At 65.0% G+C, this 57,671-nt stretch carries 51 protein-coding genes and 1 pseudogene (2 of these 52 cut by a window edge); 23 read left to right on the forward strand and 29 right to left on the reverse strand.

What is annotated here, in order from left to right:
• Positions 1–665, reverse strand: partial view of a serine/threonine protein kinase gene (locus IPP90_02545; protein ID MBL0169596.1) — the 5' end (the start) only. 1,459 nt of this gene lie to the left of the window's left edge; the window shows 665 of its 2,124 coding nt (coding positions 1–665); the start codon lies at positions 663–665; the stop codon falls past the left edge of the window.
• A gap of 244 nt (positions 666–909) precedes the next feature.
• On the opposite strand from IPP90_02545, the gene lon reads away from it, so the two are divergent.
• Together lon and IPP90_02555 are read left to right on the forward strand one after the other, a co-directional pair.
• Positions 910–3,468, forward strand: a complete 2,559-nt coding sequence (lon, locus tag IPP90_02550) for an endopeptidase La (protein ID MBL0169597.1) — start codon at positions 910–912, stop codon at positions 3,466–3,468.
• A 114-nt stretch (positions 3,469–3,582) separates the two neighbouring features.
• A complete protein-coding gene (locus IPP90_02555; protein MBL0169598.1) occupies positions 3,583–4,164 on the forward strand; it encodes a Uma2 family endonuclease in 582 nt (193 codons plus the stop codon).
• 60 nt (positions 4,165–4,224) lie between these two features.
• Here IPP90_02555 and IPP90_02560 read toward each other — a convergent pair whose 3' ends face one another.
• Entirely contained in the window at positions 4,225–6,312 is a 2,088-nt protein-coding gene (locus IPP90_02560; protein ID MBL0169599.1) for a PBP1A family penicillin-binding protein, read from the reverse strand.
• 101 nt (positions 6,313–6,413) lie between these two features.
• On the opposite strand from IPP90_02560, the gene IPP90_02565 reads away from it, so the two are divergent.
• Positions 6,414–8,339 carry an NAD+ synthase gene (locus IPP90_02565; protein MBL0169600.1) on the forward strand — a complete coding sequence of 642 codons (1,926 nt, stop codon included), beginning with the start codon at positions 6,414–6,416 and terminating at the stop codon, positions 8,337–8,339.
• Between the two features lie 23 nt (positions 8,340–8,362).
• Positions 8,363–8,950, forward strand: coding sequence for a HupE/UreJ family protein (locus IPP90_02570; GenBank protein MBL0169601.1), 588 nt, complete (start codon positions 8,363–8,365; stop codon positions 8,948–8,950).
• A 26-nt stretch (positions 8,951–8,976) separates the two neighbouring features.
• On the opposite strand, the gene IPP90_02575 is transcribed toward IPP90_02570, so the two are convergent.
• The 5 genes from IPP90_02575 to IPP90_02595 all read right to left on the reverse strand — a co-directional run bounded on the left by IPP90_02575 (position 8,977) and on the right by IPP90_02595 (position 14,102).
• Positions 8,977–9,756, reverse strand: a complete 780-nt coding sequence (locus IPP90_02575; GenBank protein MBL0169602.1) for a creatininase family protein — start codon at positions 9,754–9,756, stop codon at positions 8,977–8,979.
• A 40-nt stretch (positions 9,757–9,796) separates the two neighbouring features.
• Positions 9,797–10,663 (reverse strand): zinc metallopeptidase, encoded by an 867-nt coding sequence (locus IPP90_02580; GenBank protein MBL0169603.1) that lies wholly within the window; start codon positions 10,661–10,663, stop codon positions 9,797–9,799.
• Positions 10,664–12,697, reverse strand: a complete 2,034-nt coding sequence (locus tag IPP90_02585; GenBank protein ID MBL0169604.1) for a DUF3857 domain-containing transglutaminase family protein — start codon at positions 12,695–12,697, stop codon at positions 10,664–10,666.
• Positions 12,698–12,723: 26 nt separating this feature from the next.
• A complete protein-coding gene (locus IPP90_02590) occupies positions 12,724–13,236 on the reverse strand; it encodes an HNH endonuclease (protein MBL0169605.1) in 513 nt (170 codons plus the stop codon).
• Between the two features lie 380 nt (positions 13,237–13,616).
• On the reverse strand, positions 13,617–14,102 hold the full coding sequence (locus IPP90_02595) for an HIT family protein (protein MBL0169606.1): 486 nt from the start codon (positions 14,100–14,102) through the stop codon (positions 13,617–13,619).
• Positions 14,103–14,207: 105 nt separating this feature from the next.
• Here IPP90_02595 and IPP90_02600 point away from each other — a divergent pair, with 105 nt between their 5' ends.
• Complete coding sequence (locus IPP90_02600; GenBank protein ID MBL0169607.1) at positions 14,208–16,346, forward strand: dehydrogenase E1 component subunit alpha/beta; 2,139 nt, start codon at positions 14,208–14,210, stop codon at positions 16,344–16,346.
• Positions 16,347–16,457: 111 nt separating this feature from the next.
• Positions 16,458–18,902 carry a carboxypeptidase regulatory-like domain-containing protein gene (locus IPP90_02605; protein ID MBL0169608.1) on the forward strand — a complete coding sequence of 815 codons (2,445 nt, stop codon included), beginning with the start codon at positions 16,458–16,460 and terminating at the stop codon, positions 18,900–18,902.
• 10 nt (positions 18,903–18,912) lie between these two features.
• Here IPP90_02605 and IPP90_02610 read toward each other — a convergent pair whose 3' ends face one another.
• The 4 genes from IPP90_02610 to IPP90_02625 all read right to left on the reverse strand — a co-directional run bounded on the left by IPP90_02610 (position 18,913) and on the right by IPP90_02625 (position 24,646).
• Entirely contained in the window at positions 18,913–20,835 is a 1,923-nt protein-coding gene (locus IPP90_02610; GenBank protein MBL0169609.1) for a polysaccharide biosynthesis protein, read from the reverse strand.
• 149 nt (positions 20,836–20,984) lie between these two features.
• Complete coding sequence (locus IPP90_02615; GenBank protein MBL0169610.1) at positions 20,985–22,973, reverse strand: SLBB domain-containing protein; 1,989 nt, start codon at positions 22,971–22,973, stop codon at positions 20,985–20,987.
• Between the two features lie 3 nt (positions 22,974–22,976).
• Positions 22,977–23,495: a hypothetical protein gene (locus tag IPP90_02620; protein ID MBL0169611.1), complete on the reverse strand. Its 519-nt coding sequence runs from the start codon at positions 23,493–23,495 to the stop codon at positions 22,977–22,979.
• Between the two features lie 140 nt (positions 23,496–23,635).
• On the reverse strand, positions 23,636–24,646 hold the full coding sequence (locus IPP90_02625; protein ID MBL0169612.1) for a DUF4412 domain-containing protein: 1,011 nt from the start codon (positions 24,644–24,646) through the stop codon (positions 23,636–23,638).
• A gap of 240 nt (positions 24,647–24,886) precedes the next feature.
• Here IPP90_02625 and IPP90_02630 point away from each other — a divergent pair, with 240 nt between their 5' ends.
• On the forward strand, positions 24,887–25,378 hold the full coding sequence (locus IPP90_02630; protein ID MBL0169613.1) for a hypothetical protein: 492 nt from the start codon (positions 24,887–24,889) through the stop codon (positions 25,376–25,378).
• 28 nt (positions 25,379–25,406) lie between these two features.
• Here IPP90_02630 and IPP90_02635 read toward each other — a convergent pair whose 3' ends face one another.
• The 6 genes and pseudogenes from IPP90_02635 to IPP90_02660 all read right to left on the reverse strand — a co-directional run bounded on the left by IPP90_02635 (position 25,407) and on the right by IPP90_02660 (position 36,273).
• The gene (locus tag IPP90_02635; GenBank protein MBL0169614.1) at positions 25,407–27,194 is read right to left on the reverse strand and encodes a Mur ligase; all 1,788 of its coding nucleotides are present in this window, start codon (positions 27,192–27,194) and stop codon (positions 25,407–25,409) included.
• Positions 27,154–30,008 (reverse strand): annotated as a pseudogene (gene cphA / locus IPP90_02640) (cyanophycin synthetase). The gene IPP90_02635 and the pseudogene cphA overlap by 41 nt, the downstream one beginning before the upstream one ends.
• A gap of 6 nt (positions 30,009–30,014) precedes the next feature.
• Positions 30,015–30,833 carry a cyanophycinase gene (locus tag IPP90_02645; GenBank protein ID MBL0169615.1) on the reverse strand — a complete coding sequence of 273 codons (819 nt, stop codon included), beginning with the start codon at positions 30,831–30,833 and terminating at the stop codon, positions 30,015–30,017.
• A gap of 87 nt (positions 30,834–30,920) precedes the next feature.
• Positions 30,921–31,406 (reverse strand): hypothetical protein, encoded by a 486-nt coding sequence (locus IPP90_02650; protein MBL0169616.1) that lies wholly within the window; start codon positions 31,404–31,406, stop codon positions 30,921–30,923.
• Positions 31,407–31,559: 153 nt separating this feature from the next.
• Positions 31,560–34,451, reverse strand: a complete 2,892-nt coding sequence (locus tag IPP90_02655) for a peptidase (GenBank protein MBL0169617.1) — start codon at positions 34,449–34,451, stop codon at positions 31,560–31,562.
• Between the two features lie 157 nt (positions 34,452–34,608).
• Positions 34,609–36,273, reverse strand: coding sequence for an amidohydrolase (locus IPP90_02660; GenBank protein ID MBL0169618.1), 1,665 nt, complete (start codon positions 36,271–36,273; stop codon positions 34,609–34,611).
• Positions 36,274–36,365: 92 nt separating this feature from the next.
• Between IPP90_02660 and IPP90_02665 the strand changes: the two genes are divergently transcribed.
• The 3 genes from IPP90_02665 to IPP90_02675 all read left to right on the forward strand — a co-directional run bounded on the left by IPP90_02665 (position 36,366) and on the right by IPP90_02675 (position 38,761).
• The gene (locus IPP90_02665) at positions 36,366–37,082 is read left to right on the forward strand and encodes a TVP38/TMEM64 family protein (protein MBL0169619.1); all 717 of its coding nucleotides are present in this window, start codon (positions 36,366–36,368) and stop codon (positions 37,080–37,082) included.
• 150 nt (positions 37,083–37,232) lie between these two features.
• Entirely contained in the window at positions 37,233–37,826 is a 594-nt protein-coding gene (locus IPP90_02670; protein MBL0169620.1) for an HNH endonuclease, read from the forward strand.
• 92 nt (positions 37,827–37,918) lie between these two features.
• Positions 37,919–38,761: a zinc metalloprotease HtpX gene (locus tag IPP90_02675; protein MBL0169621.1), complete on the forward strand. Its 843-nt coding sequence runs from the start codon at positions 37,919–37,921 to the stop codon at positions 38,759–38,761.
• Here the strand turns inward: IPP90_02675 and IPP90_02680 are convergent.
• The gene (locus tag IPP90_02680) at positions 38,758–39,084 is read right to left on the reverse strand and encodes a (2Fe-2S) ferredoxin domain-containing protein (GenBank protein MBL0169622.1); all 327 of its coding nucleotides are present in this window, start codon (positions 39,082–39,084) and stop codon (positions 38,758–38,760) included. The two genes, IPP90_02675 and IPP90_02680, sit on opposite strands and share 4 nt — an antisense overlap.
• 89 nt (positions 39,085–39,173) lie before the next feature.
• A complete protein-coding gene (locus tag IPP90_02685) occupies positions 39,174–40,319 on the reverse strand; it encodes a hypothetical protein (GenBank protein MBL0169623.1) in 1,146 nt (381 codons plus the stop codon).
• 47 nt (positions 40,320–40,366) lie between these two features.
• Between IPP90_02685 and IPP90_02690 the strand changes: the two genes are divergently transcribed.
• Entirely contained in the window at positions 40,367–41,269 is a 903-nt protein-coding gene (locus IPP90_02690) for a sulfurtransferase (protein MBL0169624.1), read from the forward strand.
• Positions 41,266–41,745 carry an OsmC family protein gene (locus tag IPP90_02695; protein ID MBL0169625.1) on the forward strand — a complete coding sequence of 160 codons (480 nt, stop codon included), beginning with the start codon at positions 41,266–41,268 and terminating at the stop codon, positions 41,743–41,745. Before IPP90_02690 ends, IPP90_02695 begins: the two co-directional genes overlap by 4 nt.
• 42 nt (positions 41,746–41,787) lie before the next feature.
• Here IPP90_02695 and IPP90_02700 read toward each other — a convergent pair whose 3' ends face one another.
• From IPP90_02700 to IPP90_02720, 5 genes are all read right to left on the reverse strand, one after another.
• Complete coding sequence (locus IPP90_02700; GenBank protein MBL0169626.1) at positions 41,788–42,573, reverse strand: HEAT repeat domain-containing protein; 786 nt, start codon at positions 42,571–42,573, stop codon at positions 41,788–41,790.
• Positions 42,570–44,273, reverse strand: coding sequence for a HEAT repeat domain-containing protein (locus IPP90_02705; protein MBL0169627.1), 1,704 nt, complete (start codon positions 44,271–44,273; stop codon positions 42,570–42,572). The genes IPP90_02700 and IPP90_02705 overlap by 4 nt, the downstream gene beginning before the upstream one ends.
• Before the next feature lie 45 nt (positions 44,274–44,318).
• Positions 44,319–45,104 (reverse strand): hypothetical protein, encoded by a 786-nt coding sequence (locus IPP90_02710; protein MBL0169628.1) that lies wholly within the window; start codon positions 45,102–45,104, stop codon positions 44,319–44,321.
• On the reverse strand, positions 45,101–45,700 hold the full coding sequence (locus IPP90_02715; protein MBL0169629.1) for a sigma-70 family RNA polymerase sigma factor: 600 nt from the start codon (positions 45,698–45,700) through the stop codon (positions 45,101–45,103). The genes IPP90_02710 and IPP90_02715 overlap by 4 nt, the downstream gene beginning before the upstream one ends.
• A 72-nt stretch (positions 45,701–45,772) precedes the next feature.
• On the reverse strand, positions 45,773–46,354 hold the full coding sequence (locus tag IPP90_02720; protein ID MBL0169630.1) for a hypothetical protein: 582 nt from the start codon (positions 46,352–46,354) through the stop codon (positions 45,773–45,775).
• Between the two features lie 369 nt (positions 46,355–46,723).
• On the opposite strand from IPP90_02720, the gene IPP90_02725 reads away from it, so the two are divergent.
• The 4 genes from IPP90_02725 (at position 46,724) to IPP90_02740 (ending at position 49,181) form a co-directional block, all read left to right on the forward strand.
• Positions 46,724–47,176: a hypothetical protein gene (locus IPP90_02725; protein ID MBL0169631.1), complete on the forward strand. Its 453-nt coding sequence runs from the start codon at positions 46,724–46,726 to the stop codon at positions 47,174–47,176.
• On the forward strand, positions 47,137–47,865 hold the full coding sequence (locus IPP90_02730) for a hypothetical protein (protein ID MBL0169632.1): 729 nt from the start codon (positions 47,137–47,139) through the stop codon (positions 47,863–47,865). The genes IPP90_02725 and IPP90_02730 overlap by 40 nt, the downstream gene beginning before the upstream one ends.
• A gap of 47 nt (positions 47,866–47,912) precedes the next feature.
• Complete coding sequence (locus tag IPP90_02735) at positions 47,913–48,773, forward strand: ZIP family metal transporter (protein ID MBL0169633.1); 861 nt, start codon at positions 47,913–47,915, stop codon at positions 48,771–48,773.
• 162 nt (positions 48,774–48,935) lie between these two features.
• A complete protein-coding gene (locus IPP90_02740; GenBank protein ID MBL0169634.1) occupies positions 48,936–49,181 on the forward strand; it encodes a type B 50S ribosomal protein L31 in 246 nt (81 codons plus the stop codon).
• Positions 49,182–49,248: 67 nt separating this feature from the next.
• On the opposite strand, the gene IPP90_02745 is transcribed toward IPP90_02740, so the two are convergent.
• The 4 genes from IPP90_02745 to IPP90_02760 form a co-directional block, all read right to left on the reverse strand.
• Positions 49,249–50,049 (reverse strand): CopD family protein, encoded by an 801-nt coding sequence (locus tag IPP90_02745; protein MBL0169635.1) that lies wholly within the window; start codon positions 50,047–50,049, stop codon positions 49,249–49,251.
• Positions 50,050–50,064: 15 nt separating this feature from the next.
• Positions 50,065–50,451 (reverse strand): copper resistance protein CopC, encoded by a 387-nt coding sequence (locus IPP90_02750; protein MBL0169636.1) that lies wholly within the window; start codon positions 50,449–50,451, stop codon positions 50,065–50,067.
• A gap of 130 nt (positions 50,452–50,581) precedes the next feature.
• The gene (locus IPP90_02755) at positions 50,582–50,800 is read right to left on the reverse strand and encodes a DUF1289 domain-containing protein (protein MBL0169637.1); all 219 of its coding nucleotides are present in this window, start codon (positions 50,798–50,800) and stop codon (positions 50,582–50,584) included.
• Positions 50,800–51,483 carry a phosphatase PAP2 family protein gene (locus IPP90_02760; protein ID MBL0169638.1) on the reverse strand — a complete coding sequence of 228 codons (684 nt, stop codon included), beginning with the start codon at positions 51,481–51,483 and terminating at the stop codon, positions 50,800–50,802. Before IPP90_02760 ends, IPP90_02755 begins: the two co-directional genes overlap by 1 nt.
• Before the next feature lie 175 nt (positions 51,484–51,658).
• On the opposite strand from IPP90_02760, the gene IPP90_02765 reads away from it, so the two are divergent.
• The 7 genes from IPP90_02765 (at position 51,659) to IPP90_02795 (ending at position 57,258) form a co-directional block, all read left to right on the forward strand.
• Positions 51,659–52,225, forward strand: coding sequence for an SCO family protein (locus tag IPP90_02765; GenBank protein ID MBL0169639.1), 567 nt, complete (start codon positions 51,659–51,661; stop codon positions 52,223–52,225).
• A gap of 14 nt (positions 52,226–52,239) precedes the next feature.
• On the forward strand, positions 52,240–53,454 hold the full coding sequence (gene bioF / locus IPP90_02770; GenBank protein MBL0169640.1) for an 8-amino-7-oxononanoate synthase: 1,215 nt from the start codon (positions 52,240–52,242) through the stop codon (positions 53,452–53,454).
• A gap of 97 nt (positions 53,455–53,551) precedes the next feature.
• Entirely contained in the window at positions 53,552–54,844 is a 1,293-nt protein-coding gene (locus IPP90_02775; GenBank protein ID MBL0169641.1) for an adenosylmethionine--8-amino-7-oxononanoate transaminase, read from the forward strand.
• A 4-nt stretch (positions 54,845–54,848) separates the two neighbouring features.
• Entirely contained in the window at positions 54,849–55,484 is a 636-nt protein-coding gene (gene pdxH / locus IPP90_02780; protein MBL0169642.1) for a pyridoxamine 5'-phosphate oxidase, read from the forward strand.
• A gap of 49 nt (positions 55,485–55,533) precedes the next feature.
• The gene (locus IPP90_02785) at positions 55,534–56,391 is read left to right on the forward strand and encodes a hypothetical protein (GenBank protein MBL0169643.1); all 858 of its coding nucleotides are present in this window, start codon (positions 55,534–55,536) and stop codon (positions 56,389–56,391) included.
• Between the two features lies 1 nt (position 56,392).
• Complete coding sequence (locus IPP90_02790; GenBank protein ID MBL0169644.1) at positions 56,393–57,145, forward strand: phosphodiester glycosidase family protein; 753 nt, start codon at positions 56,393–56,395, stop codon at positions 57,143–57,145.
• A complete protein-coding gene (locus tag IPP90_02795) occupies positions 57,103–57,258 on the forward strand; it encodes a phosphodiester glycosidase family protein (protein MBL0169645.1) in 156 nt (51 codons plus the stop codon). Before IPP90_02790 ends, IPP90_02795 begins: the two co-directional genes overlap by 43 nt.
• A gap of 69 nt (positions 57,259–57,327) precedes the next feature.
• Here the strand turns inward: IPP90_02795 and rsgA are convergent, their stop codons facing one another.
• Positions 57,328–57,671: the end of a ribosome small subunit-dependent GTPase A gene (gene rsgA, locus IPP90_02800; GenBank protein ID MBL0169646.1), read on the reverse strand. Its footprint extends 670 nt past the window's final position; 344 of the gene's 1,014 nt are visible here — the last part of the coding sequence; its start codon lies off the right edge, out of view; it ends in the stop codon at positions 57,328–57,330.

Genomic DNA, 57,671 nt, shown 5'->3' on the forward strand with positions numbered 1-57,671 from the left:
TACGCGACAATGCCCAGCGAATACAGATCACTGCGGGCATCCAGATCGCGGTCGCCAGACGCCTGCTCGGGAGACATGTAGGCGGGCGTGCCGATGGCCATCCCGGTCGCGGTCAGTCGCGGCGTATCTCCACTGTCCGTGCCGGCGCGTGCGATGCCGAAATCGGTGACCAGCGCCCGACCGTCAATCGCGTCGACGAGGATATTGTCGGGCTTGATATCGCGATGGATGACCCCCCGCGAATGCGCATACGCGAGCGCTTCACCGACTTCGGTCAACCAGCGACGGACGTCCTCAATGGGCAACGGGCCACGCTTCTGCAGCTGCTTGGCCAGATTGTCGCCATCGATGAGCGCCATCACAAAGAACACCAGATTCCCCACCTCGTCGACCGAGTAGATGGGGACGATGTTGGGATGGCTCAGCTGTGCCGCGGTTTCGGCTTCGCGCAGAAAGCGCGTGCGCACATCACGACGAAACGACAGCTCCGGTGGCAGGAGCTTGATCGCAACGTGACGCTTCAGGCGCTTGTCGCGCGCCCGGTAGACGATACCCATGCCGCCACGCCCAATCTCCTGATCCACCTCATAGGTGGCGCAGAGCGCATTCTCGACATGCGCACGGAGTTCGAGGTCCTCGGCGGACTGGGCTGCAGAATCGGGCACTCGTTGGGGATCGAAGGGGGCCACTTCTGATCCCGTAGTGTAGCACAGGGGTAGAAGCGGCGACAGCATTCCCTACCGGGGTGGTGACGACCGCGTGGAAACCGGCCGTCCCGGCATAGGACTGACGGTCCTTACGTCAGACGGTCAGGGAAAAGTTGCAAACCCTGCCGCGATGGCGTAAACCAAACGGTGCGGAACGTGCCATTTCATAGGCGCCAATCCTCCTTCGACAGGAACGTACGATATGGGCCAGCGCCAAACTCTCCCTGTTCTGCCTCTCCGTGGAACGGTCATGTTCCCCGGCATTACCGCGCCAATTTCCGCGGGCCGACCCGGCACCCTTCGCGCCATTGAAAACGCCGTGAAGGGCGATCGGCTGGTATTTGCCGTCGCCCAGCGCGACAACACCGAAGAACCCACCGCCGACATCCTGTTCACGACCGGTGTGATTGCCCGGATCGGACAGATCCAGCGCGGGCTTGGCGGGGTGCAGCTACTGCTGCAGGGCGAGCAGCGCGCCACGGCCCTCCAGTATCAGGAGCAGGACGGGCATCTGGTGGCGGTCATTGTCCCGGCCGAAGAAATGATGCCGTTGGACCCCAAGGACCCGGCCTTCGAGGCGCTCCACAAGGAGGCGCGGGAACGCGCCGCCGAGTTGGGCGAGAAGCGGGGCCTCCCGGAAGAGGTGGTCCACCAGGTGCTCGACTCCGTGGACGACGCCGGGAAATTCTCGGACCTCGTAGCCGGGTACATCGAACTTACCGTCCCGGAAAAGCAGGGTCTGCTGGAAACGCTGTCGGTGGAAGAGCGACTCCGCCGGGTGCTGGTGCATGTCCAGCGTCAGATCGGCCTGCTGGAAGCCCAGGAGGATATCAAGTCGCAGGTGCAGGAGGAGCTCGGTGAGCGCCAGCGCGAGATGTTCCTGCGCGAACAGCTCAAGGCCATCCAGAAGGAACTGGGTGACGACGACCAGTCCAAGGAAATCTCCGAGCTACGCGAAAAACTCACGAAGCTCGACCTGCCGAAGCAGGCTCGCGCCGAAGTCGAGCGCGAGATCGGACGCCTCGAACGGGCCGGCCGTGAGTCCATGGAAGCGCAGGTCATCCGCACCTATCTGGAGTGGATTGCCGAATTGCCATGGAGCAAACGCTCAGACGATTATCTCGAACTCGCCCGGGCGGGTGAGATCCTCGAGGAGGATCACTATGGCCTGAAGGACGTGAAGGATCGCGTGCTCGAGTTCCTTGCGGTACGTCAGCTGCGTGCACAACAGGTTGCCGAGCAGGTGGCGACCACTGGAGAGTTCTCCGTGTCGAAGCTGGCCAGCGACGATCCCGACTTGGCGGGTTCGGTCAAGGATGGCGGTGCCGATCGCACGATCACCGACGCCAAGGAAGCGAAAGCGCGTGTGATGGCGCGCGGACCGATCTTGTTGTTCAATGGACCGCCGGGTGTCGGCAAGACGTCCATCGCCAAGTCAATTGCCCGCGCGCTCGGACGCGAGTACGTGCGCGTGGCCCTCGGCGGCGCGCGCGACGAAGCCGACATTCGCGGTCACCGGCGCACCTACGTGGGCGCGATGCCTGGCCGCATTATTCAGGGCATGAAGCAGGCCGGCACCAAGAACCCGGTGTTCCTGCTGGATGAAGTCGACAAGCTGGGAACGTCGTATCAAGGCGATCCGTCCAGCGCCCTCCTGGAGGTACTCGACCCGGCCCAGAATGACTCATTCACCGATCACTATCTCGGCGTGCCCTTCGACTTGAGCGAAGTGCTGTTCGTCGCCACGTCCAATTTCATCCAGAACATCCCGGGTCCGCTGCTGGACCGGATGGAAGTCGTTGACTTCAGCGGGTACACCGAACGCGAGAAGGCGGCCATCGCCAAGACGTACCTCATTCCGCGACAGCTGGAGGAATCGGGGTTGGCCGGTCGTGAGCTGTCGTTTACCGATGACGCCGTGATGAAGGTGATCAGCGAGTACACGCGCGAGAGCGGCGTGCGTCAGCTGGAACGCCAACTGGGAGCGGTCGCGCGCAAGGTGGCCCGACGGGTCGCCATGGGTGACACGGCCGCCATCGACGACAAAGTGATCAGTGCGGAGGAAGTGCGCGAATTGCTGGGCCGTCCCCGCGTGCATCCGGAGCGTGCCGCCGAGCATGACGAGGTGGGCATTTCCACGGGCATGTACTACACGCCGATGGGCGGTGACATCATGTTTGTGGAAGCCAGTATTCGGCGCGCGTCATCGCGCATCAAGACCGACGATGAGGCGGACGCCGGTCGCGTCGGACCGATCTCCCTCATTCTCACGGGCCAACTCGGCGACGTGATGAAGGAAAGCGCGCGCGCCGCACTCACGTACGCCACCAACAACGCGGACACGTTGGGCATTCCGGCGAATCGAGTGGCCACTGCCAGCGAAGCTCACATTCACGTGCCGGCCGGCGCGATTCCGAAGGACGGACCCAGTGCCGGCATCGCGATCGCCTTGGCCCTGGTCAGTGAACTGTCCAACCGCAAAGTCCGTCGCGATGTGTCCATGACCGGCGAGATCACGCTGCGCGGGCGGGTGTTGCCAATTGGCGGCCTCAAGGAGAAAGTGCTCGGCGCCCATCGGGCTGGCATCAAGGAAGTCATCATTCCGAAGGCCAATGAGGCGGATCTCGAAGACGTGCCGGACGAAGTGCGGCAACAACTCACGTTTCACCCCGTGGAGACCTTGCGTGAAGTGCTGGACATCGCGCTGGTCGATCATGGCCGACACAGCGATGCCGCGATCGAGGAGTTGATCGGCGTGTAGTTGGTCGCGTCGAGACGATCCGTCTCGATGAAACGGTGATGGAAGGGGCGAACCTGCGTGCTATCCTCGGCGCATGTTCGCCCCTTGCGCATCCCCCCTCGCCGAGCTGACACTATGGCTATGCCCGCACTCGAATCGCGCACGTGGACCGTCGAGGAGGTTCAGGCCCTCCCGGACGACGGGAATCGGTACGAGTGTATCGATGGGGCGTTGTTTGTGAGTCCCGCGCCGGCGCCCCGGCATCAACAGGCGCTGTTGGAGCTCGCGGTGATGCTCAAACAATACGCAGAACGCGAGCAGCACGTCGGCTGGGTGTGGATCGCGCCACACGATCTTGTGCTCGGGCCGCGCACCGTGGTCCAGCCGGATCTGCAAGTACACTCGGCGGGACCTACTGCCACCCGCAAGCAACGCGCGGCGCGCGCGCTGTTGATTGTTGAGGTGCTTTCCCCATCCACCGCGCGACTCGATCGTCAGGACAAGCGCAAGTTGTATTTGCGTGACGCGACGGCGAGCTACTGGATTGTGGACTTGGCGGCTGAGCTGGTTGAGGTGTGGACCCCGCAAGATGATCGGCCGCACGTAGTGTCAGACACGTTGACCTGGAACCCGGAAGGCGCGACTGCAGCATTCACGCTGGCGCTTCCCGCGTTCTTCACCGTTGCCAACGCGTGGGAGCACTATCCCCGAACGTAGACGTTCGGGATTGAGGCCGATTGACGCCCACCGGCACGAATGACAGATGGGTCGCGTGTCTCAGTGCCCGATGGGGCCGAAGCGAAACAGACTCCACGGCCAGGCGGCGGCGCCCGGTTCGGTGCCTTCGAGATACCACTCCGTGTAACGGCGATCGGGTGGCGTCGATGCGTCTGCCGGCTTGCCGTTCTTGCGATCGACCTCGACGCCCAGCACACCGGGCGGCGGGGTCCATGTGCCACTGCTGCGCGAACCATAGATACTGGCAATGATGTCACCGGCAATTGGCGCCGCCAGCGTGCCGCCCACGGCGCCCGGAGAGATCATGGTGGGTTTGTCGAAGCCGATCCACACGCCCGTGACGAACTCCGGCGTCATCCCGACAAACCACACATCCGTGTTGTCGTTCGTGGTACCGGTCTTGCCCGCCACTGCTATACGTGACGGGACAACCTTTCGCAGTGCCGTGGCCGTGCCGCGCGACACCACATCCTGCATCATGTCGCGCACGATGAACGCAATGCGCGGGTCCATGGCCGGCGCCGACGTCGCCACCGGTGGCGCCAACACCGTGCGCCCGTTGCGATCCTCCACGCGCACGATGAAACGCGGCGTCACCGCGACGCCGCCATTGTCGAAGGACGCGTAGGCGGCCACAAAATCGAGTGGCTGGACCACCGACGCGCCCAACGCACTGGACGGATAGGGGGAAATCGGCGAGCGCAGTCCGGCGCGTCGCGCCAAGGCAATCACCGAGTCCATTCCCACACCAAGGGCCAATTGCACCGCCACCGGATTGCGCGACCGGGTGAGCGCCTCGCGCATGGTGATGGCGCCAAGGAACTCGTTGTCCGCGTTCTCGGGGCTGTAGATCTGGCCGTTCTGCAGTCGGATTCTCAGCGCAGTATCGGCGACCATGCTGCCGGCCGTCATCCCCTCGGCCAGCGCCTGCGCATACACGAAGGCCTTGAACGACGATCCGGGTTGTCGATTACCATCGACGGCGCGGTTGAATGACGATCGCGCGTAGTTGCGACCGCCCACCAGGGCGCGCACATCACCGGATGTCGGATCGAGCACCACGGCCGCCCCTTCCAGACACGCCTGCACCTTGGCACGCGACGCCTTGATGGAATCCGTAACGATTCCGGTGGCACACGGAATTCCGCGGAATCCCGGTCGCGTTTCCACTTCATCCAGACCGACGGACACGGCACGTTGCGTGATTGTCTGGATTGCCGCGTCGATGGTGGTGTGAATGCGATAGCCGCCTTGCCCCACCGGCACACCGGCACGCTCCGCCTGCACACGAACCACATCCACCACCCATGGTGCCGGTGCACTGCCCGCCGTCACCGTCTTGATCGGTTCACGTTGCGCGAGGTCCCGCTGGACGGCCGTGATGTAGCCCTGCCCCGCCATCAGGGCGAGCACAGTATTTCGGCGTTGTTTGTTGCGATCCGGATACCGGGCGGGGTCGTACTGCACCGGGCTTTTCGGCATCGAGGCCAGCGATGCCGCTTCCGCGAGTGTCAGATCGGAGGCCGGCTTCCCGAAGTACTGTCGCGCTGCCATCTCGATGCCGAACGCCCCGTGGCCAAACGAGATCTGATTGAGAAAGGCCTCGAGGATCTGCTCCTTGTTGTAGTGCTTCTCCATTTCACGCGCTGCCTGCTGTTCCCGCAGCTTGCGTCCGGGCGAGACATCGCGTCGATCGATGAGATCGGGGTGCATGTTGCCCACCAGCAGTTGGGTGATCGTGCTGGCGCCACGCAGGTTTCCCGTGGTGACCGCATCCTTGAGGGCGCCGGCGATGCCGACCAGGTCCACGCCATCGTGCTGGTAGAATCGCTTGTCCTCGACCGCGACAAAGGCCTGACCGACGTATTTGGGCAACGTGCGGATAGCGACGGATAGGCGACGTTCCCTGCCGATCACGCCAATGGTCGAACCCTCGCGACCCAGCACCAGGGACGCCTGTGCGGGCGTGATGATCTGCCAGGCTTCACCGGTGGATGCGACTGGCGACGAAGCGGCCGGCGGCTTGACCACTACCTGCGCCACAGCCGCATGCGGGCTCACCCATATCCACACCAGGAGCGCGCCAAGGCCACGGCGCACCATGGCCAGCCAAAGGTCGCGGCGCATGGGGACGCGCAGGTGATTTCCGGGGACGCAGGACATGAGACCGCAAAATACACCGGCCGACCTCAGTTGATCGCGCGCCGGTTGTGACGCAGCTTCCACAGATGCCCGGTGACCAGATTCGCCCCCTCACGCTTGCCATCTGTCAGTTCGCCCCACGAAAGGGGGACACGGCGGCCAACCTGCAGCGGCTCGGTGCGCTCTGCGCGCAGGCCGCCACGCTCGACCCGCGTCCGCAGGTCATCCAGTTCCCCGAGACCGCGCTCTCAGGGTATTTCGTGGAAGGCGGCGTCCGCGAGGTGGCGTGCACCGCCGGCGCGCTGGCCAACGACCTTGACGATGCCTATCGCACGGCCTGTGCGACCGCCGGCATTCCAACGGTCGCCATCGACGTCATTGTCGGCTTCTACGAACGGTGGCGCGATACGCTGCACAATAGCGCGGCGTATCTCACGATCGGCCTCGATGATGGACCGCCCGTGCTGCGACACGTCCATCGCAAGAATTTCCTCCCCACCTACGGGTTGTTCGACGAGGAGCGGTTTGTCGAACGCGGCACGGACATTCGAGCCTTCGAAACGCCGTGGGGACGGGCGGCCATTCTGGTGTGCGAGGATGCCTGGCACTCCATGTCGGGACTCATTGCCGCGCTCGATGGGGCCCAGGTGATTTTCGTGTCCTCGGCCGCTCCGGCCCGAGGACTCTGGCCGCGGGACGACGGCATTCCCGGTCCGTACAGCGCGGCGCGTTGGGAACGCCTGATTCGCGATATTGCCGAAGAACACGGCGTATTCGCGAGCCTGGCCAACCTCGTGGGGACCGAGGGCGGCAAGCGGTTCTTCGGGACATCGTTGCTGGTGGGCCCCGGCGGCGACGTGCGCGCCCGCGCGCCGGTGTGGGATGAGAGCATGATGACGATCACGCTCGACCTGGACGATCTTGTGCGCGCGCGCGCCGATGCGCCGTTGCTGAGTGATTTGCGGGTGGCGCTGCCGCATGTGCTGGACACCGTCCGTCGCGTGCAAGACGGCGCGCCCGCCGTGGTTTCGTATGATGGATCCGAACCCGCGGCGGCCGACTTGCTGCGTGGCGCGCGAGGCTTCACCACCGGCGAATTTCCGATCCCCGCGTCGCCGACCATGGACGGCGAGATTGTCGGCCGGATCGGACGCGAGGCCCTTCCGGTCATTCGACACGACCTGAGCGATCATGGGGGGCCGCCGTCACTGATGATTGACGCCGCATTGACCGAGCAGTGGCTGACTGGGTTCTTGCGCGAGGAACTCCAGCGTCGTGGTTTCACCCGCGCCGTCATCGGACTCTCGGGTGGTGTGGACTCGGCGGTCACGGCGTACCTTGCCGCCCGCGCGCTTGGCGCGTCCAACGTGATCGGCGTGCGTCTGCCATACCGCACGTCAAGCGCCGAGTCACTCGACCATGCCCAGTTGGTGATCGATGCGCTGGGCATCGAGTCGCGTACCATCGACATCAGTGCTGCCGTGGACGGCTACCTGTCGTTCGAGTCGGATGCCGATGGGGCCCGCCGGGGCAATGTCATGGCCCGCACACGCATGATTGCGCTCTTCGACTTGTCGGCCCGGTATCGGGCCTTGCCGCTGGGCACCGGTAACAAGACGGAACGATTGTTCGGATACTTCACCTGGCACGCTGACGACTCGCCGCCGGTCAACCCGATTGGCGATTTGTACAAGACGCAGGTATGGGCACTGGCGCGCCATCTTGGGGTGCCGGACGCCATTGTCACGAAGCCCGCCACGGCCGATCTCATCGTCGGGCAAACCGACGAGGTCGATTTGGGCATCAGTTACGCGCGCGCCGATGAACTGCTCAACGGCGTGTTGCACGGGTTCTCGCACGAAGCGCTGCGTGCCCGGGGCTTCTCGTACGAGGAACTGTCACTGGTGGAGCACCGCCTCGACTCCACACACTGGAAGCGGCGGCCTGCTGCCACGGCCATGGTCAGTCACAGTGGCATCGGCGAATCGTACCTGCGTCCCGTGGACTACTAGTGCACGCTCGATAGGCGATCGACATGCTCGAGGAGTTTGCGTTGTACCTGCGCCTCGGCTTTTCGCACATCGCCGATCTCGCGGGTTACGACCACCTCTTGTTCATCACCGCACTCTCGATCCCGTATGCGCCGCGGGATTGGCGGCGTCTGGCGATCCTGGTGACCGCCTTTACCGTGGGACATAGTGTCACGCTGGCGCTGGCGACCCTGCGCCTGGTGTCGGTGTCGACGTCGCTGGTCGAGGCACTGATCCCGGCGACGATTTTCGTCACGGCGCTCCTCGCGTGGCGCGAGATCACCTCAACGGCCGACTCAGCGGAGACTGCGGTGCCTCCGCTGCGCTATCTGGTGACGGCGGCCTTCGGACTGATCCATGGCCTGGGGTTCTCGTCGTACCTGCGCGCGCTGCTGGGGAAGGCGGAGAGTATCGCGCTACCGCTCCTGTCGTTCAATGTTGGGTTGGAAATCGGACAGGTGTTCGTTCTGTTGTTGGTCATGACAATCGGCGCATTGGCCGGTCGATCGGCCCGCGCGCGACGGCTGTGGCCTCGATTGCTCGTGGGTGTGACGGCCACCTTCGCGGTCGTGCTGCTCATCCAACGTCTGTAGCCGTCGTCGAACCCGCCCGCCGACTGTTATCGGTACAGGCGCTGCGGGTCCACCGTCGCCAGCTCCAGACACAGCGCACTGATGCGCTCCACCGCCTCGGCGATGAATGCGGCACCCTGTTCGGCGGTTGCTTCGCGCGGATTGCCCACGCCGGTGTCATCGGTCACCTGGGTCCAACGGCGCGGCGTCCACGCCCACCCTTCGCGGACTCCCGACAGCACACTCTTGCGCGCGTGGCCGTCCCCCCAGGTTGCCCGGTCGGCCACCAGATGCGGTGCAACGTGCAGCACCGCTGCCGTCTCCAGCGCGCCGGCATGGTCGCCGGCTTCGACGAACCGCCCGTGATCACCGGCCTGCCACCAATTGGCGATGACCAGCAGGACGCCGGTTGCCGGCTGCAGCTCCCTGACCAGGGCACGCAGTTCGTTGCCACCATGTGCATTGAGCAACAGCAGCACCTTCACGCCGTGCGGTTCGATGCTGTTCACGATGTCGCGCAGCACCGCGAGTTGCGTTGACGGCATCACGCTCAGCGTCAACGGCAAATCCAATTGCGTGGTGTTCACGCCAAAGGGCATCGCGGGCAGCGCAGCCACATGCACGCCCTTCGCGGCGCAGACCGCGGCGACACGGGCCGCGACTTCCCGTCCCAGCAACGTGTCGGTGCCGTAGGGCAGATGCGTATTGTGCGGCTCGGTGGCCCCCCACGGCATGATGGCCACAGGCCACGTCACGTCGCGAACTGTCGGCCACGTGAGGTCTTCCAACATCCCGGCGCGCGGCCCGTGCGTTTCCGACGACGTCATGCGTCTCCCGTCTCCCGTCGCCCGGCTCCCGTGAACTCCGTCACCGCACCGACGCGAACGTATCGCATTGATTCGGGTCGCCGCTGTCGAAGCCCCGCTTGAACCACCGCGTCCGGTCTGCCGAGGAACCATGCGTGAATGTCTCGGCATTCACCCGCCCGCTGCCCATGCGCTGCAGCCGATCGTCGCCGACCGCGGCCGCCGCCGACAGTCCCTCCTCCAGATCACCGCGCTCCAACTGGCCATTTTTCGCCGCTTGATAGGCCCACACGCCGGCGTAGCAATCCGCTTGCAGCTCCATAGCCACGGACAGTCGGTTCTTCAGCTGCGGATTCCGTTGCTGCGCGTCTCGCAGTTCGCGCTCGGTACCCATCAGGTTCTGGACGTGGTGGCCAATTTCGTGAGCCAGTACATAGGCTTGTGCGAAGTCACCAGGAGCGCCGAACTGCCGGTCCAACTGATCGAAGAACGCGAGATCGAGATACACCTTCTGGTCGGCCGGACAGTAGAACGGACCGGAGGCAGCTTCCGCAAATCCGCACGCCGATTGGACGGCGTCGCGGAACAAGGACAGCTTCGCATCGCGGTACCCCGGCAACTTCCGACTCCATCCTGTCTGGGCGCTGTCGAGGATGCTCGACATGAACAGCACCATGCCCTCTTCCGTCGAGTCCTGCAACGATGCGTCGCCGCGAGCACTGGGAAGCGTCGCGCTGGGGTCGCCACCGGACAAACCCCCGAAGTCGCTGACCAGGTCCTTCTTGAAGATCACGCTCAGCACGATCAGCACCACCAGGCCGCCCAGTCCCATTCGCCGACCGCCACCGCCTCCGCCAAATCCGCCTGCGGGGCCCGCTCCGCGTTGGTCTTCGAGGTTCCGGCTCCGTCCTCCGGGAATCCAACGCATTCAGGGTACCGGCGCAGGGCGCAGTGAAAGGAATTCGTAGTCGTCCGCTCCGACGGTCTTGAGCCAGACGATGACCTCGCTGATCCGTTGTGGAGGAAACACGCCGCGCTGACCTTGAATACGACGTATCAAGTGCACCTCACGCCCTTCCTGCGTCCACGTGGATTCATATCGTCCGAAGAAGCTGGTCGAAACGATGTTTTTGGGCAACTCGGCTTTCCAGCCGACGGGCAGTGTGATGCGCAAATCGGTAAGCGTCTCCACCTGCCCGAGAATCTGCGCTGCATCAATGGGGAATTCCCGCGACGTCCGGCTTTCCAGTTCCTTTGCCATGCTCTTGTATCCGCGCGCCGGGCTGCGGAAACCGGTGTTCATGGAAAACAATCGAGAGTCGCCGGCGGTCTTGAGCACGTTGTCCGCTTTCACCACGTACGAGAGTGCGGTCGGCGACGCGAGATTCCGGCTGTCGAACGCCACCAACGCTTCCGCGGTCGCATCGGACGCGAACAGGCGCTGGGCGAGCGCCTTTTCGAGATTCTCGCGACGTGTCGAGTCCAGCGGCACGGCAAACGCCGAGCGCATTCCGAACGATGCACTCCCGCGCGTTTCCTCATTCACGCGTGCTTCGACATGTCCCGATGTATCGATCGACAGTCGGATGCGCATCGTCGAACCGTTGGATTCGGTGGCCGACAGGGGCAAGCGGATCTCCTGGGCGCGCCCGTCGGGAAGCACGACAATGCCCAGCTGTCCCTGATACACGTCGGGGATCATTCCGTAGGGAATGAACTCGGCGGTGAGGTCGGTAAACGTCCAGCCGGCGCCCTCCTGTACCGCCGCGATGGCATGATTGAATTGATAGATCGACGGCAGCGCCGGATCCGGTTTGCCACCCAGCGACAGCAGCACCGTGTTGGCCGCTATGCGGTAGCGACGCAACGCTGCCACAAACAACGTGGATTTGTCCTTGCAGTCCCCGAACCCGGACGACAGCACGTCGGCCGGTAGGCGTGGCTGATATCCCCCGATGCCGAGCGACACCGACACGTAGCGGATATCCTGCGCGACCCAACGGTGCACGGCGCGAACGGTATCCAGTCGGGTCGTCGCACCACTGGCCTTCACCACCGAATCGATGCGCGCCGTCACCATCGGTGGCAGGAGATACCGATCGCGCGCCAGACTTTCGTACCACGTGGCAATGTCGTTCCATGATCCGGGCGCCGTGACGGCAATCGACATCACCACATCATTCGAGTCGGCGGCAAACGCTTCGCCGCGGAATGGCTGGACGTTGCTGTCCGCCCAGGTGAAGACGCGGCGGCCGCCGCGTACTTCCTCCGACCGCCGGAACGGCAGATTGCGTTCGATGATGCGAGGCAAGTATCCGTCGGGGACGTCGACCGTGAACACCGAGCGTGCAATCGGCACCTGGTTGTTCACGTTCCATCCCAGCAGGAAATCCCCCGGGCGATACGGCGACTTCTCTTCGAGGGTGAACTGCACATCGAGAATGGTGCCAACCGCCACTCCGGAGAGCGACACGCGCCGGATTTTCTGTTCCTGGTAGATCGGATTCGCCAGTTGCGCGGTGACGTCCGACTCCTGCTCCTGCGCCGGTCGGTCGCTGAGGACTTCGCCGGTCGTCCTGAGGACGCGAATCCAATCGATGGTCAGCGTCTGGTGCGACTTGGCGTATCCGAAGGCCCGCTCGGACATGCCGCGCACGACCCCTTCGTCGAGAATCTGAAAGACCTGCCGTGACCGCTTGACGGATCGGCCGTCGGCTTCGATGCGATTGTCGCTCTCATCGAGGAGCAGCACATAGGGCCGCCCACGGTTGCGGGCGGGATCGACCGCCAGGCGCACAATCGAGTCGGAGGGCGCGCTCGGGCGCCCGGCTGATGCCTGCGCGACCATGTCCCGCATGGGCATCGCCAGCGCGAGCAGGACCCACGCGACCACATGTCGCCACGGACGGGACGACCGGAGAACCACGAAACTGACCATGATGAACAGTGTCCGGCGCCTCACGGGAAGTCCACCGACTGGGCCGGACACTACGCCGCGATGTCCTCCTCCCCCGCAAACGCCAGACTGACCGCCCTTCGGGCATCACGTTTGAGCGCCCGGTGGACCGACCGCGCGTATCGCATGAAATTGGCGCCCGCCCACGCATGGCGCGCAAAGAATTCGTAGGGTTGCAGGTCGCTCTTCAAGCGATTGCACGGCGCGCAGGCGACCACGAGGTTGCCGGGATCATGCGCGCCGCCGCGGGCCAACGGGACCACGTGATCGAGCGTCGCGGTGCGCTGGTCGAGGGACATGGCGCAGTACACGCACCGTTGACCACAATCGCGTAGTGCGACGCGGCGCATGGCGCGCTTCATGGCGGCATGGGCGGTAGCGCTGGCCGCGGCGCTGGCCGCCACTCGGCCGAAGCGGTCTCGGGGGAATGCGGTGTTGGCGCGGGCGGTTGCCCGTGATCCTCGAGCCCGAACCGACGAGCGTTTGGATGGTCGGGCCCCGCGTGCGGCACTTCCCTTGGCGAGTCGGAGATTTCGGCGGGCCATCAGCGCCGACCCGCGTCGCACGCCATACCAAAAAACATCACCCCGACGGAGGCGAGTATCCTCACGTCGGGGCGAATGGCGATGTCGCAGGGGCCGGCGTCGAGCGCCGGTGGTCGGACTCCCCGGATTCGAGCGGCGGGGATTGGGTGGCATCGGCGAATGAGGCGCCGAGCACGCGCTGGCGTGGGAGGCACGCAGCGACGACGGGGGGTACCGCGAGTGGAGCGCATCATCCTCCTGGTGGGGCCGGGTGGAGTGGCGCAGCAGAACGCAGAAGCCGAGCAAACGGTCCGTTCGACGTCTTTCGGAATAGACGGCGAGCGACATCGCGAGGATACGTTTGTGATCACTGGCTCGTCAAGAGCCAGTATCGGCCGGAACTACTCCTTCATCCCACTGTTACGCAGCGGATCGCGCAACAGACTCCCGATCCGCGCCGCCATCGCCTCCATCTGCTCGCGATTGGGCATCTCCGAGCCCGCAAACGGGAGCGGAATCTCGAAACCGTCGTCCTCGCGGCGTGGGATCAGGTGGATGTGATAGTGCATCACATGCTGGCCGGCATTGGCCCCGGAGCTGACGACGATGTTCAGGTCGTTCGCATCCGCGGCCGTGAGGATGACCGGTATGAGTTTGGTGGCGACGTCGAACAGGTGGGCGGCGACCCGTCGCGGGATGTCCTGCACCCGCTCGTAGTGGGCCCTCGGCACAACGAGGACATGGCCGGCGTTGACCGGTTGCACTTCGAGAAACGCAATGGACTGGGCGTCCTCGTAGACCATTGAGACTTCGGCCGCGCCGCGGATGAGGTCACAGAAGATGCAGTGGCCGCTGGTTTGGTCGGCGGACGAATGAAGTTGGGACATGGCTCCAAGGTGCGCCCCATCCGGGCAAGTGGCAAGAACACCCCACGGCCGGTGCCGGCGCGCTATTTTTCCGGCTGGACACTGTTTCCCCGAGATCGACACACGATGGCTACTTCGACCCGCCCGACTCGCGCCCCCAAAGGCCAGGCCTCCGATCCCGACAGCGCCCCGCCGCTTTCGCGTGAGCAGCTGCTGCACGCCTACCGCACGATGTATCTGTCGCGGCGGATCGACGACAAGGAGATCCAGCTCAAGCGCCAGAACAAGATCTTCTTCCAGATCTCAGGCGCCGGACATGAGGCGATTCTGACGGCGGCCGGCATGGTCCTGCGGCCGAGCCACGACTGGTTCTACTGCTACTATCGCGATCGCGCCCTCATGCTGATGCTGGGGATGACGGCGAACGAGATGCTGTACAGCGCGGTCGGTGCGGCCATCGACCCCAACTCGGGCGGACGGCAAATGCCCAGCCATTGGGGACACAAGGCGCTGAACGTGGCGACGGCCTCATCGCCGACGGGGACGCAGTTCCTGCAGGCCGTGGGCGCCGCTGAGGGCATCGTGCGCGCCAGGATCCTCGGCATCACCGAGGGGTTTGCCGACGACGAGGTGGTGCTCGTCACCACCGGCGACGGCACGACCAGCGAAGGCGAATTCTGGGAATCGCTCAATTCAGCCTGCAACCTCAAGCTGCCCATTGTCTATCTCGTCGAAGACAACGGGTATGCGATTTCCGTTCCGGTTGAAGTGAACACGGCGGGCGGTTCGATCTCCAAGCTTGTCGCATCATTCCCTGGACTGTACATCGAAGAGGTGGACGGGTGCGATCTGCACGCATCACTGGCCACGATGCAGCGCGCCGTCACTTATGCACGCGAACGCAAGGGGCCGGCGCTCGTCCACGCCAAGGTCATTCGTCCGTATTCGCATTCGCTCTCGGACGACGAAGTCTTCTATCGTCCGCAGGCGGAGCGCGATGCCGACGCGGCCCGCGATCCGTTGACGACGTTTCCCACGTGGCTGGTGGGTGAGGGCCTGGCGACCGACGCCGAGTTGGAGGCACTGCGCACAGAAGTCGATGCGGCCCTGCTGGCCGCGACCGACGATGCGCTGTCGCAGCCACAGCCTGACCCCAGCACCGTACTGTTCGGCGTGTATTCACCGGATGTCGACCCGACGTCCGAACAGTTCGACACCGAAGACGACCCGCAATTCGTCGGCGAACCCACCACGATGGTGGATCTGGTCAACGCCTGTCTGCGCGATGAGATGACGCGCGATGACCGCATTCTGGTGTTCGGCGAAGACGTGGCGGACGTGTCGCGCGACGAGCATCTGGGCAAGGTGAAGGGCAAGGGTGGGGTGTTCAAGGCCACTCATGGCCTGCAATCCAGGTTTGGCAGCACACGCGTGTACAACTCGCCGCTGGCCGAAGCGAACATCATCGGGCGCGCCATCGGTCTCGCCCACCGTGGGTTCCGACCGGTGGTCGAAATCCAGTTCTTCGATTACATCTGGCCGGCGTACATGCAGATCCGCGACGAGTTGGCCACGATGCGGTGGCGCTCGCACAACGCGTTCAACGCGCCGGTGGTCATTCGCACGACGTATGGCGGCTACATCCGTGGCGGCCCGTATCACTCACAGACCGGGGCCTCGTTGTTCACGCACTGCCCGGGCCTCCGCGTGGTGTGCCCCAGCAACGCGCTCGACGCCAACGGCCTGCTGCGCACCGCCATCCGTTGCGACGATCCGGTGATATTCCTCGAGCACAAGCACCTGTATCGGCAGACGTACAACAAGGCGCGGTATCCGGGCCAGAACTTCATGATTCCGTTCGGCAAGGCCCGCACCGTGCGTGAGGGTACGGACCTGACCGTCGTGACCTATGGCGCGACGGTGCAGCGTGCGCTGGTGGCGGCCAATCAGATTGCCGAGGAAGGCGGGCCAAACGTCGAGGTGATTGACTTGCGCACGCTCTCGCCGTGGGATCAGGAGGCGGTGTACGCGAGTGTCAAGAAGACCGGACGCGTGATCGTGGCCTATGAGGACAGCCTGTCGTGGGGCTACGGAGCGGAGATTGCCGCGCGCATCGCCGATGACTGCTTTGCGTGGCTGGACGCGCCGGTCAAGCGCGTGGCCAGCGCCGATGTGTTTGTCGGGTACGCGCCGCAGTTGGAAGATGCGACATTGCCGCAGGTGGAGACGTTCCGGACGGCGTACGTGGAGTTGGCGAAGTACTAAGTACTAAGTACTAAGTACCAAGTACCAAGTACCAAGTACCAAGTACCAAGTACTAAGTACTGGGTACTAAGTACTCAGTACCAAGTACTGCGTTCCTGGAGTCCTCGTGTGATGGTGAGTGGCAACGGCTGGAAGCGCGGGGCGATGGTGGGAGTGCTGGTTGCGCTGTTGCCGCGCGCGGCGCAGGGGCAAGTCGTGCGGGGAACCGTGGTGGACGCGACGGCGCGCGTCGTGTCCGGCGCCGTGGTGGCGCTCGTCGATTCTACGCAGACCGTGGTCGCGCGGGCGCTCACCGATGATCGCGGCGAGTATCGCGTGGTGGCCCCGCGTGCGGGCAGCTATAGGTTGCGCACGCTGCGCATCGGCTTCCAGCCCACCGTGTCGTCGACGCTGGTTCTGCGCGAGGGTACAGTCTCGGTCGAACGGCTGGTGCTGGAAGGCGTACGCGTCACGCTGGACGCGGTACGCATTGTCTCCCAGAGCGCCTGCGGCCGTCAGGCGTCTACTGACGCCGATGCGACCTTTGCGGCGTGGGATCAGGCGATGACCTCCATCGCGGCCACGAACCTCACGTCGGCGGCGCGCGGACTCACCGCCACGGTCATGCAGATTGACCGCACGCTGGAGCCTGACGGCCGAAAGATCCGCGCGCAGTCGGCCACCGTGCGCACGGACTTTGTCACGCAACCATGGAAGTCGCTGCCCGCCGATACGCTGCGTCGTCGTGGCTACATGACCACCGATGCCGACGACTGGACGACGTATAGCGCACCAGGACTCGATGTGCTGGTGTCGCCGCACTTCCTGGAAGACCATTGCCTGCGATTGGTGAAGGCCCGGGACTCGACGGAAATCGGCGTCGCCTTTGAGCCCACGCCCGAGCGATTCCGTCGCTCTGAAATTCGCGGCACCTTGTGGCTGGATCGTACCAGCGCCGATTTGCGCCGGTTGGATTTCACGTTTACCACGCTGCCCGGCGCACTCAAGGATTTTCCGGCGGGCGGCGCGATGGCGTTTGAACGATTGACCACCGGCGCGATCGTGATCTCGTCGTGGGAGATCCGTATGCCGCGCCTGGTCAAGGAGTCTCCCCGTTCGGTCAAGGTGCGCGTCGCCGACATTGGCGCGACCGGCGGCCAACTGGTGGTACTGCGCCGCAACGCGGACACTTTGTTCCGGCGCGCCACGCTGTCCGTGAGTGGCGTGGTGCTGGACTCCACGTCGGGCAATCCGCAGGCGCGCGCCTCGGTGGCGTTGGTTGGCACCGCCACGCAGGCGCTCACGGACGCGGCCGGCCGTTTCGTACTGAACGATGTGCTGCCCGGTGAATATGCCCTGGCGGTGCGCACCCCCTCGTTGGACTCCATTCGCGCGTCCAGCCAGTCCACCATCCTGGTCGCAGAGGGGATGACCGCCGTGCGCCTCAAGGTGCCGACGGCCACGCAGTTGGCCGCGTCGTTGTGTGGCACCACACTCTCCGGGGCAGCCGGGCGTGGGAAAGGCGCGGTGCTGGGCACGCTGCGCGACGCCGGCGATACCACCATGCTGGGCGGCATACGGGTCGTGGCCGACTGGACTGAGATCGATACCCGCGGCGGTGCGTTGCAGCGTCAGGCGAAGCGAATGGAAACGCAGTCCGATGGATCGGGTGCGTTTCGGATATGCGGTGTGCCCACCGAGACGGTGCTGACGGTGCGCGCCATGCCGGCCCGCGGGCGGTCGCAGACTGTGACCGTGCGACTCACACCTGATGAACGCTTCGCCTCGACGTCGTTGCCGGTCGATCGCGGTCGCCCAGCGGTGGCCACCTTCTCCGGCGTCGTGGTCGCCGACTCATCGCAGCGCCCACTGGCGGATGCGGAGGTGTCCATTCCGGCGCTGTCGCTGTCGACGCGCAGCAACGCCCGCGGTGAATTCCGCCTGAATGACGTGCCGGCGGGCACGCACGAGATTTTCGCTCGCCGCGTGGGATATGGGGCGATGACGGCTCAGGTCACCTTTGCGGCGAACGATGAGGAAGAGCGGCGCCTCGTCCTTCGACCACTCACCGTGCTCGATTCCGTTGAGGTGCTGGCCACGCGAGCCGATCGCGCCCTCCTCGAGTTCGAAGAAAACCGAAAACTCGGTCTCGGGCACTTCATCACGCGCGAAGAACTGGACAAGCACCGGAATCAAAAGATGGGGGATCTGCTGTCGATGGTGCCCGGCACCGGCGTCGCGCGTGGACGCACCAGTGGCGCCTGGATTCTGTCCAAACGATTTGTCGTCCCGCTGAGCGCGGCCTCTGGCCAGGGCTCCGGCTCGATTTATTCGCCCGACGCGACGGAACGGATGCTCGGCATCGTGGCCGGCTGCTACGCGCAAGTCTGGTTGGACAATCGGCTGATGAATGCGGGACAACCCACCGAACCGTTCGACGTCAACAGCATCGCCCCCGACCAGATCGAGGGCGTCGAATGGTACGCGGGCGCGGCGCAAACACCGTCGCGGTATTCGAAACTGGGCTCCAACTGCGGTGTGTTGGTCATTCACCGTCGACGCTTCGATCCACGCTGAACGGACCCGCTCACGCCACCAGCGTGAGCTCCCGCTTCACCACGTGTGTGGTCCCCAGGGCCACATACTCCGGCACCAACTCGGCAATGCGTCGCCGCAACTGCTCGTCCGACTCGCGCTTCTGCGCGGCCGAGACCAACGCATCGACGCCGTGCAGCAGCCCCGCGCCAGGCGTGCCCAACAGGGCGCACAGCACTTTCTCGTGCGCGGTCGGCTTCATGTGCTCGTCGTCCAGGGCAAGCTCCTCAAACAACTTCTCACCCGGGCGAATGCCCGAGAACTTGATCTCGATGTCGGTGCCCAGTCGCAACCCTGACAGGCGAATGAGATCGCTGGCCAGGTCCACGATCTTCACCGGTTCACCCATCTCCAGCACCAGCACTTCGCCGCCGTTCCCCAGCACGGCCGCCTGCAACACCAGTTGCACCGCCTCGGGGATCGTCATGAAGTATCGCGTCATCTCCGGATGCGTGATCATCACGGGACCGCCGGCGCGAATCTGGCGCAGGAACATCGGCACGACGCTTCCGCGGCTCCCCAGCACATTGCCGAACCGCACGCACACGTAGTTGCGCCCCGCACTCTGCGCCGTGCGCTGCACAATGAGTTCGGCGATACGCTTGGTGGCCCCCATGATGCTGGTCGGGTTCACCGCCTTGTCACTGGAGATCAGCACAAAGTGTGGCACGCCGTGACGCGCTGCCGCTTCGACCATGACCCGTGTGCCCTTCACGTTGTTGGTGATGGCCTCCACGAGATTCTCCTCCATCAACGGCACGTGCTTGTGTGCGGCCGCGTGGAACACCACGTGCGGGGTGAAGCGGGCCATCACGCTGTCGATGCGGGCGTCATCGCGCACGTCGGCAATCACCGTGGCCAACGGCACGCCCGGGAAATGCGTGGCCAGCTCGTGGTGAATCTCGTAGATGGAATTCTCGCCGTGACCCACGAGGACCAATCGCGCCGGCGCCTGTCGCGCAATCTGCCGACACAGTTCGCCGCCAATGGACCCTCCCGCACCGGTGATGAGCACCGTCTGTCCTTCGGTGATGCGACGAACGGCCTGCAGGTCGGTCTGCACCGGAGCGCGTCGCAGCAAGTCCTGAATCTCGACTGGCCTCAGCTGATTCACGCCGACCCGACCGGAGAGCACTTCGGCGAGTCCCGGCATCGTTCGCGCTTCCGCGCCCGCATCCGTGCAGACGCGCACAATCTCACGCACCATCGGGCCTGTGGCATCCTCGATCGCGAGAATCACGTGGCGCACATCATCGCGCTGGAGCCGCTCGGCGAGGGTTGACAGGGGACCGAACACCGGGAGCCCCGCCACGCGGTGGTCACGCAAGGCCGGCGCGTCATCCAGAAAGCCAATGGGCTGAAATCCCAGGTGCGGCTGTTCGATCATCTCGCGGGCGGTCGATCGTCCGGCATTCCCGGCGCCAAGGATCAGTACGCGCTTCCCCTGCGTACGCGGCCTGGTGCGTGCCGAATGCCAGCGCACAAGGCGTGCGCACACGCGCGGCAACGCGAGGACCGCCATGCTCCACATCGTCTGCGACGAAATCACGGATAGCGGGAGCCGCGAGTGCGCCAGTCCGGTGAGCGGGAGCAGGAACACCCCCACCGCCACGTTCGCAGCCGCGGCCACGAAGAGCGTAACCAGCAGGGCTTCGAGTTCCTCGACCGACGCGGTGGCCCATACGCGGCGGTACAGGCCGAACGCCGCACTCACACCCAGCCAGAGCGCGATGGACACCAACGCGTGGTTCGTGGCCGCCTCACGCCACGTGGTGAGCCAGCTCAGTCCTTCAAAGCGCAACGTCCACGCCAGTCCCCAAGCAAAGAGGAGCAGCGTGGCATCGAGAATGACGAGCTGCCGATTCGTCAACCAGTCATGGCGACGGACGACTGCGGAACTCTCAGGGGTCAACATTTGACTGGTCTGCAAATACGACATTGGACCAGCACGCGTCGTCGCGTCTGCGTCCCGGTTCTCAGTATCGGCTCGGCCACCACTCGGCTTGACGACCCGACACAATGTCTCCCGCCATGCGTGACGCTCGCGCCCGGCAGGAGACGCCGTCAGTTCGTTCGGCTCAACACCACGGCAATCGTGACAATACTGCCCAGCACCTGCGCAGTCGTTCCCAGCAGCTGCGCCCAGTCCTTTTTGGCGTTGGGATCCTTGGCCGGCACGAAGACCTTGCTGCCGGGCCGGGGTTCCGGCGAGCTTGTGAAGAACCAGAACGATGAATGGCGACTCTCCACCTTGCCGTTGGCCTGCTGCACCCACACGCGATCAACGTCTCCATCGGACGCCGCACCGCCGGCCGCGCGGATGTAGTGACCAAGTGACTTCCCCGGCTCATACGGCACGGCCAGCGGCGAATTCACGGATCCGGCGATCGTCACCAGGGCATTGAACCGCGGCACGTGGATGGAATCACCGGCCAGCAGCAACAGATTGTCGCGGTCCTTCGGATTTTTCAGGACACTCGGCAGGTCGATACCGACGCGACCCAGTCCCCCGTCGGTGCGCGCGAAAGAAATACCACCGGAGTACGCCGATGTGGTCAGTCCGCCGGCGCGGGCGATCACATCCGCCAATCGTTCGGTTTTCGAACGCAACGAATACACTCCGGGGTAGTGCACCTCACCGGTCAATACCACGGTTTGCTGTAACTGCCAGTCGGGTTGTCGGAACACCAGCACGTTATCGTAGGGCTGCAGCACCACTTCGGTGGCATTCGCGGACATCGACGTGCCGTTCACCAGAAATGAGGAGTCCAGCGGCGCGCGGAATGTGGTGGCGATGACGCCTTCCTCACGGGTATCTGGCAACCGCGCGATTTCGACGTCGCGCAGTGCGGCGCTGGGATGCAGTCCACCCGCCTGCAACACCAGGTCGCGCAGGGTCATCCCCTCATGGAACGCGTACTGCCCCGCCCGCACCACGGCGCCACTGACTGCCACGTACCGTGGCGCGCGAAACTCGGTGAGGGAGTAGACCGTCACCTCATCGTCTTCGCGCAGGACCAGCGGATCGAGCGTGGCCCCGGAGAGATCACGCAACGTGGCCCGCACCTGCTCACGGGTGGAATCGGATCGCAACCGCGACACGATCACCCGACCCAGATAGGTATCGGGCTTGAGTCCACCCGCGCGCGTCAGCGCGTCGGTCAGCGTTTCGTTCACCGTGATCCCCTGGGTGCCCGGCTGCCATACGTTTCCCTTGACCGTGATGCGACGGCGCACGCGAGTGGCCACGCGCGGCACGTCCACGACGTCGCCACTCTCCAGACGCACGGCGCTCAGGGTGCGCGCGTCACTTTTGTCGGGGACGGCAACGTCGAGGACGATGCGATCGCTGCCTTCCGCGGTTCGCTGCGCCGGCGGCACAATGCGCTCGATGCGGACGTTGCGGCGGGATGCGTCGTCGGTGAAACCGCCGGCAGAGGTGACCAGATCGTCCAGCGTCTCGCCCGCGCGCAATTCGTACGTGGCCGGCCGCAGGACGCCGCCGTGAATCCGCACGCGCGCGCCGTGCGGCGGCACGAACAGCACGTCGCCGTTCTCCAGTCGCACATCACCCGACGCATCGCCGCGAATGAGGTAGTTGTAGATGTCGAACTTCTGTGCCGGCGCGCCGCGCCGACGGATTTCAATGGTGCGCAAGGACCCGCGATCGGTGGGTCCGCCGGCCGAGTACAGCGCCGTCAGGGCCGTCCCCGCGCTGGAAATGCGGTAGCTGCCGGGTTGTGTCACATCACCGACCACAAACACCTGATTGGATCGCAGGCGCGCGACGCTCAACGAGAAGCGAGTCGTGATCCCGATTCCCGAGTATACGCGGCCCAGCCGTTTGCGGAGGACACTCTCCAGTTCACCAAGCGTCAACGACGACACCGGGATCTGCCCCACCACGGGCACGACGACAAAGCCCTCGCGCGTCACGTCGAGGGTGTAGGCTTCCTCGACATCGCCGGTCAGGATCAGCACCAGTTGATCCCCCGGGCCCAACCGATACGAGGCATCAACCGGCCCGCCGGCATTGGCGTCAAACAACGTCATAAACTACAAGAACAGATCGAGCCCGAAGAGCGTGCTCCCATCGTGGTTGTAGTCCGTCTCACCGGCGCCTCGGCGCGCGACCGCGCGAGCCGCGGCGCTGTCGTCGCCCGCGAGGGGGCGCGAGGCCGCGCGCTCGGTGTTCGCCGCACTGCTGATCGCCATGCGCCGCAGCGCGGTCGCATCGGTTGAATCCACCACACCCAGCGAGCGCAGGGCGCCGATGAGCGAGTCGGCGCTCACGCGCGAGGCCTCACTGGTCGTGGCCGCGCCCATCACCTGATCGAGCAGCGATTCGGGGTAGCCTGCAGCGCGGAGTCTCGTGCGAACCTGCACCGGCGAGAGACCGCTGGATTGCAGACGCTGGCGCAGCTGCGCTGCCAGCTCCGGACGCGCACGCAGCATGGCCTCCGCCTGCTGCGGCGTCGGCAGATTCGACGGCAGCGTCTGTGAATGCGCCGGAGTAGCCGTCAGGCACACCAGTATCGAGGCGGCCAGGGCGAACGAGCGGGATATGGGCAACACGGATGGGGACAAACGGAAAAAGTCGCGATCTTGGGCTACTGCCAAGACGCGCGACCTTCCCGTGGTGTAACGCTGGACGGGGCAACTGTGACGGGCCGGACCTTCCGGCGCGTGATGCCGGCCCCGTTCGGCTTCGCCCCTTATTGCGGTGGCTTCTTCTTGAACATGCCACCCAGACCGGCCTTGATGGCGTCGCCGGCGCTCGGTTTGGCCCCTTTGCCCTTCGTCGTATCGGCGCCCTTGGCGCTGTCCATGGCGGACTGCGCCGCTTTCATTGTCTCGCTCAGGTTGGTGACCTGATAGCCCTCGGGGATCTTGAACACGGCCGGATCGACGTTGCCTTTCTTGAGGTCGGTGACCTCCATCGTGATGATATCCGTCGTGACCTTGCCCTTGCCGTCGGTGGTGGTCGACCAGGTCGTGCTGCGGAGCGCCATCCCCTTGCGACCGTATTCCTTCTCGTATTTCGCGAACTCGGCGGCCATCTCGGGATTCGTGGCCTTCATGCCGCTGGTGAACGACCGGCCCCACACCGCCAGCGCCTCCTCGTCGATCTCGATACCCTGGGCGATCCACTGATCGCTGGAATCCGACGACGACGAGCGCTGGGTCATTCCCATGATCTTCACCTCGATGTCGCTGCTGTTGTACATCCGCACGTGCCGGGTGCGGTACCCCAGGATGTTCTCGCCCGCGCCCATGTCCTTGAACGAGAACTTGGCGTTGTTGATGCTCATCTTCATCATGGGATTGTTCATCATGGCCCCCAGGCCGCTGCCGAACTGGCCGGCGTCCATGACCATCACCTGCTTGTCCTTGTCATTGACGATCGCAAACTGCGCCGGCGACGACGTGATGATGATGTAGGCGCCTTTCTGACCCATCGGGCCCTTGCCGTTGGTGTAATCCATTCGCGCGTTGCCGCCCTGCAATTGCACCAGCGCGTTGATATCCATCGACTCCTTGCGGCGCTTGTCGGTCGAGGCCGATGTCACGGTGTAGGTGAACGTGAGCCCGGCGGCGGCCGGTCTGGCGACGGGCGGAATCGACGGCGTCCGTGCGGCGGCCAGAGTGGCTATCGTGCCGACCAGCAACAATGTCACAGCCAAAAACCGGGCTGGCGTTCCGAGTCGGGTGGCGGCTACTGGCATGGGAGCCTCGCGAGAGGGGTTGAGCGATACAGGGAGATCTCCTTGAAGCTATGTCGACCGTAGTGGGCGGCAAGCGGCCGACGTTCCCGATTGGGCATTACAGCACCTGTGCGTCGTCAATGCGCCCGTTCGCCCAATCACCCGGTGCAGTCTGTCTCCGCCAGCTTGACGGACACCGGTGCGGGCGACAGTCTCCATCAGATGGTCGATGTGCGTCAACCGCTTGCGGAGGTCTTTCTCATGCGCTCTCGATGGTTCGCGCGCTCGCTGTGCACGGCGACGCTGTTCACGTTTTTCGCACCGACGGTGCCGCTCAGCAGTCAGCAGCCGGCCAAACCGGCCGCCAATCGCCCCGCGCAAACGGCGACCCCATCGGTCACCTATGTAAAGGTGATCGGCGCCGACTACGCCTTCGAGACTCAGGACATCGTGCCGGCAGGCATCGTCGCCTTCAATCTGGTGAATAGCGGCAGCGACCTGCATGCGATGGCAATCTTCGAATTGCCAGAAAAGCACACGCTGCGGGAATTTCTGGATCAGTATCACGGCATGGGCATGATCCCGGCGTGGATGATCGGCGTGGGACAGACACCCACCATTGCCCCGAAAGCCGAGACGTTTCTCACGGTCCGCATGAAGCCGGGTCGGTACATTCTGGCCTGCCTCATTCCCGCGCGCGACGGGCGCATGCACACGGAAAAGGGGATGGTGAAGCTGATCACGGTGAAGTAACGGTCGACGACGCGTGTCGCCGACGACGCTACGTCGTCGGCAGCCCGTCGCCCGCGTTCCATCCGCTGGCCGCCAACTGGTCCATTAGCGCGAGAACGCGGGCGCGCTCAACATGAACGCCCAGCACCAGCACATCACCAGCGCGCGACCAGACCAGTGCATCGCGCACCCCGGACAGCTCGCTGTCGGCCATCCCCACCGCGTCCGGCGCGGCCCCGGCCTCCATCAGGGCGGCCATGAGAACGGCTGACACTTCGCCGGGTTGGCGACCGCGCAACATGGCCGTCATTTCCTTGATGATCACGCGATCGAATCGCTGCGTCTGCCACGCGGCGGCGGCAAGCGCGTGCAATTGCGCGTTGTCCCGGTTGCCCGCCTGCCCCAGCAGCAGCAGCCGGCGACTGGCGGGCATGGTGGCGGCTGTCCGGCACAGCGACGCCATGCCGTCGGGATTATGGGCGTAATCCATGACCACCGTGATCCCGCCGATGGAGCGAATCATCAGCCGGCCCGGATTGTCGGACGCCGTCGCACCGAATGACGCCAGGGTGTCACGAATAGCGGTAACCGGCACGCCCACCACGCTTGCCAGCACGGCGGCCGCGGCCGCGTTCGCGATGTTGTGTCGTGCGTTGCCGTCGAGCGTGATGGGCATTCCCCGCACCGCACCCAGCGTATGCCATGTGCCGCGACACTGCAGCCAGAGCTCACCATCGCGCACCGTGGCCGCGTGCGTGTGCGGACTCGTGTGGTGCGTAAGCGCGTGATTCGTCACGCTGAACCAGGCAACCGCCCGGCCCAACTGCGCCGCCAGTACCACCAATGAGGGGTCGTCGGCATTGAGCACCAAAGGGGCCTCGACACGAAGCGCGCGCGCGACGATTGACTTGACCTCCGCGAGATCGGCCAGCGTCTCCACGCCATACTCGCCGAAATGATCAGCCGAGATGTTGGTGATCACCGCCCCGTGCACCAGGTTCAATGCGAGTCCACGCCGCAACATGCCGCCCCGCGCGGTCTCCAACACGGCAGCCTCCACTCGGGGATGGCACAGCACACGGCGCGCGCCGGAAGGACCGGTATAGTCGCCGGCCTCCAGTTGATCCGCACCGACCCACACGCCGTCGCTGCAGGACCAGCCGGTGACCTGGCCGTTCGCTCGCCACATCGCCGCGACCAGTCGCGTGGTGGTCGTCTTGCCATTCGAGCCGGTCACCAGGGCCACCGGGACATCACGCACCGCGTCCCAGCTGTCGTCAAATTCCGCGGAGTCGTCCAGCGCGGTGTCTGAATGCACCACCGCCCGCACGCCAACGCCACTTCCCACCGAACACCCGTCGTCATCGAGCGAGAATGACAACGCGCGTTCGTGCGCGTGTTGCGCAATGGCGACCACGTGCGGCAACGCCTGACGTTCGCGCGTGTACTTCTCGCGAAGCACGGGAACTGCGTCAGGCGTATCGAGTTCGGCGATCACGGCTTCGGCCGCCACCCAGGCGTGTTCCGAGAGATCCGTGGCCGTAAGCAAGCCGTCGAGTGGTGCCGTAAGAAAGAGACTGGCACTCTGACTCGACACGCGTGTCGCGCAGTCAGTGTCCGTCCAGCCCAGAGCGGCGGCGAGGCGCCTGACCTCCGTCGGCCAGGCCTCCACGGCGCGAGCACCGGCAGCATGCTGACAGGTGACGTCGAGCACGGCACCGGCGCGTTCACTGAAGAAGTTCGGTCCGAACAACCGGCGCGAGTCGAGAATCGAAGGCGCCAGATACTCCGGCTGGTCAGTCACCGGATTCCGGAGCCAGTATGACACCGCGCTCATCGCGCACCAATACGACCTCGTCGGGTGCCACGTTCCATCGTTCGGATGGTGCCACCGGCGCACTCGCCGACTTGGCCGGCGCCGCATCGTCCGCCGGCGACTCCTCGTGTACCGCCTGCCGCGGGACCGCGCGTGCCGCACGGGGCGACGGCGCCACACGCGCCGATTCGCCGGGATGGAAGTTGATGATCTGCTTCCAACCTCGCGCCAGCGCATCGGCGAAGATCAACAGCAGGTCGCCCGCACGCGCCATCGACAGCGCCGCCTCGATGGCCTGCTGTTCATCCACCACCATCGCGATGTGCTCATCACCGATGCCACCGGCCTTGAGTCCCTGCACGAGCATGCGCGGAATCTCGTCGTCGCCGCGACCGCGCAGGGAGTCATCCCGTCGGCAGATATAGTGGTCGAAGCGCGCATTGGCGGCTGCCGTGGCAATGGCCATGATGTCCTCATCACGACGGTCGCCCGGAGCCGACAGCACGCACAGTCGACGCCCGGTCGGCGTCATGCGGTTCACCAGCTGACACAGGGCTTCGACCGCGTGCGCGTTGTGTCCGTAGTCGAACAGCACCTTGAACGGATGCTGGTCGTACACGTTCAAGCGACCCGGTGCCTGGAAGAACGTGGTGTCGAAGGTGCGGAGTCCGTGACGGATGTCCTCCAGTCGCACCCCCATGGAAAACGCCATCGCGGCGGCGAACATGGCGTTCTGCACATTGAACGTGGCGCGCCCTTCCAGCGTGGCGGGAATGAGATGCGTCCACAACAGGGAATGTGGGCTCCCCGATCGTATATCGTGATCATCTCGCCGTTCACACCGGCCTCCAGCGCGATGGCCCGGCCTCCGGCACGAATGTGCTCGCGTACCAGCGCGTGCGCGGGATCCATGGTCACGTAGCATACGAACTTGGCCTGCGTGAACGCCGCCATGCGCAACGTGTGCGGGTCGTCGGCATTCAGTACCGCCGTGTCCGTGGCAATCTCCACGACCGTGCGCTTCACCTCAGCCAATTGGGCCAACGTCTCGATGCCCTTCTGCCCCAGATGGTCGGGCTGGATGTTGAGCACTGCCCCCACGTCCACCTGCCGCATGGCCATGCCCGCGCGCAGCAGCCCCCCACGTGCCGTTTCCAGCACGGCCACTTCCACCGCCGGATCGCTCAGCACGATGCGCGCCGAGGTTGGACCGGTCATGTCACCTTCCACCGTGCGCTGGCCGTCGATGTACACACCATCGGTGGTGGTGAGTCCGACCCGCTTGCCCGCCAGCTTGTGGATGTGCGCCAGCAGCCGCGCGGTGGTGGTCTTGCCGTTCGTGCCCGTGAGCGCGGCAATCGGAATCGTGCTGGGCGCGTTGCGCGGGAACAGCATGTCCATGACCTTGCCGGCCACGTCGCGCGGACGCCCTTCACTGGGCGCCATGTGCATGCGAAAGCCGGGTGCGGCGTTCACTTCACAAATGGCTCCGCCGATTTCCTTATACGACTGTGTCATGTCGGGCGACAGGAAATCGACCCCGCCCACATCGAGGCCGATGGCCTGGATGGCCCGCACGGCCATCTCCGCATTGTCAGGATGCACCACATCCGTCATGTCCACGGCGGTGCCGCCCGTGGAGAGATTGGCCGTCAACCGCAGATAGACATCCTCGCCCGGCGATGGCACGGTGCTGCCGGTGTACCCCTGCTTGGCCAGCAAGCCCACGGCCTGTTCATCGAGTTCCAGTTGCGTGAGCACCTTCTCGTGGCCGATCCCGCGTCGCGGATCGAGGTTCACGATGCCGATCAGTTCTTCAATGGTGTGCACGCCGTCACCCGTCACCTTGCCGGGTTCACGCTTGCTGACCGCCACCAGTTCGCCGTTCACCACCAGCATGCGGTGATCGTGACCCGTGATGAAGCTCTCCACAATCACGCTGCGCGAAATTTCCTGAGCGCGCTTGAAACCAGCCACCACTTCGTCGGGTGTCGCGAGGTTGACGGACACGCCTCGGCCATGGTTCCCATTGTACGGCTTGGTCACCACGGGATAGCCGATGCGCTGCGCCGCGCTCACGGCGCGTTCCGCCGTCTGGACCAGCCGCTGCTTGGGCACCGGCAGGCCCAGATTGGCCAGAATGCGATTGGTCTCTTCCTTGTCCGACGCCAGTTCCACCGCGATGTGCGAGGTTCGGCCGGTGATGGTGGCCTGAATGCGTTGTTGATTGCAGCCGTAGCCCAGTTGTATGAGGCTCTGCTCGTTGAGACGAATCCACGGGATATCCCGTGACTCCGCCGCGTGCACGATGCTTGCGGTACTCGGCCCCAACGCCCGACGTTGCGCATAGCGAATGAACGCATCGCGACGCTCGGCCAGATCGAATGTCGGATTTTCGCCGGGCGGTCTCAGTTCCGGCGGCAGCAGATGATGCAGCAGATCCAGCGCCACCTCCGCCGCCTCGAGTCCGACATCCTCCTGCTCGTACTCGAATACCACATCATACACGCCCGGCTGGTCCGTTTCGCGCGTCTTGCCGAATGTGACCTTGACACCAGAAACGTTCTGCAATTCGATGGCCACGTGCTCCAGCACGTGACCCAGCCAGGTGCCCTCGTCTTCCGTCATGCGTCGCACGAAACCGCCCGCCACGCCGTACGAACACCCGTGCTCCTTCAATCCCGGCAGCGCCGTCAACAGTGACTCGATGAACGCATCACCAAGCCTGCGGGTCGGCCACGCCTCCAGTGCGCCAAGATCGAGCACCAGCCGGATGACCGGGAAGTGCGCGTAGTGGCTCGGCCCGACATAGACCGAGCGGTCGAGGATTTCCATTTGCGATTACCCGCCGATGACGAATGAGCTGTACTGCGCAGCGGGGGCCGCGTGTCGCGTGTGCAGATTGAACGCGGAACCCGCCCCAAGCAGGTGAATACGCGCACCGATGATGGTGATCGTGTCACCGGGTTTCGCTTCCGCCACCGACGAATACTCGATGTTGGCCGGGTCAACCACCGTCACCGCTCCGGACCCCACCACTTCCAGCGTCTCGTCAGGCGCGATGAACGCGGCCGTATCCTCATCGACACCCAGTCCAATGCAGAACGGGTTGTACGACAGCGCCGTGAGCAGCCGACCCATGCGGTCGCGCTGCCGGAAGTGCTGATCGACGATGATGCGATTCGTCAGTCCGAGACCGGCGCACATGGTGACCATGCCGGCGCGCGGCGTGCTGCCTTCCTCGCCGAACGCGATCATGTGCTCGCTGAGGTACGCGGCGCCGGCGCTGGTGCCGGCGATATGCACCCCTTGCTCGTTGCGAACACGCAGCAACTTCGCGACCGGTGTGCCGCCAAGAATGGTCGACAGTTTGAGCTGGTTCCCACCGGTGAGGAAGACGCCCGTAGCGTCCCCCAGCCAATCCAGCCAGTCGGCATCATCGCAGTCGCTGCGTCGGTCAAAATTGAAGGCCTTGACCTGTTTCACCCCGTGCCGCTGAAATACGCGCTCGAAGAACGTGCCCATATCGGGCTCGTTGGACGCCGTGGGAATGACCGCGATGCGCGCCGCGGTGCCACCGCTCAGCGCGATGAAGCGTTCAAGAATGACGGGGGCAAGGAGCTTGCCCCCGATCGGAATGATCCAGCCGCGCATGGTCATGTGGGTCGCGAACGGAAGGTGACAGGGTCTGTTACCAAGCTAACGCCGGCCAGGGCCGACGGGTAACGTTCGCGAGGCCAGACCGGGCTACTTCATACCGTCCTTTTTCGGCATGACGCAGCCGGCCTCGAGGACGTCGAATTTCTCGTGCAGCGCCTTCATGGCGTCCTTGAGCTTGCCGTCCTCGGCTTTCGCGGCGACCAGGTCCGCCACACCCTGCGTTTCAGCTGGCAGTGCGGCCGCGGTGGCCTTGAGCTTGGGAGAATCGCATCCCTTCGGGGCGGTCGAACCGGCAAGCGCCTTTGCCGACGCCACCATGTCTCCGATCTTCGCCCGGGTCGGTGCCAGGTCGCCCTTGTCCTTGGCCGGATGCCAGGTGGCCATCATCAGCATGTGGTAGGCGTCCAGTTCCTTCCACGGACTCATCGCGTGGTTCATCTCCTGCTCCATCTTGGAGTGATCCATTTGCTCCATCTTGGCCTTGTCCATCCCGCCGGTCTTGACCGGTGGCTGCTGGGCGGAAGCGGTAGCGGCCGTCAGAAGAAGTGCGGCGGTGAGAACTCGAATCGTCATGGTTCGGTCGGATTTGGGGATGATCAGCGGCGTCGGCGCCGCAGGGTGTTCAGGTCTGTACCCCGGACAAACTCAGCAAGTTCGTCTCGGAAAACAATGAAGCGATGGGCAGGTCTGCCCATCGCTTCATGTGACTTCACGTGGTGTGGCCCGTTACGGCGTGATGACGGGTTTCTGTGGCACGTTGTAGATGCTGTTGAAGAGCATCTTGAAGGTGCCGTGCGGCTGTCCACGGAACGTGATTTCGGGACCGAACAGGAACAGCGAACCGCGCCCGAGCGATGCCTCAACCGCCGTCACACCGCCCTGCAGATAGTTCTGCCCCCACGCCCAGCCGCTGCGCAGTGGTGTGGCCGTATCGAACCACGCCACGGGGCGCACGCCACGGGCCGCCGCGTCGGGCGCCAGTCGGAACACGGGACTGTTGTTGAAGAACATGTCCGTGTGACCCTGCATGCCGAGCGCAGACGATGCGGTCGAGTCAGTCGCAATGCGCAGGACCGATCCCGGCACGTAGAACTTGTCTGACCCCAGATGCACATCTGACTCACCTGGCTTCTTGTCCACCAGGTAGTCGCTGATCGGGAGGCCCAGTTGCTGGCCGATACGCGCCGAGTTGCCGGCCGCGACGACGATTCCTCCTGCCTCGACGAATTTCCTGATATTCGCCAGCGCCGTCGCACCTGTACCCGTGCCGGTGTTCACGTCACACAGACTGCGAAGATCAGGGTCCGTTGACGGAGTCGCTGCGGCATCGCCGCCACCGCCACCACCACCACCGCCGCCGCCACGGCCTCCACCGCCGCCGCCGATGTTCCCATCGGATGGCAACACGATCACGTCATACTTGGCCTTGAGATCGGTGTCATCAAACCCCGCACCGCACACCACCTTGAACGGAAACTCAAAACGCTCCAGCAGGTACCGCGTCCACCCGGACGACATCGAGCCGGTTTGCGTGTCCCACAGCGCGATGCGTTTGGCGGTCAGTTTGGTGGAACTCGCGTCCGGACGCGCGCTGGTGCCTTCCATGCTGACGCCAAGGTCCTTCGCGGCCGACATCAGCGCCGGCGTCGTGGTGGCGCTCGCGGTCACATAGAACGACCCGGCGCCGAAGGTTTTTCCGTTCGCCGTCATGGGACGTGCCAGACGGAACACGTCCCCGTTCGCCTTGATCGCGCGATTGGCGACCGTGAAGGCATCGTTGACGCTCCCGGAGATGAGATAGCCGGTGGCCCCACTCGCACCGGCCACGGTACCCGCCAGCGGGTCCGCCAGACCTCTGATGCTCTCGAACGGTCCCTTGACATCATCCATGAAGCGATCGAACTGCACGCCCATCTGATACGCCAGCGTCCAGCCGGCATTGTCGTACGGACGCTTGGGGATACCACGTTCGTCCATGTCGTTCGGATGGTCCTGTGGCTCGAACTGATCGATGATGTGAGCGCGTCCCGACTGCGCCGAGTGGATCACGTACGAACCGGCGCCATAGCTCTTCCCATTCGTCGTGAATGGCGCGGTCGCCCGCTGCACGTCGATGCCGATATAGCGCAGGGTGTTGACGAACTTCGTGGCCGTCGCGAAGTCGGGCTGGGTCACCGGAATCACATAGGCGCGTGGATCACGCCGCGCGGGATCCTTGAACACCGCGTTGTATTGGGCAACTGACATCGTGGGTCCACCCCGCCCACCAAAGCCGGCGTCCGGTGAATCTCCCCCGGCCGGCGCGCCCGCTGCGCCGCCGCGACCACCACGCCCGCCGCCCGCCGCTCCAGTGGCACCAAGGCGCATCGCGGTATCCGCACGGGCCATGTCTTCGTTGGAGATGGTCCAATGATCGGTGCTGCCGCGGGCGATTTGATTCGCACCCATGCGGTAGATGTTGAACAGGAACTGATCTTTGTAGCGCGACGCCAAGTCGAGAATGGAGTAGTTGGCCGTCACCGAATAGTCGATGGACTGACGGAAATGCCATTCCTGCGGAGCAATGGGCGCGGGCAGGTCGCCGCGCGGCAACATCTGACCAAGCACGATCGGAATCGAGGAAGGCGTCGGGCTGCCGATGATCTCGGTGAGGATGCCGATGATGTTCTGGAAATACGCCGTGGTGCGCAGTCCGCCGTTCCACCACGTGGAGTAGCTGGACCCCGAGCGCATGGTGAAGCCCGGCTTGTTCTCCTGCAGGAAGCGCTGGTGCATCGCCGCGCCAACCATGTCGAGTCCCATCACGATCATGGGATCGAAGTTGTAGTTGAACGGATCGCGAAACGGCGGCGAGAAGATCACCGTGCCCGCCGGTCCCGTCTGGTGGTGATTGTACATGATCTGCGGCAGCCATTCCCAGTACATGAGTTTGTTCATGTTCTGGGACTCCGGCAGGTTCGACATGTAGAAGTCGCGGTTGTTGTCGTGCCCCGCGTACTTCTCGTACAGCCGCGTCGAACACGGACCACGACGCTGCTCCGGGACCGGATTCTGCATGTAGCACTTGGCCACCATCTGCATGCCGTCCGGATTGGCGTGCACCATCACCGTGATCACATCCTTGAGGATGCGCATGGTCTCTTCATCCGTCCGGCTGACGAGCTGGTAGCTGGTTTCCATGAGCTGGTTCGCGCCTACCACTTCCGTGGCGTGCAGTCCGCCGTCAATCCAGACAACGCTCTTGCCTTCCTTGGCCAGCGCGCGCGCCTGCTCGTCGGTGAGTCCCTGGGCCGCGTGCAGCCGTTGCGAGATTTCCTTGTAGCGCGCGAGCTTGGCGAAGTTTTCCGGCGCCGTGATGATGGCCGCGAAATGCGGACGACCCTCGCCGGTCTTGCCGATTTCCATCACCTGCATCCGATTCGACTCGCCGTCAATCTTTTTCCAGTACGCCATGAACTGGTCGTACGTGGGCAGGAAGTAGTCGTCGCCGATGTTGTGGCCGAGGAACGCCTTTGGCGTCGTAACGTTGGCTTGGGCCTGGGCGGCGGGCGCCGCGAGCGTGGCCAGCAGGAGCGGCGTGGCAATGCTGCGCCAGACGCCAGAAATCCGCGAAGACATCCGAAAGACCTCCAAATCGGGTAGGGGGAGCCGCCGTGCGGGCAGCACTACAAAGTACGGCTGGACCGGGGCCAGCGCTGGGCGACCCGGCGCGCGCGCCGGGTCCGGGTCCTGCCGGGAGAGGTCGACCAATGGCCTCCTCAATGCGTCGTCGGTCTCACTTCCGCTCAAACACCACGCGGCCGCCCACCACAGTCAGCATTACGTGCGCCTCGCGAATCGACTCCGGCGCCATCGTCGTCAGGTCGCGATCGACCATCACCAAGTCCGCCAGCATGCCGGCGCGCAGCACGCCCAGCTTGTCATCCTGAAAGCCCGCATACGCCGACCCGTGGGTGTACGCGCGCAGCGCCTCCTCCACCGCAATCTTCTGCTCGGGCACCCATCCGCCGGGCGTCCGGTCGTCAAGCGTCCGGCGCGTGGCAGCCGCGTAGATCCCCTCCAGCGGCGTCGGCGGTGCGACAAACCAGTCGCTGCCAAAGGCCAGCGTGGCCCTGGCATCAAGGAGCGAGCGCCACGCGTATGCCCCCTTGGCCCGCGTGGGGCCGATCACGTTCCCCGCCCACCGACCGTCGTCAATGGCGTGATACGGCTGCATGCTGGCGATCACGCCCAGCGCGCCGAATCGCGGAATGTCGGCGGGATCAATATGCTGCGCATGCTCGATGCGGAAGCGCCGATCGCGGGCCCCATTCTCCTTCGCCACCCGCTCGAAGATATCCAGTTGGGTGCGCATCGCACGATCGCCGATGGCATGCACCATCACCTGGAGTCCGGCCGCATCGGCCGCCTTGGTCCACGCGTACAGACTGTCCGGCGATGTCACGAAAAACCCGCTGTCCCTGGGCGAGTCCGCGAACGGCGCCAGCATTGCCGCCGTATGCGACCCCAGCGATCCGTCCACGAATCCCTTCAGCGCGCCGACGCGCAGCCAATCATCACCTCGCCCGTTCTGCGTGATGTCATCGCGCAGCCGCGCCCAGTCGGACAGCGGCACCTGCGCAACGATGCGGGTCCGCAGTTTCCCGGCACGGTTCGCGCGACGAAAGGCCGTCAGGTCTCCCCACCCACCCATGTGATGCACACTTGTCACGCCACGCGCCGCGACGTGCGTCATCGCCGTGTCGAGCGCCCGATCCCACTCGGCGTCACTCCGCGGCGGCTGCACGGCATCGACCAGCGATTGCGCGTTGTCTTTCAAGATGCCGGTGGGCTCCCCGGCGACATCCCGCACGATGGTGCCGCCATCAATGTCCTTCGTTGCTCGATCGATCTTGGCTGCGGCCATCGCCAGCGAATTGGCGAGATTCATGTGCCCGTCCAGTCGATTGATCCACACCGGATTGTCCGGCGTCACCGAATCGATCCAGCCCCGAGACGGCAGTTCTCCACCCCAGTTGGTGTGATCCCAGTCGCCGTTGCGAATCCACGTGCCCTTGGGGAGCGTTTTGGCAAATGCGGCAATGCGCTGTATGAACTCCGCGCGGGTCTTCGCGTCGCGCAATTGCACCGATGCCAGGGCAAAACCGCCGTCGTTGAAATGCACATGGCTATCGATGAAGCCGGGCGTGACCATGGCGCCCTTGGCGTCAATCACGCGGGTGGTTTCCGACAGCAGCGCACGAATGGCCGCCGTGGTCCCAACCGCCGCAATCTGGTCGTCGGCGATCGCGATGGCCTCCGCCCACGGGGCAATGGAATCGCCGGTCCAGACTCGCGCATTGACGACCGCCAGCGTGACCGGGTGACGGTCGGTGCGCGCGCAGCCAACGACGGCGATCAGGGCAACGACCGAAGCGCACGCCTTCAAGAAGTTTCGCATGCGCAACCATGCGTCGGTCTCGGCGACTTCGCCAGAGCCAGGCACGACGACCAACGGTCGTGCCCGCGCCGCCGCCCTGCTACCATTCACGGATGCGTTTCGACGTCCGTTCCATTGTTCGCGCCGCAGGGATCGCCGTGCCGATCGTTTTGGGTCTGCTGCTCGGGCGATTCATTGCGCCGTGGCTCCCCGAATTCTCCGCCTGGGTGCACACATTGGGCGTGTGGGCGCCGGTGGCCTTCGTCGCGGCGTACATCGTGGTGGTAGTGTTGATGCTGCCGGCATTCCTGCTGATCATGGCCGGCGGCGCGGTGTTTGGCGTGGTGAAGGGTTCGTTGCTGGTCATGTGCGGCGCCATGGCCGGCGGGACCGTGGCCTTCCTGATTGCCCGCTATCTGGCGCGCACGCTGGTCGAGCGTCGCGTAGCCGCCAACCCGACGCTGGCGGCAATCGACCGGGTGATCGGCGAGGACGGCTTACGCCTCGTCTTTCTGTTGCGACTCTCGCCCGCCATACCGTTCGTGCTGTCCAACTACGCGCTTGGCGTCACCCGCGTTCGCCTTCGCGATTTCGTGCTCGGCACGCTTGGGCTGGCCCCCATCGTCGTCACCTATGCGGCATACGGCAGTGCATCGGGCGCCGGTCCGCGCGCCGATGGATCAGCGGCGGTTTCGCCGCTGATGCTGGGTCTGGGTATCGCCATCACGGTGCTCCTTGGGGTCGTGCTCGCACGACTGGTGCAGCGCGCGCTCCGCGAAGCGGAACTGACACGTCTCAAGCAGGTCGCGGCGGCCGCCCAGCGGCGCTAGCAGCTACTTGCGCTCGACCGCGTCGCGCACGTCCAGCAGGATCTCGAAATACAGCTGCTCGCGGCGATAGGCGAAATCCAGCGAGGCCATCTGCGCCGGGTCTTCCGTCGCCTTGGCGCGCTCGAAGGCTTCGCGGTACATCTCTTCCAGATTGGTCAGAATCCGTTCACGGGAACGCGACATGCGGAGGCTCTCGAGGGCTTGGGGCGTGAGTCGGGGCGGAACGTCGTGCGCCGCGGTGGCGCTTTCTTCCGTATCGAAGAAACGCGTCATCTTGTCGAAGAACATCCGACGGGCACGATCAGGAACGTCCACCATAGGGAGCAGGAGTGGCCGGGTGCAACGCACGTGAAACGCTCTGAAATCCTCGCCCGGGACCACTTCCGCTGCACGTACTGCGGCAGCGTGTTCGATCCGGACGACCTGAGCGTCGACCACGTCCAGCCGAAGATGCGCGGGGGCGACGGGTCTGCTGGCAACGTAGTGACCGCCTGCAGGGGCTGCAACACGGCCAAGGGCGGCCGACGGCTGGCCCGCTTTCTGGCCGAGACGCCGAACGCCCGCCGGAACTTCTTTCAGTTCGCGCGGTATGTATGGCCACGGCACTTGATCGCGGTGGCCGAGGAGCTGGCGCGCCAGGGTGTGGTGGAGCATCCTGCGGATTTCGTGGAGGGGGTCCGGAAGCTGCGCAGCTCCGAGGCCATCGCGATCTACATGAAGGCGATCGACCCCGCGGCAGATTGACTGCTGCGGGGTCGACTCGCAGGCCATGCCGACGTGTACGGTCACCACCAACGTCACTTCGCGTCCGCGTCCGGACGCTGTGGAGTCGCGCGATGAACAACCTGAAGGTGTTTGTGCTGATGGCCGGGCTGACCGGTCTCGTGGTCGCGATCGGCCAGATGCTGGGCGGGAGTACCGGCGCGATGCTGGCGCTGGGGCTGTCAGCCGTCATCAATATTGCGATGTACTGGGGCTCGTCCACGATGGTGCTGCGCTCATATGGCGCGCGTGTGGTGAGCGTGCAGGACGCCCCGGAGCTGTATGGGATGGTCGACCGACTGCGCCAGCGCGCGGGGCTTCCCATGCCCGTGGTGGCCATCGCGCCGCAGGAACAGCCCAATGCGTTTGCCACAGGGCGCAACGCGGATCACGCGGTGGTGTGCGTGACCGAGGGCATTCTGCGTGCGCTCTCGCCCGAAGAACTCGAGGGCGTGCTCGCGCACGAACTGGCGCACATCAAGAATCACGACATGCTGCTGTCCACCATCGCCGCGACAATGGCCGGTGCCATCAGCAACCTGTCGCACATGGCGTTCTTTCTGGGCGGGCGTCGCGACGACGACGACGGTGGCCATCCGATCGTGGCCATTGCGATGCTCATCATCGGACCGATGGTCGCCATGCTGATCCAGTTCGCAATCAGTCGACAAAGGGAATTCACGGCCGATGCCGTCGGCGCACAGATTTCCGGTAAGCCGCTGGCACTGGCCAGTGCGCTGCAACGGCTCGAGTCGGCTGCCAGGCGCATTCCCATGAGTGTGTCGCCCGGTGCCGCCTCCCTGGCCATCGTCAACCCGCTGGCGGCCTTCAGTCTGCGCGGTGCCCAAAAATGGTTCAGCACGCACCCACCCACCGAAGACCGTGTGGCCGCGCTGCGGGCCATCGCCGCGGCCTAAGTCGCTGGCGCGTCGTCCCCGTACCGGTGGAACACGGCCTCGTCGATGACGCGCCCGCCCTTGAGATGCTCCAAAACGATGCGTTCCAGCAGGGCCGGCGTGACGCCACCGTACCAGACTCCCTCGGGGTAGACCACCACCACCGGGCCGCCGGCGCACACGCCAAGGCACGGCGCTTCGCTGCGCTTGACGCGGGTGGGGCCAAACAGCAATCCCTCGCGCTGCAGTAACAGCGCCAGACGACTGTACAACACGCGTCCCTGCCGTGACGCCGAGCAGAAGCCTCCCGTGCACACCAGCACGTGGCGCGCATACGGTTCCATAACCGGCAGAATATTTGACAGACGATTCCTCCAGTGTCCGGCCGCTCGGCGGAGTGCTTCGCGGCGCGTGTGGTGGGCCGACGCCGGCCTCAGTGCCCCCGCACCAGCGCCATCACGATCTCGGCCACGATCAACACCACGATGGCGATCTCCAGTGTCTCGCTCCGGGCGGCCTGCGCCTCATCGTTGAGCATGGCGTACGTCTCTCGAAGGATGGCCAGCTTCCGATCGATGCCGGTACGCCAGGCTCGTCCACGAAAGATCTCCAGGGCCGCCGAGTACACGCGGGCCAGATACACGTCATCGGTAAGTTTGAGCGCGTTCTCCACGTGTTCGATCACCTCCGTGGTATCCGCAACCACCGACTGCAGGCGCGACAACAGCGCGGCGAACCGACGGCCAGGAAACACCGACCACTTCTTGCGCGCCGCTTCGATCGCGTCATACATCTGTGGCAACTCGCCATCGAGAATGGCGTCGTAATACCGCAATTCCAGCAGTTGGGCATTGGCGAACTCCAGCAGATACTCTACATCGGTGTCGTGCTCGCCCGGCTCGACAACCAGTGCGTTCTCCCAGGTCAGAATGGCAATGTCATCACCGTAGTACGAGAACCGGTGCGGCAGCAGTTCGCGCCGCGCCTCTGCCGTCAGCGGGCGTGTTTCGCCCAACAGCAGCGGGACCACGTCCAATGCGCCAATGGTGTCGGCCCGCGCCGGCGAACCATCAGCGTGTTCGGCCCGGGTGATACGAAATACGGTGTAATCCTCCCGCACCGCCGCCAGCATCGGGCGTTCGACCGCCAGGGCCATGCGGTCGAACAACTGCTTCAGGTGCAGGTCGATGACCGCCGCGACCGCCTCGTGTTCGTCGACCGCAACCCCGAACCGGGTGAAGTCCGGCCACGACAAATCCGAGGGCATCGCCACCCGCAGGCGCAGCGACACGACGCCGAAATCGAAGATCCGCGCCGAGATCTCGGTGGAATGGGGCCGTCCATCGATGAGGAGGGCCTCGGTGCCCAGCAGCACCGTCACTGGCGGATTGCGGATCTGAAGCGCCTGCGCCTCGCCCCGCACCGGCCGTACCCGCTCCGGCGCGCTGGTTGCCAGCAGCTCGAGCGCGCCGGCCAGATCGATGGCGTAGCCGACATCGAACAGCCGATAGACGATCGTGGCGCCGGAGAGGCGAAGCGCGCCACGCGCCGCAACAGGATCCGGAACGTCCATTGTCATGACAGGAACGTATCGCGAAACCGCGGCCGACGCGCTAGCGTCAACGGATGACACCGTCCGCCATTCCGGGGCTCCCCGAACCCGCCATCGTCGCCAAAGGCTATGCACATCCGGAGCGACTCGTGTCCACCGAGTGGCTCGCCCACCACTTGCACGATCCGTCGCTGCGGCTGATCGAGTGCAACGAAGACGTGCTGCTCTACAGCGTGGAGCATATTCCGGGCGCGCAGAAGCTCGACTGGCATATCGATCTCAACGATGCCGTCGAGCGCGACTACATCGATCAGGCGGCGTTTCAGCGTTTGCTGCGCGAGCGTGGTATCGACGAGTCGACCACCGTGGTGTTGTACGGCGACAAGAGCAACTGGTGGGCCACGTACGCATTCTGGGTCTTCCGGCTGTTCGGCTTTGAGAATGCCGTCGTGCTCGACGGTGGTCGCGCGAAGTGGCTGGCCGAGAACCGCATCACCACCACCGACATCCCGGCGTTTCCCCCCAGCGCCTATGTGGCCCCGCCGCGCATCGATGCCGCCATTCGCGCGTTCTTCGCTGACACGCGGGAGCACCAGCAAGCCGGTCAACCGATGATCGATGTGCGGTCGCCGCAGGAGTACACGGGTGAAAAGCTGCACATGCCCGACTACCCGCAGGAAGGCACGTTGCGTGGTGGGCACATCCCGGGCGCGCGCAGCGTACCTTGGGGACGCGCGGCCGCCGCCGACGGCTCGTTCAAACCCATCAACGAGCTGCGGGCGATCTACGAAGGGGAGGCGGGACTATCGCCGACCGACGATGTCGTGACGTACTGTCGCATCGGCGAACGCTCGTCGCACACGTGGTTTGTGTTGACGTACCTGATGGGCTATCCCAATGTGCGCAACTATGACGGGTCGTGGACGGAGTGGGGTAACGCCGTGCGCGCCCCGATTCGCAAAGGAGAAATACCGTGAGTCAGGAACTCGAGAGCGAGCTGAAGCTGCAGGACACAACCTCCATGCCAGTGGTCGGCAAGCCGCCGGCCAAGGTCCACGTGTCCTGGGTCGGCGAACATCGCTTTGACGGCGCCCGCACCTCGGGGAGTCCGTCTATTCGCATGGACTCCAGCGGCCTGACAGGACCGTCGCCAGTGGACACCCTGCTGTGCGCGCTGGCCGGATGCATCGGCGTCGACGTGGTCGACATTCTGGCCAAACGTCGCACGCCGGTGGTGGCGCTGTCCCTCGATGTCGTCGGCGAACGCTATGCGGGCACACCAGGGCGCGTGACCAGAATCCTGCTGGACGTCAAGGTGGTCGGTGCCGATATCGATCGCGTACACGCCGAGCGGGCGATCGAGTTGGCGGTCACGAAGTACTGCTCCGTGCGCGACTCACTCGATCCGAATTTGCCAATCGAGTGGACGTTGGAGTTGAACGGCGCGCGATAGCCCCCGGCGGGGACGGTCGTCAGACTACCGTCCCGGCCAGAGCTACCGTCCCAACCGTTTCTCCACCCATGCCACGGCACGCGGATCCTTGCTCTGCACCAGCCAGAACACTGCCGTCTTCCGCAGTTCCCGGTCCGGCAGCGACTCGGCCATCTTGAGCAAGGCCGGCACGGCTTCGTCGGATGGCCGACGTGACAACGCGAAAATCGCCTGCTTTCGAACCTCCCGATCACCCGGTTCATAGGCGATCGAGTCGAGCGTCTGCGAAATCTTGTCGCCAACCACTTCACCCAACCAGTTCAGCGCGCTCGCGCGCACGTCACTGGGTCGCTGCTCGTCTTTCGCAATGCGCAGCAGCGTCGACGACGCGTCCAACGAATCGGTGATCGTGGCCGCGGTGATGGCCCCTCGCGCGGGCTTGGCTGGGCCGGCCTCGGCCAATTGCAGCAGCCACGCGCCAGCGGCGGACGCTGCTACGTTGCCAAGATCGGTGATACCGGTGTCCGCCTTCCATCGACCGCCTACATACGTGCGAAGTTCCGTGGTTTCACCGCCTTCGCGTACCACCACCAGGCGCACCGGTCCGCGATCGCAGGTTGGTTCAACGTCCCGGAACCCACTGATGTTGCCGTTGAACGAGCCGCTGTAGCTCCCGTTGCGGGTGCGGAACCAACTCATGCCGTCACCGCAGACGCCCTCACGCGCGGCGAACGTCAGCCGCACGCGTCCCGTCTTCACGGCATTGATTCGCGACGCCAGCGACGGCTGTGCGCCGGCGGTGCTCGCGGCCAGACACGCCGCGAGCACCATCCCGCGCCAGGCGTTCATCGGTTGATGATCTCCTGCAGCAACGCGAGGGCGCGCGGATCCTTGGTGCGGGAGAGATACGTCACGGCCTGCTTGCGCAATTCCAGGTTCTTCTCGGTGCGGGCGATGTCCAGCAACTTGTCGACGCCGCCGTTCTCCTTGAGCCCGGCCAGCACCCCGATCACCTGCTTGCGGACGTCCACATCGGTCCCGCTGTCATAAATGCGGGCCAACTGCGCATTGGTGACTCCCGAGCCCTGCAGCGACCAGATGGCACTGCGACGGCTGTCCATCGACTCCTTGGGATTCTGCGCCACGTCCACCAGGAACGCGCGCGTCTCGTCGGTGCGACGCGACGCAATGATCTGCAGCACGCGCTGCTTGAAACGCGTGTCGTCGGCGCGACCGTACACGTCTTTCAGAAAGGTCATGGCATCGTCGGCCGTGCGCCCCGGTCCGGACATGAACCAGTTCAGCGCGTCGCCACGCAACTCCACCTCGGCGTTGTCATCGAGCGCAATCTCACGCAGCGTGGCGGCGGCCCGCGGCGACTTCGAGCGCGACAACGCATACACGGCCCGCTTCTGCAGGTCGAGATCTTCGCTCTTCTTGGCCAGATCGATCAGCATTGTGGTGGCTTCGTCGGTGGGCACGTTGGCCATCCAGAACACCGCCTGCTCCCGCACGTCCTTGTCCGGATCGGTCTTGGCCACATTAAGCAGAATCGACGCGGCCTCGGCCTGCTTGCGTGACGCGATCAGCCACACGGCCTGACGACGCAGGCGCTGCGTGCACGGCTCGCGGCGGGTCAGGACCCGCTTGAGCGTCGGCAACGCCTGGTCGGCATCCATCTGAGCCAGCGCGTTCAGCGCGTCCAGTCGCTCGTCATCCTGCTCGCGCGGACATCCATCACTGGTGGCGTTGCGTGCCTTGTCCGCCAGGCTGGCGATGGCGTTCTGGTCGCCCAGACGTGCCAACTGGCCTTCCACGCGCGTGCGCAACGCTGCGGCGTCTCCACGGGTGGAGGCCCGTGGGAATTTCTCCTGCTGCATCTCGAGCGCCATCAACGCCGCCGTCAAGTCTGGTTTCCCACCCATTCGTTGCAGTGCATACGCCTCGTAGTACAGCGCATCAGGTGTGTACGCCGACTTCGGATACTGATTGCGAATGCGACTGAACAGGTCGGCGGCGCGACGGTTGGCGTCACTCGACAGGGCCTTGCGCGCTTCGCGATACAGCGAATCGGCCGGATCGCTCTGCATCCACGGGGCCGGCGCCTGTGTGCGGAACGCGCTTCCGCCACTCGACCACGTCCCGCTGGGTGCGGTGCCGGCGTACGCACCGCCGTACGACTGACCGCTTCCCAGTGTGTACGCCAGAGCGTCCGCACTCATCGCTGCCGCGCGCGCCGTCAGTTCCTGCGCCATCGGCGCCAGCGCCGCCAGCGGCTCGGTGAACTGCAACGTACCGCGCAACGACTGCAACTCCATGGCTCGCGTGCTCATCGCCATCGCCTGCTGCTCGATTTCCATGCGCATCAGGTCGCTGTTCCACGCGCCGGCGATCGCGGCACGCGGCGCGGCCACCGGCGACGGCGCCGAGCGCGGAGATGCTGCGGTCGGGGGCGTGACGGGAGCGGCCGGCGTCGGTGGCGCCGGCGGCACGCGCGACTGTTGCGCCTGCGCAGTGTCAACCGACAGGATGGCACCCAGCAACAGCACGGCAGTTGCGCGAACGCGCGAGGTCAGCAGTCAAGGCATACGGCATCAGAGTCCTCCTCCGAGAGTCGGTTCGTCACCACGTCGCGACGCCGTAGCAGCAGCGCGCACACGAGGCAACAGGTTGGTTTCACGCATCGTTTCATTCGGTGCCTGCTTGGTCGCCGGCGCGGATCCACGCGCCTGAACGATTTGCACCAGGACGAGTTCCAGATCCTGCAGCAGCCGCCGCGTGCGTTCATCGCGCAGCTGGGGTTCATCCAACAACAAGCGGGTCGTGCCCAGCAGATCCCGCGCCCAGCCGCTGACATCGGCCCGTGGCCCTGCGGCGGGATCTTCGTCGCGTACCGTCGTCAGCAGCGCGACGGTGCGCGCCAGATGTTCTTCCATCGCCACGTGCGCCGGATCATTGGACGACGGCATCGCGGCCAAGGCTTCCGGTCCGAGTCCCAGCGCCGCAATACTGTCCGCACGGTGGGCACTTTGCGACACGGCCAACTGGTACTTGGACGCCCCGGTGGCCGGCAACAGATAGCGCCCCACGCCGATGCCGCCAACCAGCAGCGCTGCGACGCCCGCTGTCCGCAGCGTCCAGCGGCGACGACGTGACAACACCGTATCCATCGCCACCACCGGCACCGGCGCGGGACCGGTGATGTCGGCGACGGTTGGCGTCTGTGACTGACGCCGGCGCTGCTGAATGCGCGCCCACATCATCTCACGCGGGATCGCCTCCGCGTGGACGTCCGTCGCCTCGCGTGCCAGCGACACCACCCAGGGATCGAGCGGCGCCTCAGGTGATTCGTGTTCAGGTTCGTGTCGTGCGTTGGTCATGCCAATTCCCTCCGCGCAAATGGCTCCAGCGCCACGCGCAGTTTTTCTCGGGCACGGGACAGTTGCGACTTGCTGGTGCCGACGGCGACACCAAGTTTTTCGCTGATCTCCTCGTGCGTAAAACCTTCCACGTCATGCATCACGAAGACGGTGCGCGTGCCGGTTGGCAGCGCGTCGATGGCATCGCGCATCCGGACTTTGAGGTCGGGTTCGCTGTCGTTCGGCCAGCGCCCCGCACCCATCGCTTCATCGAGCGGTGCGGAGAACGCCTCGCGCCGTTTGTGCGTGCGAAGACCGTTCAACGTCACCGATACCGCGATAGAGTGCAGCCAGCTCGACAGGGCGGAGTCCCCGCGGAATTGCCCGATCCGGTCGAACGCCCGGATGAACGTGTCCTGGGTCCATTCCTGTGCAAGATCGGTGCGCCCGCTCATCCGGTAGATGAGCCGGTACACGCGGTCGATGTGCCGATCGTAGAACTCGCGTTCTCCGGCCGGGTCGCCCGCCTGCACTCGCGCGATCAGTTCCGCGTCGGCCACGGAAGTCATCCGCAGTTCGGGTTCGATCGCGCCATCAGTCACTGCCTCGTTGCGCATGCATGTGCATGGGGGAGACAGGGGGAGGGCGAAAAGGGTTGCACGGCCCTCCCGCGGGCGCGGCCTCTCGCCTCAGCTCTCGCGCAGAACCCCTGCGCGCTCGGCCTGCGCCACCGGGATTGGCTGCGCGGCGCCGGCCCCGAGGGACCGGCCGCTTTCCGACATCACCTTGGTGACGAATCGCTGCCCTTCGCCAATCCGCTCGACCTCGATGGCGATCGACTCGACGGCTTCGCCCATGCGGTCCAGTCGGTCGCGCACTTCCTGAGGCACAGCGCCAATCACCGTGGATGACCGCCGCCAGATGCGACGTGACCAGGCCAGCGAGAGTGGGAAGAGGAAGAAGAGCGTGAACATCACGATGGGCACAATCACCATCTCTTCACTCGGCCCGTTCCGCACAAACCGGGGCGGCTCTACCACGGCTCCCGGAACCGCTGCCGCTTCCGCCACCGCCTGATCGGCCTTGGCCAGCTGCTGGTCGGTGGCCGTGATTCTGGCGTCAATCGCTGCTATGCGTGCCTCAATGCCCTGCTTGGCCGCCGCCGGGGTTCCGTCGCTGGAAAGCTCCCGCACGAGGTCGTTCCGCGTGTCCTGAAGCCGTTCCAGCTGATTGCGGAGTTCCGATCGTTGCGCCTTGGCTCCGTCAAGCACGGCCGAGGCGCTTGGGGCCCCACTTCGTGCGGAGGCAATGACGTCGACCCGCGGGGCGGCGGGTGGAGCAGGTGGCGCCGGCTGAGTGACAAGCAACATGGCGGGATCGATCAAAGGGACAGGAAAGACACGCGGCGCCCCGCGTGTTCTGGGACGTACGCCCGATCATCATCAGGGTTTCATGGGGATTCAAGGCGCCCTTGAACCTTGCCGTCAAGCGCTCCGCGCGTAAGGTCTCTCCGTATGCGTCAGTCTTCTCTCCATCCAATGCGCCTTTGTGCGCTCCGGACGACTACCCTGGTCGCCGTCGGTTCGCTGCTCATCGCGTGCCACCGCGCCCCTCCGGCGTCCGCACCCTCCGTGTCGGGAGTGCCACCGCGAGTTCAGGCCCCCGGGGCGGTTGACCCCGATCCCGTCGGCCCGCTGCCCGATGCCCTGTACGGTGCGCAACTTCCTGAGCGTCTGAGCGACAGCACGTTCTGGCGCATGGTGCGAGAACTGTCCGAACCCGGCGGCTATTTCCAGTCGGAGAATTTTGTCTCCAACGAAATGGGTCTGCAGCATGTCATTGCGCACCTCCAATCGCTCACGCCACCTGGAGGCGCCTATGTGGGCGTGGGTCCCGAGCAGAACTTCACATACCTCGGCGCGCTCCGCCCCGCATCGCGTTCATCGTTGACATTCGACGCCAGAATCTGCTGCAGCATCTGTGGTACAAAGCCATTTTCGAGCTCTCGTCGACACGCGCCGAATTTCTGGCACGTCTGTTCGCGCGACCTGCCGTGGGCAAGGCTGCCGGCATGCTCAGTGCCGATTCGCTGATCGCATTGCTTGAACTGGCGCCGGCCGATTCGATGATGTTCCGACGCACATTTGACGAAGCGAAGCAGCACCTGGTGGGTCGTCACGGATTCACCCTGGACTCGACCGATCTGGCCACGCTGCGTTATGTCGACAGCATCTTTGTCGTCTCGGGGCCGTCGTTGAACTATTCGTCGGGCAGCACGGGTCGTGGGCGCGGCGGATTCAATCGCGGGATGCCCACCTTTGCGCAGGTGGCCGGGGCGACCGATGCGCAGGGCGCGAATCGCGGGTTTCTTGGCAGCGAAAGCGCCTACCGTGTGGTACGCGACCTGCAGCGGCGCAACCTCATCGTGCCGCTGGTGGGTGACTTCGCCGGTCCGAAGGCGCTGCGCGCGGTGGGTAGTTGGCTGCGGGAACGTGGCGCGCGCGTGAACGTGATGTACACCAGCAACGTCGAGCAATACCTGTTCCAATCGTATGACAACTGGTCACGCTTCTACGCCAACGTGGGCACGATGCCCCTGGACAGTACCAGTCGGTTCATTCGGTCGGTGACGAATCGCGGCGGATTTGGCGGCGGATTCAGGGGCGCGGGTGGGACCTTCCTGATGCAACAATTGACGTCGTCGATAGAGGACGTCGTTCGCGGCGCTCAAGCGGGGACCGTACGGGGTTACGGCGACGTGTTGTCGATGTCCAGACCGTGACTGAGTACTCAGTACTCAGTACTCAGTAATTAGTCTACTTTCCACCGATGCTCACCCTGCTCCGCCTGCCGTTCGGGACCTGGACCAGCACCTTCCTGTCGGTGGCTCTGGTTTCCGGGCTTCCGTTGCTGGTCACGCTCCTGATGGCCCGGCAGGAGGCACTGCTCCGGCGCTGGCTCCCGCACATGACCGCCTTCGGTTCGGGCACGGTCTTCGCGGCCGCCGTGGGGCACCTGATCCCGGAGTCACTGCGCATGGGCCAGTCGTGGCTTGCCGTGGCCACCGGGGTTGTCGCCGGGTATGCCGCATTCGCGCTGATCGAGCGGGCGCTGGCCGGACACGATCATGCCCATGCGCACGGTGTGCCACTGGGGGCACCGTCGGCGCACGATAGCGAGGCCAGCGAAGCCGAGTGCGTCCACCTGCACCCCACACCGATTTCGCACCCGGCGGTCCACGCGTCCCGCGCGTTGGCACCGATGGCATTCTTCGGCGACGCGGTCCATAACTTTGTGGACGGTGCGCTCATCGCGGCCGGCTTCCTCGCTGAGCCCACAGTTGGCATCCTTACGCTGATCGCCGTAGGCCTACACGAGTTGCCGCGGGAAGTCGGCACGTTTGCGCTGTTTGTGCATGGTGGCATTCGTCCCATGCGCGCGGTGATGTACAACCTGATCACCGCTGGCGTTGCCATGGTTGGGGCCGGCCTCACGTTGCTGATCGGCCATCGCATGGCCAATCTGACCACCTTGCTCCTCCCATTTGCTGCCGGGACATACCTGTACATCGCCCAAGTCGTTGGGCGCTCAGCACTTCACGACAGGCACGACGACCCAACCCACTGGGGACGCCTGGCCTGGTCCGGGGTCGGCGCAGCGCTTGTCCTGGCCCTCGCGATTGGCGGCTGAACGATCATTTGACCTTGACCCGGCGGGTCGAGCGGGACATTTATTAAGGCTCTAAATCCTCGGCCACGCTTCGTTTGCGAAGCCGGCCGAGGGCTCCACCCCGGTGGAGCTCCCCCATGGACGCGTTCCCGTCGGCAATGGGATCGCATGAAGGAGTGGCCGATGGCAAAAGAAGGCATTCACCCACCGTATCACCCGGTGGTATTCAAAGACTCGTCCACGGGCGCGACGGTCATCACGCGTTCGACCATGACGAGCGAACAGAAAATCAAAATGGATGACGGGAATACCTACCCGCTCATCCTGCTCGAAATCACCAGCGATTCGCACCCGTTTTACACGGGCACGCAGCGACTCATCGACACGCAGGGTCGCGTCGACAAGTTCAAGAAGCGCTACAACCGCTGAGCCGCTTCCCTGGTTTGATCATCCCGCACGCCGACTGGAGTCGGCGTGCGGGATTTTCGTTGCGCCGCTATTCGCCGGGCGGTGCCGTGCCGGTGAGGGCGGCCGTGACGCCAAGGACCACAAGGGCCAGCAGGAGTTCAAACCGCACACTGGCGACGGTCGGGACACGTCGCGCCCGCAGCTGCCGTCGATGCCACGCCCCCACCAACAGGATGAGTGCGACACACGCGAGCTTGGCGGCCAGCAATCGGCCATAGTCACCGCCGACGATCTGCGAGACCGAGCCACCGCTGACACGACGTAGCGCACTCCCGACGCCCGATAGCACAGCCAACGGTGCGGCGAATACGGCCAGGCCACTGAAACGCGACCAGGACGTGGGTGTGAGATCGGAGCCAAGGCAGAGCAGTCCGCCCAGCCAGACACCGACGGACACCACATGCATCGCATCGAGCCCTCGCGAGAGCAGCGGCGCCGCCTCGTCGGCGGCCGCATGTCCCAGTCCGCCCATCGCGACGGCAAACGCCACCACCACCACGGCGCGAACCGCCAGCGTGGCGCGCACCGCGGTGAGCGCCAATCCCGTCATGGCAATCCCGGCCAGCAGCAACCACCCGCGGCCCCAGGTGGTTTGGCGCATCAGCATGGCCACATCGTTCGCTGTTGGCGCAAGGTCGAGTGCGGTGAATTGCACGACAAACATCAGCAACAGCGCCGTGAGCGCGGCAAGCCCCACAAGGAGTGACAGCCGGACGTCCACGACGCCCAGGCGCGCCGACCAGGGCTCACGGCGCACCCAGTGCGCACATATGCCACCGAGAGCGATCGTCACCGCGACATACAGCAGCAGTCGGGCCAGGATCGCCATCGCATTCACCATCGGCTACTTCGCGAGAGCCACGTGAAAGGCGAAGGTGCCGTTGACCACGTGCCCGTCCTTGGACATGGCCTTCCACGTCACCTTGTACCCGCCCGCGACCAGCGGCTTGAGGATCGGTGCCACCAGTGGCGCGTCTTTCGCCGCGCCGCGCGTGAGGGCGCCAAGCGCCATCACCGTGCCGGCGTCGGTGCGAAGCGTGATCTTCGACACCGGCGCATCAGTTGGCTCCGACATCCACAAGCGAATCGCATCCGGCGAGGCGGACAGTGTGGTGTCGGCCGCCGGCGACGAGCGCGCGAGCTTGAGATGTCGCATGGCCTGCGAAGGGCGCGGCGCCGCCGTCAGAGTGACCAGCGCCACCATCAGTGCAACGGCACGGCGTGCTGACATACGGGGAAGGTGTTGAGTGGCGGTCATGTCGAGGCTAGGGGGTGGGAGGAACAATGCGCCGCATGCGGGAAAATGGGAATCCGTTGCAAAGCCACCGTCATGGACCTCATGCCGAGGCGGATGATGACGCTCACGCTTGCCGCTCATGCGAGACAAAGCCCACACGCCGATTGACAGCGATGCGTTCGTCGATGGACATCATGCTCCACCGACTGATTTCGTCGAGCGTGCGGCCGCATCCGCGGCAGCGGTCGTCGAGATCGACCTGACAGACCTTGATGCACGGCGACTCGGACGTCGCACGACCGCTCGTCGTGGCAGACCGAGCGACGTTGGAATCTTGCGTCATCACATCAGGTCCGAATCGGCGTGGAGTGAGGGGTTCCCGGAAAGCGACCGACCGAAGCCACCGGTTCGCGCCAGGAGTACACCAACGACATACCCCAGAAACGCCGCGACCACCGTGTCACTGAGAAAATGCCCCAGGGACAGCACTCGGGTGATGGCGCACCCGAGGGCCAGGACATACCACATCACCCACGCCCGCGGGAACACGCGGGATAGCGCGGCCGCGGCCGCGAACGCCACCAGCGTGTGACTGCTGGGCATCCCCAGACCGCGCGTTGAGAACAGGTCGACACTGTAGGGCCGCCAGTCGTAGCCGAATACCTCGGCGACGGGGCGCAAACGCCGCACGAGCATCTTGAGGACTTCCGCCAACGCACCACCAACCGTCGGTGCCAGCAACACCAGTCCGCCACGCCAACCCCAACCCACCGCGCGGCGCTCGGGCGCTGCGCGATCGTGCGTCCACAGTGCGCCGGCCACAATGAGCCACGTGGGCAGGTACCCGATCAGTCGCAGTAGCCGCCCGAGGTCTTTCTCGTAGATGCGCGGATCACGCAAGTGCTGCCATGCGGCCGCGTCCAGCACATGTGCCGCCAACGTCGCCACGACGGCCAGGGTGACGAATACGAGCCACTGCCGGCGTGTGCGCAGCGCGCCCAGTGCAGATGTGGTCGCGAAATCCATAGAGGTCGAAATCAAACCGGCGAGAAGGCCTGCACGCCACTGCTGATCCGTTCATATTTGAGCCATGGAATGCAAGACGCAGCAGCGCGACGCCATCAGCCAGGTCGTTCAATCCCCCCCGCGACCGAGGCGCAGCGCGCTCCATACGCTGCGGTGCCGCGCGCGGCGCGGCGGCGTGAGCATCGTGACGGGTGTACTCCTGCCCCTCGTGCTCACGGGGTGCACGCCTGATCAACAGTTGCACGGCGTGATGGTCGATCCTCCACGGGCGATCGCTTCGTTCGACTTCACGCTGCCGTCCGGAGCGGTGCTGCACACGGCCCCGGAGGCCGGACGTCCGATGGTGGTGTTTTTCGGGTACACGCATTGCCCGGACGTCTGTCCGACGACGCTGGCGGACTGGAAACGGGCCAAGGCCAAGCTGGGGAAGGATAGTGCTCGCGTGCGCTTCGTCTTTGTGTCCGTCGACCCGGAACGCGACACGCCGGCGGTTGCCGCGCGATATGCGCAGCAGTTCGACCCGTCCTTCATGGGTGTGTCGGGGGACTCGGCAACCACTTCCCGCATGATGAAGGAGTTCGGCGTCGCGGCCGCTCGTGAGGCATCACCCGATCCGCAGAGCTATGGAGTCACCCATTCCGGCTCGTCGTTTCTGCTGGACGCGCAAGGACGGCTGATGGCGATGTATCCGCTCGGCATCGGGTGGGAAGCGCTGGCGGCCGACCTCAAGAGCGTACTCTAGGTGACCATCCGTCGATGACGACGACGCCTGTGATCGCAGATGCGCCGATGCGTACGATGGGCGACGCACTCGACGAAGAACTGCAGACGCTGCAGGCGTCGGGACTGCGCCGTACCATGCGCGTGGTCCAGCAACGACAGTCCGGCACGGTGTTGCTGGGCGGGGAGCGTATCGCGGATTTCGCGTCCAACGACTATCTCGGTCTGGCGTCGGACCCGCGCATTGCCCGGGCGGCCATGGCGGTGCTGCAAGCGGAAGGCACCGGTGCCGGGGCATCGCGCCTGATCTCCGGCAATCACCCAATCCACGGGTCGCTCGAGCGGGCACTGGCCCGGTACAAGGGCACGTCGCACGCGTTGCTGTTCCCATCAGGTTACATGGTGAACGTTGGCGTGATCCCGGCGCTGGTGGATCATCGCGATGTCGTGTACGCGGACGCGCTCAATCACGCGTCACTGGTGGACGGATGCCGTCTGTCCATGGCCACGATGCGCGTCTTCCCGCACTGCGATCTCGACGAGCTGGGAGCGATGCTGGAGGCCGATCGCGGGCGCTATCGTCGCGCGTTGATCGTGGTTGAAGGCGTGTTCTCCATGGACGGCGACCTCTTTCCGCTGGATGGTCTGGTGGATGTGGCCGAGCGTTTTGGCGCGTGGACCTACGTGGATGATGCGCACGGCACCGGCGTGATGGGTCCCACGGGCGCTGGCGCCACCGAACAATTCGGTGTGACCGATCGCATCGATGTCGTGGTCGGCACGCTGGGCAAGGCGCTAGGCACATCCGGGGCCTGGGTGGCGGGATCGCAAACGCTGATCGAGTTCCTGACCAGTCGGGCCCGTTCATTCATCTTCACCACCGGTTCGCCACCGGCGCTGGCGGCGGCGGCACTCGAATCGCTACGACTCGCCGAGGTGGAGCCCTGGCGACGCGATGCCGTGCGTGAACGTGCCCGCCGCTTGCGCGAGCGGTTGCGCGGCGCGGACCGCGAAGTTCCCGGCACGGCCGATGCGCATATCGTGCCCGTCGTGGTTGGTGACCCGGTGCGGACAATGGCGGTGGCGGGAGAATTGCGCCGCCGCGGTTTTCTGGTGGGTGGTGTTCGGCCGCCGACGGTGCCCGCCGGCACATCCCGCTTGCGCATTTCCGTGTCGGCCGTGCATCCGTTGGAAGTCGTCGATGCGCTGGCGGCCAATGTGATTGACGTGCTGCGCAACAGTTTTCGCTGAGGGCGATGTGAGCGACGACTACGACAGTGCTGACGACTACGACGACTTTGCCACCGACGGCAGTGAGGATGCCGCTGACGCCGCCGACGACGACGGGATGGTGCCTGACTTCGTGCTGCTGCACGATGCGGCGCACGTCTGGCATCCGGACACACAGCATTTGCTGGCGCCGCTTCCGGTTCGTGTCTCACGCGCAGCCGGTGCCTGGCTGTATCCGGCGAACGGCCAACCGATTCTCGACGCCATTTCGTCATGGGGCGTGACAACGCACGGGCACTGTCACCCGGATATCGCGCGCGCGGTGGCCGAACAGGCCGCGACGCTCGATCAGGTGATGTTCGCCGGATTCACGCACGAACCCGCGTCAGCGCTGGCGGCCGAGCTGGTGTCGCGACTACCGCGCGGACTGACGCGCATCTTTTTCAGCGACAACGGATCGACCGCTGTTGAAGTCGCCATCAAGCTGTCCATCCAGTCGTTCGCCAATCGGGGCACACCACGTCGACTGATTGCCGCGCTCGATCACGCCTATCATGGCGACACGTTCGGGGCGATGGCGGTGGGCGACCGACGGTCGACGCCGGCATACGAGCCGAGGCTATTCGAAGTGGTGCGCCTGCCCGATCCCTCGGAGGGTGATACGGTCGCCGCGCTGGACGCGCTGTTGAGTGCGCGCGGCGCTGAGTTGGCGGCAGTGATTGTCGAACCCCTGCTTATGGGTGCCGGTGGCATGCGCGTCTGGCCTGAGGACGTACTGACGGCGCTTCGCGAGCGGACGCGTCAGGCCGGCGTGCACCTGATTGCCGATGAGGTGCTGACAGGCTTCGGTCGGACCGGGCCGTTGTTTGCCTGTGAGCGCGCCGAAGTGATGCCGGACCTGCTGTGCATGTCCAAGGGTCTGACCGGCGGCGCCCTGCCGCTGGGCGCAACCGCCGCCACCGAAGACATCTACGACGCATTTCGCAGTGCGGATTACGGCAAGGCCTTCCGACACGGACATGCCTTCACCGCCAATCCAATCGCCTGTGCCGCCGCGTTGGCGTCACTCGAACTGTTCGACGACGACTGCGAGGACCACCGCATCCGCATTGAAGTGACACACGCACGTCACCTCGCCGCATTGCGCGGCGCACGCGGCGTGAAGGCCGTGCGACAGATCGGCACGGTTGGTGTCATCGAACTCGATGCACGGCCGGGTCACCCGGGCGAACTCGGTCGGGAGCTGGGCGCATTCGCGATGGCCAATGGCATCTTGCTGCGTCCGGTTGGCGAGGTGGCGTACTGCCTGCCACCGTACTGCACGTCCGATGACGAGCTGTCCAGTGTATACGAGGTGATCCAGCGTTTTCTCACTGGGGAGCGTGCACCATCCCCACCGCATGAGGCCTGATTGCATGTCGATCGCCGATATTCGTCGCGACTACCGCCTGACGACGCTCACCGAGGCAGACGCTGACGTCGATCCGATGGTGCAATTCCATCGGTGGTTCGATGAGGCGGTTCGCGCCGAGGTGAACGAGCCCAATGCGATGTGCCTGGCCACGGCCACGCCGGACGCCTATCCATCGGCCCGAATCGTCCTCCTGAAAGGCGCTGATGATCGCGGATTCGTCTTCTACACCGACTATCGCAGCCGCAAGGGACAGGAGTTGTCGGACAATCCGCACGCCTCGCTGTGTTTCTTCTGGCCGGAACTGGAGCGTCAGGTGCGCATTGCCGGCGCGGTCCAGCGCGTGAGTCGCGCCGAGTCTGACCAGTACTTCCAGTCGCGCCCGTTGCCAAGTCGCGTGGGGGCCTGGACCTCACGACAGAGTGCCGTGCTGGCGAGTCGGGACGTGCTGGAACAGGAGTTGGCGGCCAATGTCGCGCGTTTCGGTGACGGCCCGGTGGCACTTCCCGAGCACTGGGGAGGCTATCGCGTGGTGCCGGAAGAGGTAGAGTTCTGGCAGGGGCGAGAGAGCCGCCTGCATGATCGGCTGCAATTCCGCCGCGAAGGGGGCCAGTGGGTACGGCGTCGCCTCTCACCGTAGCGTAGTGCCACTGGGTCCATTTCTGGTTTCACCTCGTCGGAGATTTGTCATGCGTACTCATGCGACGACCTGTTCGTGCGCCGCCGTGCTGCTGGCCCTGTCGATGGCGAGCGCCGCACCGGCTGCGGCCCAGCTGGGCAAGCTCAAGAAGATTGGCGCCGACGCCATCAAGGACGCGGCTGGCGGCAAGAAGCCGGAACCGGTCAAGGACCCGACGGCCGCGCGCGTCGACTATGTCATCACCGAGGCGCGACTCGCGTCCATCATCGCGGTCCTGACGCCGCTGGCAGTCAGTGCCCAGAAGGAGGCCGATGCCCGTGCCGTATCGGCCGGATACGAGGCCGGCTTCAAGGCCGCCACTGATTGCATCAACAAGGCGGCGAGCGGGTCCGGCGTCCCCGACATGGAAGCCATGCAGTCGCCGCGCTATCAGGCCATCGCGACCAAGGCAAAATCGGTCGCCCCCAGACTGTCGGCGGCCCAGTCCGCCAAGCGGTATCGCGAGTACGTCGCGCTTGCCGACACCAGCATCGTGCTGCAGATGCAGACCGCGTCACTCATGTTCAAGAATTCCTGCCCGGCGGTTCCGTACAAGCCCGCGGCAATATTGGCGCTTGAGGCCGCGAGGTGGGAGACCATGGACCAGCCGTCGGAGTCGAGCGATGAGTTGAGCGTTCCCGCCGATGCGCGCGGCGGGATGACCACCGGGCAGTTCGGACGTATCCGTGAGCGCATGGCGCTTTGGACGCTCATTCAGGCTGGTACACTTCCGCCCACCAGCGAGAAGTTCACCGACGCAGAGAACACCGCACTGACCGCGCGAGCGGCTGATCTCAAGAAGTTCGGCCCGTTGTTCAAGGCAGGAACGATGCAATGGGTGAGCTGGGGCGATATCAAGTCGTGGTGATGTGCGGCTCCTAGCGCGCCTGCTGTGGGCGGCGGCGCTGCCCTGTGGCGTCGCGGCCCAGTCGGCTCCCGCCGCCCGCATCACGAGCATTCGCTGTGACACCACGGTCAAGACCGCCGCGCCGCGACTTTCGTGGCGCGGCGATGTCGTGCAGTGGGCCGAGTGGCGCGTGGTACTGGGCGAGCGCGGCGTGCGCAATCGTGTGATAGTGGTTCGCATGCCGGCGTCGCGTGTCCGCTTCACGCTGGAAATTGCGCGCCGCGGCGATCAGATGCTGCCCTGGTCGCTTGATGACGCGCCGGCCGATGCACAGATCGCCGTGAACGCCGGACAATTCACCGATGTCGGCCCGTGGGGCTGGGTGGTGCACAAGCAGCGCGAGCTACAGCCGCCGGGCGTCGGGCCGTTGGCCGGGGCATTCGTGGTGGACAGTGCGGGTGCGGTGGCACTCCTCACGCCCGACGAGATCGACGCCTGGCGCGTTCCCGGTCGCGTGGTGGAAGCCGTGCAGTCCTATCCGATGTTGCTGACGGATAACGGACGGCCTCCGCGCGCGATGTGTAGTGCACGCGGGGGACTCGACCTGGCGCATCGCGACACGCGATTGGCCATTGGCATCACCGGTGACGCGCACGTGCTGTTTGTCCTTACGCGGTACGAGGCCCCGGCGGTATGTCGACACGGATTCCCATCGGCCCAACCACGCCGGAGATGGCGGAAATTCTCCGTCGACTTGGCGCCGAACGCGCACTGATGCTGGATGGAGGACTATCGGCGCAGATGCTGGTGCGCAGCGTGAACGACAGCGCGCGATGGGACGGCCTCCGCAGCGTGCCGCTGGCGCTGGCCGGGCGCGTGCGGGAGTGATCAGTCGGCAGGAGCTGACCCGCCAGGCCACGTCTGGGCAACCGCCTGTGTTCGAGTGACGGATGCGTGCTACCAGAAGTCTGCCGCACCTTCCACGAGTTCCGCCCGGAGCTTGAGGTAACTCTCATACCGGCCGTGCCGTACCCGACCACCCTGCACGGCATCCCGGATTGCACAGCCGGGTTCCACCGTGTGCAAGCAGTCCGCAAATCGGCACGTGGACAACAACGGGCGAAACTCGGGAAAGCAGGCGGCGAGATCTTCAGGTGCGATGTTCCAGAGGCCGACTTCACGCAACCCCGGCGTGTCGGCCACGAAGCCTCCTCCCGGCAGCGGATGCAGCACGGCACCGACCGTGGTGTGTCGCCCCTTGTTCACGCTTTCGCTGATATCCGCCGTCCGCAGATCGAGGC

It is taken from the genome of Gemmatimonadaceae bacterium (genome assembly GCA_016720905.1).
GTDB lineage: Bacteria > Gemmatimonadota > Gemmatimonadetes > Gemmatimonadales > Gemmatimonadaceae > Gemmatimonas.

What these genes read in the sequence shown, in the direction of transcription:
- IPP90_02625 (MBL0169612.1), bottom strand. Translation starts at nt 24,646, where the DNA reads ATGCCAGTAGCCGCCACCCGACTCGGAACGCCAGCCCGGTTTTTGGCT.
- IPP90_02740 (MBL0169634.1), top strand. Translation starts at nt 48,936, where the DNA reads ATGGCAAAAGAAGGCATTCACCCACCGTATCACCCGGTGGTATTCAAA.
- IPP90_02560 (MBL0169599.1), bottom strand. Translation starts at nt 6,312, where the DNA reads ATGCGCCGCGACCTTTGGCTGGCCATGGTGCGCCGTGGCCTTGGCGCG.
- IPP90_02760 (MBL0169638.1), bottom strand. Translation starts at nt 51,483, where the DNA reads ATGGATTTCGCGACCACATCTGCACTGGGCGCGCTGCGCACACGCCGG.
- IPP90_02655 (MBL0169617.1), bottom strand. Translation starts at nt 34,451, where the DNA reads ATGTCTTCGCGGATTTCTGGCGTCTGGCGCAGCATTGCCACGCCGCTC.
- IPP90_02775 (MBL0169641.1), top strand. Translation starts at nt 53,552, where the DNA reads ATGGTGCCTGACTTCGTGCTGCTGCACGATGCGGCGCACGTCTGGCAT.
- IPP90_02755 (MBL0169637.1), bottom strand. Translation starts at nt 50,800, where the DNA reads ATGACGCAAGATTCCAACGTCGCTCGGTCTGCCACGACGAGCGGTCGT.
- IPP90_02665 (MBL0169619.1), top strand. Translation starts at nt 36,366, where the DNA reads ATGCGTTTCGACGTCCGTTCCATTGTTCGCGCCGCAGGGATCGCCGTG.
- IPP90_02690 (MBL0169624.1), top strand. Translation starts at nt 40,367, where the DNA reads ATGACACCGTCCGCCATTCCGGGGCTCCCCGAACCCGCCATCGTCGCC.
- IPP90_02590 (MBL0169605.1), bottom strand. Translation starts at nt 13,236, where the DNA reads ATGGCCCGCCGAAATCTCCGACTCGCCAAGGGAAGTGCCGCACGCGGG.
- lon (MBL0169597.1), top strand. Translation starts at nt 910, where the DNA reads ATGGGCCAGCGCCAAACTCTCCCTGTTCTGCCTCTCCGTGGAACGGTC.
- IPP90_02645 (MBL0169615.1), bottom strand. Translation starts at nt 30,833, where the DNA reads ATGACCATGCGCGGCTGGATCATTCCGATCGGGGGCAAGCTCCTTGCC.
- IPP90_02745 (MBL0169635.1), bottom strand. Translation starts at nt 50,049, where the DNA reads ATGGCGATCCTGGCCCGACTGCTGCTGTATGTCGCGGTGACGATCGCT.
- IPP90_02595 (MBL0169606.1), bottom strand. Translation starts at nt 14,102, where the DNA reads ATGTCCCAACTTCATTCGTCCGCCGACCAAACCAGCGGCCACTGCATC.
- IPP90_02735 (MBL0169633.1), top strand. Translation starts at nt 47,913, where the DNA reads ATGCTCACCCTGCTCCGCCTGCCGTTCGGGACCTGGACCAGCACCTTC.
- IPP90_02630 (MBL0169613.1), top strand. Translation starts at nt 24,887, where the DNA reads ATGCGCTCTCGATGGTTCGCGCGCTCGCTGTGCACGGCGACGCTGTTC.
- IPP90_02570 (MBL0169601.1), top strand. Translation starts at nt 8,363, where the DNA reads ATGCTCGAGGAGTTTGCGTTGTACCTGCGCCTCGGCTTTTCGCACATC.
- IPP90_02685 (MBL0169623.1), bottom strand. Translation starts at nt 40,319, where the DNA reads ATGACAATGGACGTTCCGGATCCTGTTGCGGCGCGTGGCGCGCTTCGC.
- IPP90_02715 (MBL0169629.1), bottom strand. Translation starts at nt 45,700, where the DNA reads ATGCGCAACGAGGCAGTGACTGATGGCGCGATCGAACCCGAACTGCGG.
- IPP90_02610 (MBL0169609.1), bottom strand. Translation starts at nt 20,835, where the DNA reads ATGTTGACCCCTGAGAGTTCCGCAGTCGTCCGTCGCCATGACTGGTTG.
- IPP90_02700 (MBL0169626.1), bottom strand. Translation starts at nt 42,573, where the DNA reads ATGAACGCCTGGCGCGGGATGGTGCTCGCGGCGTGTCTGGCCGCGAGC.
- IPP90_02660 (MBL0169618.1), bottom strand. Translation starts at nt 36,273, where the DNA reads ATGCGAAACTTCTTGAAGGCGTGCGCTTCGGTCGTTGCCCTGATCGCC.
- IPP90_02615 (MBL0169610.1), bottom strand. Translation starts at nt 22,973, where the DNA reads ATGACGTTGTTTGACGCCAATGCCGGCGGGCCGGTTGATGCCTCGTAT.
- IPP90_02600 (MBL0169607.1), top strand. Translation starts at nt 14,208, where the DNA reads ATGGCTACTTCGACCCGCCCGACTCGCGCCCCCAAAGGCCAGGCCTCC.
- bioF (MBL0169640.1), top strand. Translation starts at nt 52,240, where the DNA reads ATGACGACGACGCCTGTGATCGCAGATGCGCCGATGCGTACGATGGGC.
- IPP90_02650 (MBL0169616.1), bottom strand. Translation starts at nt 31,406, where the DNA reads ATGACGATTCGAGTTCTCACCGCCGCACTTCTTCTGACGGCCGCTACC.
- IPP90_02675 (MBL0169621.1), top strand. Translation starts at nt 37,919, where the DNA reads ATGAACAACCTGAAGGTGTTTGTGCTGATGGCCGGGCTGACCGGTCTC.
- IPP90_02555 (MBL0169598.1), top strand. Translation starts at nt 3,583, where the DNA reads ATGGCTATGCCCGCACTCGAATCGCGCACGTGGACCGTCGAGGAGGTT.
- IPP90_02565 (MBL0169600.1), top strand. Translation starts at nt 6,414, where the DNA reads ATGCCCGGTGACCAGATTCGCCCCCTCACGCTTGCCATCTGTCAGTTC.
- IPP90_02750 (MBL0169636.1), bottom strand. Translation starts at nt 50,451, where the DNA reads ATGTCAGCACGCCGTGCCGTTGCACTGATGGTGGCGCTGGTCACTCTG.
- IPP90_02605 (MBL0169608.1), top strand. Translation starts at nt 16,458, where the DNA reads ATGGTGAGTGGCAACGGCTGGAAGCGCGGGGCGATGGTGGGAGTGCTG.
- IPP90_02580 (MBL0169603.1), bottom strand. Translation starts at nt 10,663, where the DNA reads ATGCGTTGGATTCCCGGAGGACGGAGCCGGAACCTCGAAGACCAACGC.
- pdxH (MBL0169642.1), top strand. Translation starts at nt 54,849, where the DNA reads ATGTCGATCGCCGATATTCGTCGCGACTACCGCCTGACGACGCTCACC.
- IPP90_02710 (MBL0169628.1), bottom strand. Translation starts at nt 45,104, where the DNA reads ATGACCAACGCACGACACGAACCTGAACACGAATCACCTGAGGCGCCG.
- IPP90_02575 (MBL0169602.1), bottom strand. Translation starts at nt 9,756, where the DNA reads ATGACGTCGTCGGAAACGCACGGGCCGCGCGCCGGGATGTTGGAAGAC.
- IPP90_02795 (MBL0169645.1), top strand. Translation starts at nt 57,103, where the DNA reads ATGGCGGAAATTCTCCGTCGACTTGGCGCCGAACGCGCACTGATGCTG.
- IPP90_02785 (MBL0169643.1), top strand. Translation starts at nt 55,534, where the DNA reads ATGCGTACTCATGCGACGACCTGTTCGTGCGCCGCCGTGCTGCTGGCC.
- IPP90_02635 (MBL0169614.1), bottom strand. Translation starts at nt 27,194, where the DNA reads ATGAGCGCGGTGTCATACTGGCTCCGGAATCCGGTGACTGACCAGCCG.
- IPP90_02680 (MBL0169622.1), bottom strand. Translation starts at nt 39,084, where the DNA reads ATGGAACCGTATGCGCGCCACGTGCTGGTGTGCACGGGAGGCTTCTGC.